Below are 46,545 nucleotides of genomic sequence, written 5' to 3'. Positions count from 1 at the left end.
GATTTAAGCGCTGAATATGGGTTTAAAGTATTAATCTGTAGTTTAGAAAAGATCTTGATTTAGTTTTTCACGGTCTTTTAATATTTGTGAAAAACGATTGGCAAATATACCTAAATACCCATAAATCGCGAAATATAAAGCGACAGGTAATAGAATTAAGCCAGGGAGTTGTAATAAGGCAAGGTGCAAGTAACCAAAGATAATTAGCCCCGCACTAATGGCAAATAACACTATGCCAATAAAAAATCGCCTTAAACTCAACTTAGGTGTTGAACCGAGGCGATATATTGTATTTTTAAATTTCACAGTTTAGTAGTAAGAATGCTCACCAGGATTATGGTCTGTTGCATCTTTAACACCTTTAATTTGTGGGAATTTAGCTAACATTTCTTTTTCAATGCCTTCTTTCAAAGTAACATCAATCATAGAACAACCGTTACAACCACCACCAAACTGTAAAATAGCAATATCATCAGCAATTTCAACAAGCGTTACTTGACCACCGTGGCTTGCTAACTGTGGATTTACTTCAGTATCGATCATATGTTGGATTTGAGCTTCTAATGATGCATCATCACCTAACTTTTTAGCTTTAGCGTTTGGCGCTTTTAAAGTTAATTGTGAACCCATTTTGTCTGTTACAAAGTCAATGTCAGCTTCGCCTAAAAACGGAGCGCTTTCGGCATCAACAACGGCATCAAAACCATTAAATTCAAGATGGATATCTGTATCTTCAACTGCATCTTCAGGACAGTAAGAAACGCCACATTCAGCTTGTGATGTACCCGGGTTTACTACGAATACGCGGATTTTGGTATTTTCAGCCTGGTCGGCTAATAATTTTGCAAAGTGACTTTGCGCTGTTTCTGAAATATTGATCATAAGACGGTATACTTGACTAAATTACTAGGTTACTGCATATCATACTCCGCTCGTCTTATTGTCGCTAGTACCTGTCGTAAAAATTTGGCTTTATTATTGTGCAATGTTAATTTTAGGTTATCAGTCACTTTAACTAGAATAATTAATCATGCGCTTGTTTCGTTTTGTTTTATTAGTCCTTTTTAGCCCGTTAGCTATGGCTAAGCCCCTTAATTTTTATTTTGACGCGGATATTAAATTCGATCCAAGTATACCTACACCACAAAGCGTATTGGGGTATGAAATGGGTGATTGGCATGTTCGTCATGACCAATTAGCACGCTATATGCACGTTTTAGCCGAAAAAAGTGACCGTATAAACATTGAAACCATAGGTTATAGCCATGAGCAACGCCCACTTTTAATGCTTACAATCACCACACCTGAAAAATTAAAAAATATAGATGCAATTCAAGCAAAGCATATTACTCGTTTATGTGATGGTGAAGTAAAAACAAATAAAGATGATCCCGCGGTTGTATGGATGGGTTATAGCGTTCACGGTAATGAATCGTCAGGTAGTAACGCCTCTTTATTAGTGGCTTATTATTTAGCAGCAGCACAAGGCGAAGAAATTGAAACCCTGTTAAATAATACAGTGATTTTAATTGACCCTTCTCTAAATCCAGATGGTTTATCACGCTTTGCTCAATGGGCAAATATGCATAAGGGCCAAAACTTATCGAGCGACCCAAGCCACAGAGAACACGCTGAAGCTTGGCCTAGTGGCCGTACAAATCATTACTGGTTTGACTTAAACCGCGACTGGCTTTTATTACAACATCCAGAGTCTCGTGCACGCGTTGCTAAATTCCATCAATGGAAACCTAATGTATTAACTGATTTTCATGAAATGGGCCCACATAGCACTTATTTTTTCCAGCCTGGCATTGCAAGTCGTAAGCACCCACTTACTCCAGATCGCAATGTAACATTAACTAAAGACATTGCAGTATTTCACGCAAAAGCGTTAGACAAGCAAAATCAACTCTATTTTACCGAAGAAAGCTTTGATGACTTTTACTACGGAAAAGGTTCAACTTACCCAGATATTAATGGCACTATTGGTATTTTATTTGAGCAAGCAAGCTCTCGTGGTCATCAACAGGAAACAATTAATGGCTTATTAAAATTTCCTACGACAATTAAAAACCAATTAATCACCTCTTTATCGACTTTTGATGCTGCTGTAGCTGGTAGAAATAACTTATTAAACTATCAAGATAATTTTTATAACGAAGCTTCTGAGCTTGCTGGTAACGATAAAATAAATGGTTACTTAGTTTCAGAACCTAACGATAAAACACGTTTAAATAAGTTTTTAAACTTACTGAAACAACATCAAATTAACGCTTATAAAATCGATAAAGATTTAAAAGTGGCCAACAAAACTTATAGTGAAAAAAGCAGTTATTATATTCCTTTAGATCAAGCGCAATACCGTTTAATAAAGGCAATATTTAGCGAACAGAAAAACTTCGAAGATAATACGTTTTACGATGTATCAGGCTGGACAATTGCTCACGCCTTTAATATTGAATTTGCTAACTTAACCAGCAAATGGGGTTTAAAACATTCAGAAAGTGCCTGGACTCAACCACAAGCTAAAGTACTTGATAAATTAACTAATAATTATGCTTACGGTTTTTCATGGGATGATTATGCTGCACCAAAAATGCTTAATTCTTTATTGAAAAAAGGCATTAAAGCACGCGTTGCATTAGGTGATATGTCAGCGGTTACTTCATCTGGTAAACATGCTTTTTCAGCGGGTTCAATTATCTTACCAGCAGGCATACAAACAGCTGAAAACTTCAGAGATATTCTAGCTCAGGCACAAGCTGAGTTTAATATCCCTATTATTGGCATCACATCGGGTTTAACACCAACAGGTATCGATTTAGGTTCTCGTAAATTAGCACCTGTTACTTTACCTAAAGTACTACTAATTGGTGGTAAAGGTACAAGTCAATATGAAGTTGGTGAAACTTGGTACTACTTAGATCAACATGTAGGTATCGCACCAACAATAATTGATATTGACAGATTAGGCCACATTGATTTTGATAGATATACTCATGTAATTATGGTTAATGGGAGTTACTCTGATTTTACAGATGCTACAAAAGTAAAGATGAAACGCTGGATAAAAGAAGGCGGTGTTATTTGGGGACATAAAGGTGGTGCTAAATTCTTAGTTGATAATAAGATTTTAAAAGCGAATTATATCTCTCCTAAAGATATGGCTGACACATTTCAAACCAAAGCACTTACTTATGCGGATAAAGATAGTCTATCAGCAAAACAACGTATTGCTGGTGCAATTTATAAAACACAAATTGATTTGTCTCATCCATTAACATACTCAATTCCACGTGAAGACTTACCGGTATTTAAAAACAGTACCTTTTTGTTAGAGCCTGTAGATATGCCTTTTGTAAACATTGCAATTTACGATAAAAATCCATTAATGGCAGGTTTTAGTCATGATAACAATGTTAAGCAAATTTCTGGTGCCGCTGCATTAATGGCGCATTCTTATGGTCGTGGTCGTGTGATAGGTATGACGGATAATCCTGTATTTAGAGGTTATTGGTACGGTACAAGTCGTATATTAAGCAATGCATTATTTTTTGGTAAAACATTTAATGCAAGTGCTGAATAATAGCTAATTTAATATTTAAAGGGCATGAATGATTCATGCCCTTTTTTATGTTGAATATTTATTTCTTATTGAACTCATAAAAATAGAGTTCCTATTCTATTTAATATCAATTAAAATAAATAAAAAGTAGATTAATCTCTGTGAGTTAATTTAACTAAAGCTATTTTTGCAACGGTGTTAAACAGGTTGCCCAAGCCAATACATGATTAGCGCCCGCAGCTTTTAAACAGTCTGATACTTCATTAATTGTAGTCCCTGTGGTAATTACATCATCAACTATCGCAATGACTTTACCATTAACATCGCCTTTCACTGTAAAGGCTGAGCTTATATTTTTATGCCTCTGTTTAGCATTTAAATTGGTTTGCGCTTTTGTATACTTTGTTCGTTTTAAAACCTCTTCTGTTAACAATGATCTATCAAATCCAGGAAGTGTAAGTAAAGCTTCACGCCACACTTGTTCAACTTGATTAAAGCCTCGCATGCTAAAACGCCTGGTGTGCAAAGGCATAATTATTATCATGTCAGGCCAAATCCAATTTTCATGTTTTGATGCAATATTTATTTGCGATTGAATTATTTGGATTAATACATGCCGAAAATAAATCTTATTATTAAATTTTAGCTTACTGAGCCAAATAGAGTTAGGCTCTTGATACCATAAAGCAGCAAATAAACTATCAAATTTCACTTTTTTAAATAACCGATTTATATCAGGTCTCAATAATAAATTTACTCCCTTTTTTGGCAATGATAATTTAGGCAAGTCTAGCAAGCATATTTCACATAATTTAGGCTGTTCTTTAATTGTACAACTGCACATTAAACAAGAGTGCTTAAAAAAAACATCTTCAATATATTTTATAAACCAGAATAAAGTCACTGCTTGACCCTTATGTTATTATCTTGCCTAATTTAGTGTGGTTAAGGTTTATCGAATATGCAAAATGAATGTGTTTTTTTACATGGTTGGGGAATGAACAAAAATGTTTGGCAATTATTAATTCCAGAACTTAAATCTGAAATATCTATGCCTATTAAAACATTGGATTTACCCGGTTTTGGCAATGAAATTACTTGCCCTCAGCCTTATAATTTAGTAAATGTAGCAAACCACATAGCCACTAAATTAGCCGACAATAGTATACTTATTGGTTGGTCGTTAGGTGGGCTTATCTCCCTTTATATTGCAAAACATTACCCTGAAAAAGTCGCTAAAGTGATTTTAGTGGCATCAAGTCCATACTTCACAGAGCAAGATAATTGGTCTGGAATAAAGCCAGATGTACTTAAAGCTTTCATGTCACAACTCAGTACAAATACCAATAAAACCATAGATAGGTTTTTAGCTATTCAAGCTATGGGCAGTGACTCTGCAAAACAAGATATTAAACAACTTAAGCAATCCATAAAAAGCGCTCCTGAACCACAAAAAATAGCACTGAGTATAGGTTTAGATTTTTTATTAACTGAAGACTTACGCTCGCTATTTTCAGAACTATCAATGCCTTTATATGGCATATTTGGTGCTTTAGATGCATTAGTACCAATTAAAGCAGTTGCCAAAATACACGCATTAAATCCTAATTTTAGTGCCGAAATAATACCAAAAGCATCCCATGCACCTTTTATTTCTCATAAACCTGATTTCATAAAATTGATTAAAAAAATTCTTAAAAATTAACAAATTAAAAAAAAATCTACAATAGTCTTTAGTTATTTTAATCTGCCACTTTATTTAGTGTGTTTTTTGAGCGATAATTAGTTTAGAAAGATTGTTTTTAAGGAGTATTTTTTATGGCTATTAGCCCCGCTTTAAATTCAGGCGTACAAGGGTTTCAAAGAGCAACTCAGGAAATTTCTGAATCTACTCGAAATATCAATCGAGCAGCTCAAGAGCAACAAGCACAACAAAATAATCAAATTGACCGAGAGCGTGCAATAGAGGCTGCTCGTGATGATGAAGTCGTAGCACAGCCTGCTCAGCCACCAGCAAAAATAAATGAAGAGCTAGTTAACCTTAAAGTCGAACAATTTAATGCACAAGCAAATGTCAGTACAATTCAAACTGCTGATGAAGTTCTCGGCACTTTAATTGATGTAAGAGTTTAAAAAGCGCTTATGAATATTGTTACTACGTTTCCAACTATTAATTTAAACACGGCCAATGTGCATACAGAAACTGCACGCCGTGATAATCAAAATAAGGAACTAGTACAAGAAATATTGAAACCTCAGGCGTCCCCTGCTGAATCAAAGTTAGCAGGTGACTCTGATAAAGCTAAACAACCGGGTCAATCAGTTAGTGAAAACCAAGAAATTTTATTAAGCGAAGAAACAACAAATAAAAAAATAGAAGAAGATAAAGAAAACGAGTCTCAAAAAGAAGAACAGCAAAGTAAACAACAAGAAGATAAAGAAAAGAAACAGCAAAATAAACAAAAAGAAACAGAACAAACGGAACTCGAACAAGTAAAGCAGCTAAAATCTAGAGATACAGAAGTTCGTAACCATGAACACGCACATGCAGCTGTTGGTGGAGAATATGCAGGCTCACCTAGCTATGAATATCAACGAGGTCCTGATGGCAATAATTATGCTGTTGGCGGTGAAGTACCGATTGATATAGCTGTTGTTGCTAATGATCCTCAAGCAACAATAAATAAAATGCAGCAAGTTCAAGCTGCCGCCCTCGCACCAACTGAGCCTTCTAGTGCAGATCGCGCAATTGCAGCCGATGCGGCACAAAAGCAGGCTTCAGCACAAGCCGAACTCGCTAAAGAAAATTCAGATTTAGATAAAGAAAAATCTGCAAATGATAATTTAAAATCAGATAAAAAATCTTTAAAAGAAAACACCGAAGAACAAGCTGAAAAAGAAGATTTATTATTACAAAGAGATACTTCAATTAATGAACGTGCCGCGCGTATTGCTGATTTTTACCAAGCAGCAACTTCACCTTTTACTGCACAAAAGTTTGCCCAGCAAATATAGTTAAACACACTATAATAGCCTCTAAAGTATATATTTAATGTAATACTCATTTTCTTGCATATAAAATAGTAAAGTATTTTGGGGTTCAGCTTTTAGAATAAAAAATAAAAATAACCAATAAACTTAAATAAATTCTATTGGCTATTTTACAATGTACTGTTTCACAGATTTTTAAGCTGGGTATCTGTCTTCTAAACCTTGATATACTAATTTAGAAAAATCAGGGTGCTCTGTATCAAGTGATTTAACCACTTCAACTAAATGTTCGTTATCTTCTTGACCATTCCAAACTTTAATATAACTACCATCCTTATAACCATGATCTTGTCTGAAGAAGTTAAGTGTGTTTTTACCGACATAACCACGAAACAAATCATTTAAGTCCATGCCAATTTGTTGCATACAACCAGCAAAAGCTGCAGCATCAAATTCTTTATTTGTCACCGCAGCTGAAGCTAACAGCTCTAAAGTTTGTTTAAAATCCTCTGCAAGTTTTGGTTCCGACATTTCAACTAAAATTGAATTTGCTAAATCTTGATAACTCATTTGACCATTAATTCGCAATGCTAAACCAAAATGAAAAATATCTACAAGTTCTAGAATTACTTGTTCAGTATCTGGAGATTGTTTTTTCCACCACTTCCATCCATAATGATCAAGCATTTCAGCACACTCAACCCAAATAGCACGATTCCATTCAAATCCTTGCTCAAACCACTTTGCGTGAATTTTAGTATTCATTGCATTTTGCATTTCAAGCATAATCGCAATTTTATTAGCATCTACAGACATTTTTATTCTCTATTTATGGATTTTCAGAGGAATTATAATTTATATAACTTGATTATGCACTCAGCTAAGGAAAGCTCAGTGCATGTTATTTTTTAAATACTTGATGTCAAGTGCTAGTTTAACCTATATACCCTACCTTAATTCAAAATCACATTCACTCACAATAACATAACGTGCCCTAAAGCTTTCACCTGTATTAAACTCAAGACGCATAGAGTTTAATTCAAATCTGGGATGTGGATATTTCTCAATCCACTCCATAGTTGCATTGCAAATTTCTTCTAACTTATGAAGCCTAAAACTGTTTACAATTACAACTGCTTCTTTATCTTCTAAAAAGCTATGCTCAACATTTTCAAACCAATCTGTATTGGCAAAGTTTTCTTTGAGGTAATACGATAAATCTGAATTATTAAATTCTGCTGATTTTTCAGTAAGATGTGACTTTGCGTTTTGAGCAAATTGCATTAGTGATTGATTTTTATTAATCGCAATTTCGCGCTCTCCAGAACTACACTCTCTTGTTGTATAACGTACTTTTCCTGAAGAGCTAATGCATTTACTAACTTGTTTTTCAGCAGATGCGGCACCAGTCATCAACAATAGTACAATTAGAAAGTATTTCATTTTAGTTCTCGTTTTATAATACATAATTGCATTACTAATTTTGCCAAACACTATGTACTCAAAGATCAAGTTTTAGCAAATTATTTACAAAATTATAATAATATAGTATTTCAAATTTAAGATGTTTTGTAAATTAATACTTGCTAATTTTGCCTTTGTCGCTAAGTGATTTTTGTGAGATGTTACATATTTTAGCTAACTAAAAATAGGTAACGTATTAGTTTTCTCTTACACAAGCAGCGAAAAGTCATTAGTTTGAGCGGCTAAAAATTTGTTGGTATTTGAAGCACTATCCTCTAGATACAGGACTTTTAATCAAGCCCATAATTATTAATTTCGCTTCATCTTACATAAACTGATATTTACTTTTATTCCTCCCCTTCTTCTACATCCATATCAAAAGTAGGTAAAAAATCCATTTGTGGTGAAACAAAAGTTGTGCCATCAGGAAATTGAACTAAAGCAGCAATACTTGGGCCTTGTGTTACTTGAATTTGAGAAACATGCTCATCGCCGAATAATTTAAATTCATCTGGCATATTAATTAATTCATATTGATTGATATAAATAGCAATACTGCTATCAGCTTCCGGGGCTTGACACATATGCGCAACTAAATCTTCATCTAATATAATATCAATTGAAAAATCCGGTTTCTCTGGGTCTCTATTTTGTAATGTTTCATCAAGTAAAAATAAAGGTAATGTGAGGTTTGTTCCTAGTGCTAAATCCATGGTTAATTCCTAAACTAAAATATCTTTAAAAAATAATAAAGGATCATACCAGATTGTGTAACGCCATAATAAAAAAGGCACGCAATTGAGTGCCTTTAAAATAATATTTATTTTTCTTTCTTTAAAGAAATAGATAAAATGCTTTTCGCCAAATATTTTTATCTATAAGCTAGCCTGTATTGATTGTTTATATATGAGCCAAAAATGAAAAAAATCATCTTTACATCTTTAATACTAAGTTCGACTTATGTTTTAGCAAACCCATCACCATTAGTATCTATTGACAGCCATGACCAGTTCTTTAATGCGATATCAAAACATTGTGGTAAGGCATTTTTAGGTAAAGTTACTTCTGGCGGAAGCAGTAATGATAGCTTCAGTAATAATAATTTAATAATGCATGTACGTCGTTGTAACGATACTGAATTACAAGTACCTTTTCATGTTGGCAAAGATGCATCTCGTACTTGGATCATTACTAAAACAGGTTCAGGTTTATCTTTAAAACATGATCATCGGCATAAAGATGGTACACCAGATACTTCAACTATGTATGGTGGCCATACAGTGGATGCTGGTTGGGCACAAGCTCAGTCATTTCCAGCGGATCAATACTCTAAAGAGCTATTTATAAAATCTGGTATCCCACAATCAACAGCTAATACATGGCACATGTATATTTACCCTGAAAAATTTACCTATCGTTTAACACGTGAAGGCAGAGACTTTAGTGTGGATTTTAATTTAACAAAATCAATTACACCACCACCAGCACCTTGGGGTTATAAAAACTAAGCATTAACCACACTTAAAAAATTAACTTGGGCTCTGTTCACAGGTAACAATTACTTTTAAGTTAGACTGCAGAGCACGTGGGGTTGTAGGAAAAGCATCAAATTTTTGAACCCCAGATAATACTTCTAATGTAAAATTTTGTTTATTACATAATTGCGAACTATAGCGTAGTAAAAAAACACTTTGCTGCTTAAAGAGCTGGTAACTGCCTGAGCTAATATCTAACTGATATTCATTTTTTGATAGTTTCACTTGTTCATAATTTATACCATGGTCAAAGTCATGCAATACATCTGCTTGAATTGTTGCGCTAGCCAATAGCATAGACAATAAACTTATATTAATCATTTTAGGTATTCCTATTATTTTTAAAGTACCTATACCCCAACCACTTCAAGATGCAGGATTCAGTTGGAATTAGAAATGCTTTAGGCAAGGCATTGATTGAAGAACATGGTTATTCCCTTTTCAAAATCAATAACGCTGTATAAAGTATTTATAAACCAACCTTACAGGGACTTCTGAGCAAATCATACTCGTTGTTCCATCTTTTTTTAAGGGAGTAACCATTAATGCAAAGATGCGCCTAGATCATGAATTGCTCAGCAGTCCTGAACCTCACATCTTGAAGTGGCTTGGTATATACCCTGCATTTATTCTTTATTCTTTATTCTTTATTCTTTATTCTTTATTCTTTATTCTTTATTCTTTATTCTTTATTCTTTTAATTCCATAGATAAAACTAAAAAGACCTATTAATAAATAGATCTTTTATAAATATATATCACAATAAGTATAAATACTTATCTCGTAACTTATTAAGCACAACCCACATCTAACTTTTCAAACCAAGCTAAAAACTCTTGTACATCTTCATCTTTAAATATTCTGCCATGTTGAGGTGCCATAATATTGATCTCAAGCTCTTTCACTCTGGCTATCCAATTCATTTTTGCACGATTTGAAGGCATCCAGCGTCGATGAAAGTATTCCATATATGCAACATGTTTTCCAAAGTCTTCAACAAACATTGGCACATCGCCTTTTTCTTGTGCTCCTCCTATATTACCACTCATTAAAATTTTAGCCTCTGGATCATAAAGGTTAAAATTACCTGCGGAGTGCAAATAATGTGCGGGGATCAATCTAAAAGTATTACTACCAAGCTTTACTTCCCCTCCCTCATCTTTAATCGCCATAAATTTAATATTCTCCATACCAAAATGTCGAATAGAGCCCTCCCATAACAAAGGAGCATATAGCTTTGCTTTAGGAATCGTTTTATCCCATAGACCTAAAGATGAAATAATATCCGGGTCTTGATGTGAAGCAAATAAGGTTGTTAATTTATTTAAATCTGTATAACCTAAAATTCCTGTTAACATAGGTGAAAAAAGTTCAATTCCACCAGGGTCTAATAACATAGACTCAGTATCTGTACATATTAAATATTGATTGGTATCTACAATTTTTTCTGGCTTTGATTCATCTCTACCAAACACAACCCACTTATGATGCTTTCCTTCATAAATTACACTTGATTTCATTTTTTATTCCATTATTAATCTAGATAAATATCAATTCGTTCTTACCCGCTAACTTTTATACGCTTCAATTGAGATAAGGTGCTTAAGTTAATCGAGATAGCTGATTTTATTCTCAATGCTGCTGAAGCAATGTAATCCGATACAGACTCTAAACTATCGCAATATTCACCAGCTTGAGAAGCCTCAACCCTTGAAGTAACTGCGATATACTCTGCTGCGCGCATTTGTTGTCTTATTTCTTCAAATTGTAGGGTCAGAGCTTGCATCTCACTATTAAATCGCGTCAGGCTTTCTCTGAAAATTTGCGTTGCATCATTTTTAATTTTTTTAATTTCAATATGACTTTTATCATTTAATGAATATGCGCGATTAATATGATGCTCAAACTGGGATGCCCTTAACTGCTCTAAAGCAAGCTTAAATAATAAATTTGAATGTTGGTTAATTTCTTGTGTTGTTTGAATCGTTTTAGTCGAGAATTCATCAATAAAATTGGTAATGGATTTAAAACCCAAAGCGGCCTCTCCTGCACGAATTGCAACAACACGTGCATTTTTAGCTGCTAAAGATAGATTTTTAGCTTCAACAAGGATGATATCTAGCTGCGCAACAACGGTTGCCACAATAATGAAACATCCTATTTCTTGATCGTTTTCAATATGTACTGTCATATTTGTCTTTTTTCTTTAGGACATAGCTAAAGCATAGAAACAAATTAAAATTTTGCAGGAGTTTTTTTAAATTTATTCAATTATTAATAACCTCATATTCTCTGCTCTATATTTTAACGGTTTAAAAGTATACAATTTAAATGAGAGTTACAACTAAGGTTCACATGATAGATTTACAACATTTACTTGAAGCGCATAGGAAATTCAATTCGTTATTACGAGATTTAGCACTGGGAATTAAAATTGATACTTTCATACAGCAAGTCGTTGAAACAGTTGAAGAGTGCATTCCTCATTCTTTTGCATCAATTTTACATTTAGACCCTAAAACACAAACTCTGCACTGCGCCACTAAAAATAACTTACCTGATTTTTATAACCAAGCTATAAATGGCATTGAAATTGGTCCCGAGGTGGGTAGTTGTGGTGCAGCTGCTTTCCTAAAAGAACCTGTGATAGCATCAAATATAAATACACATCCTAACTGGCAAAACTATTTAGCATTAACACAACAAGCAAATTTGCATGCTTGTTGGTCTATTCCCATCTTATGCTCTAAAAAGAAAGTACTGGGGACTTTTGCTATATATCACCAAAAGCCAACAACTCCCGAACCTGAAGAACGAGAAATATTAGATATTGCAGCTTTAGTTGTTTCCGTTGCGATTGAAAAACAAACGCTAGAAGAACAAGTCACCTATGCTGCAACCCATGATGAATTAACCGGTTTATATAATAGAAACTACTTAAATCAAGCAGGAGAGGCGTTACTTTCTCTCAGTAAAAGAAAACAACAACCTTTAGCGCTATTATTTTTGGACTTAAATAAATTTAAGCTCATTAATGATAATTTAGGTCACAAACGAGGTGATATTTTATTAAAACAAATCGCTGAGGAAATCAAATTATCGATACGTCCTTCAGATATAGCGGTTAGATTTGGTGGGGATGAATTTATTATTCTTATGTTGTTAGATAATATTGAAGAGTCGACGCTAATTGCAAAACGCATTCAAAAAAACATCAAAAATAAAACAAATAACACTATTTTAGAGCTCGGATTTGGCGTAAGTATTGGCATAGCATCTAATACCAACAATTATAAATCAACCCTTTCAAAACTTATCAATATGGCTGATAAGGCTATGTATTACTCAAAGAAACATCAATTAGAATTTAGCCAATATGAAGTCGATACAAAAAGCTAAAAAATCACTATAACAATTTTTGAGGCTTAGTTTGTCCCGCCCAAACATTAAATAACTTTTTCTGCTTATTTGATATTTTAATCCATAAGTTTATTGCATCTGTAATTCGCTGTTCCGCACTTTCAAATGGTTGAAAAACTATTGTGAGGAAGTGTTAAGTGGAACAATACTAAATAATAGTAATAAAAAAGGTATGAAAGAAGCTTTTTCAAAATATCAACTTAATCATGATTATAACTTGCCAATAATATCATCTTTAAAACATAACTAAAAATAAGAGATTAAGTAGAGCCATTTCCATAACTAAGGTAAAGTAAGGCTTTATATACCTAAGCTCCTTTAGGTTTAACCACCTCTGTAAATAGCTAAAGCACAGGAAAAAATGAAATGTCTGAAATTCAATTCTTAAACGTTGATTTAGAACTCGAATCAAAAAATGATATCAGCATATTAGTTGGCGAATTAGCTAAAAAAGCAATTATCTTAAATTATGATAAAGATGATTACCGTCAATCTGCACGTATTGAATCAAATACTGATATTAAAACATCTGATCAAGCTATAAATCATTTATGTGAACAATTAGAATCATGCTCAAGGAATGCACTAAAACAATGGTTAACATGCTCAAAACGTACTTTTGATATCGGTTTTAATTCAGGGGGGAAACCTAAGTGCTTTAATCAGGCGATTAAATCAGATACCTTGCTAAGAATCTCTGCAATTGATGCCGGTATTGAAATTACCATTTACCCTGTAGAATAAACCTCTGTTAAACAGAGGTTTCAATGTGTTACATATCAATTAAACCAAATTAATATTAATTTGGTTTAATTGCTCCAAATTTTATCTACAAATTCAGGATGGTCAACAAAAGGGTTTCTATTTCCTTGGTGATCAAAGGCAGCTTCATTTCTATCTATTTCTTTTTGGCTAACTGGATCATTTTTATGCCAACGTAGTAGCATGGTGATCACCCAAGGTTTAAAAACCTGATCGTTTGTAGCATTTAAAATAGCTGCACCGTATACACTTTCATTAGTCCAAGTTGCAATAATATCTTCATATCGTGTTGCCATATATAAATACGCGCGAGCTAAATCACCTTTAAACTCATCTATTGGCTCAAAAACAGTTCCTGTATAACCTAAACTCGCTGTTGCTGAGCCTAATTTACTATTGTTTGTTGATGTAAAACTAGCACTGCCAACTTCACCATATGGGTAACCGCTGCGTTTTGAATTAACAAAGCCATCGGTAGCAAAAATATGATGCACATCTGAATTCATTGGCTCTATTTTTCCACCGAACCAACTTTTTGGAAATGAATGTTCGCGATTATAACATCCACCTTCAGCACTATAGTTACCACATTGGTTTGTTACTTTTTCATAAATATAACTCTCTGTACCCGACGGTTTTTCAGAGTACATATCTAAAATAGAACCATCTTTTTCATAATAATTATCTAAGGAATGAGATTCATAAAAAGTCCATAGTGCAGAATAACCTTTAGCGGTATGGTTTTTAATAATGTTATGCAACGTTGTTTTCAAAACATATCCAGATTTACCTGTCGTTGAAGCATAATAATTTCCTGGATTTCCGCCTGAGCCTCCTCCTGTAGAACTGCCAACCTTAAATGTTTTTGTTTCACTATTAGTAAAAGTCGCTCCTGAAATAAGTGACAATCCAGAAACTGAAATACCATAAGCACCATTACCATAGGTACAACAAATACCATCACCATATGTATCATTAATAGTAAAACTATATTCCCCATCAACTAAACATAAATTTTCATTATAAGTAGTATCATTTGATAAATCGCCACCTTGTGCAATTTCAGTTGAATTACTATCTTTTATGATCCAACTTGTTTCATAACCATAATTATCCGTTGTTAGGCTAAATTTAATTTCAGTACTAGCACAAGAGTCTTGATTTGGCACTTCAGTAATTGAAGGTTGGAAATCATCAATATAAACAACTTCCGTACCATCGAATCCAGCTGTATCGTAAAAACGTAATCCTACGGCAATATTTTTATTTTCGCTTGCAACATAACTAAAAGAAACTTGTTGCCATTGATTAATTAAATTTTCATTTGAGTATCCTTGATAACCATCAACATAAAGTCTTGTTTTTATGTTTCCTTCTGTATGATAAACCCAAGTAGAAAAAAGATATGTTTTTCCTGCTTCGACGGCCACTAATTGTTGAAAGTCAGTAGCACTTTGAGAATGAGTATTTACCGAAATAGCGGCAGAGCTCAAACCTGTTTTAACGATATTTTTATTTTCAGTAACACTGATCCCAGAATCTATTGTTGTCCACTTTGACGGCAAATCATTCGACCAAGTTTCAAAACCACCATTATCTACATCCGCATAAACACTTGAATTTACTAGCACAAGCAGGGTTAGTACTAATTTATTTTTATATTTCACTATAACTCCTAATTATTCGAAAATTCACAAACATATATTTTAAGCGGACTATTATTCACCTAAAATGTTAATTTTATATTACAAAAAGAGCGATATCAAAGAAATAGAGTTGTTACTCAGTTTATTTTGTAAAGATTAAGGTACAAAAGATGAATGTTAGACTATAAGGGAGCTAAACGATGAAAATAACAATCTGTTTTATATAGTTTTTCACGACAATACAATTAAAAATGAGTAGTCTATATAAAATAAAAAATAAATCATTTATACCATGATACTTGCAATCGATCAGGGCACCACAGGAACAACTATCGTTATATACGATCAAAATGGTGAGTTCAAAGGCAAAGCCTATAATGAGATTACCCAAATTTATCCTAAAGCTTCCTGGATCGAGCATGATGCTTATGAAATTTGGTTATCTACTTTACTGGGTATAAAACAAGCTTTAGAAAATGCGACGTTAGAATATAAAGATATTAAAAGTATTGGTATTACTAACCAAAGAGAAACAACGGTTTTATGGAATAAAACAACCGGTAAACCATTACATAATGCCATAGTTTGGCAGTGCAGACGTTCCGCTGATATTTGTGAAAATATTATGCAAGAAGGTAAATCTAACTGGATCCAAGAAAAAACAGGATTAATTGTTGATGCGTATTTTTCTGCAACTAAAATCAAATGGCTATTCGAGCATAATCCCGAAATAAAAACATTAGCAAACCAAGGTAATTTAGCCTTTGGCACCATAGATTCTTGGTTAATCTGGCAACTAACAGGAGGGCAAAGTCATGTAACCGATCACACAAATGCGTCTCGCACTATGCTCTACAATATCAATACAAAAAAATGGGACCAAGATTTATTAAGTTATTTTGATTTACCGAAATCAATTTTACCTAAAATACAAAATTCAGCAAGTTACTTCGGTAAAACTGATAAGCAACTATTTTCTGGTACAGAAATACCAATCACAGGGGTAGCCGGTGATCAGCAAGCCGCGTTATTTGGTCAAGGTTGCATTAATTCTGGCCAAGTTAAAAACACCTATGGTACAGGATGTTTTATGTTGATGTATACTGGCAATAAAAATCATCTGAGTCAAAATGGGTTGCTAACAACAATCGCATGTGATGAAAAAGGTCACCCTAATTATGCTCTTGAGGGCTCAGTTTTTATAGCCGGAGCCGCTATTCAATGGCTTAGAGATCAGCTTCAATTGATCACCAAAGCATCAGAGACTGAAGCAATTGCACAAAGTATAAACGATACTCAAGGTGTATATTTTGTACCAGCCTTTACAGGTCTAGGTGCCCCACACTGGGATATGAATGCTAAAGGGGCAATTATTGGTTTAACAAGATCTACGGGTAAAAATGAAATTGTCCGAGCCGCTTTAGAGGCTATTGCTTATCAAACTTTCGACGTATTAAAATTAATGCAGTCAGAATCAGACACAAAAATTACTTCTATGCATGTTGATGGTGGTGCTAGTGAAAATAATTTTCTAATGCAATTTCAAGCAGATCTATTAGGTATTGAACTTGTTCGCCCTGTTAATATTGAATCTACGGCATTAGGGGCTATTTTGCTGGCTGGATTAGGTGCTCATATCTGGCAATCAGACACGCTACCAAATAATATTTGCAAAGTTGATCAAGTTTTTAATTCGAAAATTGAAGAACAGCATAGAAATATATTAGTAAAAGGGTGGAACAAAGCGGTTGAGAAAATAAAAAGTTAAACTCTATTGAGCTTCACCTTTTATACCCATACAACATGGAAATGCACGATTTCAGAAAGTCGAGAAGCGTGAAAAATACAAGACATAAGATGTGTCGTTAAGTCATTTGCCAACAAATATCTTATAACAATGCAGTTGGCTGCTTACCGTCTTACCCTACGGGAGCTATACCGGTAACGACCCCACCCAAAGCAGCATTTCTTCTGCTTTAATTAGCTGTAGTTCAGTGTTTTTTAACTTTTAAAGGTAAGATAATGCTTCTTTTGACTTTAAATCCAATTCACCAGCCCGCTTTAATACCTGTAATTTCTTCAAAAACACAACTAAGTACTTTGTTTTCCCAATGATGTATTTTCATCTCCTCAGCACACTTCGAATATGTAAATATTGATATTTCTGGGCTGTCAGCGCAAACCATCTTAGCCCTTTAAATTTCAGCTCTTTTTCTATCGCAGAAGAACTAAAAATAAGTTTATTGTTTTTAGTCCATTTTCTAAATAAAACTGTTTTTAATTCCAAAAAGGAATAACAAAGTAGTTTCTATTCTTTTTTGTTCTGGCAATTGATCGTTATGCTTCACCTTCAGATTAGCCCCTTGCTATGTAAATAGATAAATATCCATAGGGGCAAAAAATATAGCTTTTAGTCAAAATATGGATACCCAGATAAATGACAAAAAGTTAGTGGCAATTTTTACAGCATTTTTAAATATTGAGGAATACTCATGTTGTTAGGTCAATTATCTAGCGCAGCTAGCCCACTCTCAGCAGAGCAAGTGCAAAAATTACAAGGCCTAGTGGCGGAACTAAATCCAATTCAACAGGCTTGGGTAAGTGGTTATTTAGCTGCTAATGCTAATACTGCCGTTTTAGATAGTGTAACCCCTAGTATACAAGCAAATGAAGCTGCAAGTTTAACCATTTTATATGGTTCACAAACAGGTAACGCTAAAGGTGTTGCTACACAGTTAAAAGCACAAGCAGAATCACGAGGCTTAACTGTAAAGCTAGTTAATATGTCTGATTACAAGCCAAACAACTTGAAAAAAGAAAAATTTATCTCTGTTGTTGTATCGACTTACGGAGAAGGCGAGCCACCAGAAGATGCTGAAAACTTGCATGAATTTTTATACTCTAAAAAAGCACCTAAATTAGAAGGTGTTAAAGTTGCTATTTTAGGTCTTGGTGATTCAAGCTATGAGTTTTTCTGTAAAACAGCACAAGATTTCGAACAACGCTTTACTGAATTAGGCGCTCAAACTGTATTTGCACGTGCTGACTTAGATGTAGATTATGAAGGCGAAGCTAATATATGGTTAACTGGTGCATTAGATGCCTTCGAACCTGAGTTAAAAGCACAATCAGCAGGTTCAGCACAAGTTATTCCTATGCCTGGTGTTGCAGCTATAACAAGCCAATATAACAAGCAAAAACCATTTTCAGCCGAGCTATCTATTGTTCAGAAAATTACAGGTCGTGATTCAACAAAAGATGTGCGACATGTTGAAATTTCATTAGAAGGGTCTGATTTAACTTATACAGCGGGTGATTCGCTAGGTGTTTACTTCTTAAATGATGAAACGTTAGTAGATGAAGTACTGTCTTTATTATCGATTGATACTGCAATAGATATCAAGTTAGGTGATAAAGCTTTAAATATTCGTCAAGCGTTAATTGAAAACCTTGAGCTTACGCAATCATATCCTACCTTCGTAGAAAAATTTGCATCTGCAACTAATAATTCTGAGCTGGCAAAAATTGCAGAAGATAAAACAACATTACGTGAATTTATCGAATCACGTCAGATCTTCGATATTATCCGTCAGTATCCTGCAAAACTTGAAGCTCAATATTTAGTAGATTGCTTACGCAAATTACAGCCTCGCCTTTACTCAATTGCCTCTTCTCAATCTGAAGTTGAAGAAGAAGTACATTTAACGATTGGTTTGGTGGAGTTTGAAGCCTTTGGTAGTGAGCATTTAGGCGGTTGTTCAGGTTATTTAGCTAAACGAGCTGAAGAAGGTACTTTAGTTAAAGTATTTATCGAACATAACGATAATTTCCGCTTGCCAGCTGATACTAATACACCAATATTAATGGTGGGTCCGGGTACAGGTATCGCACCGTTTAGAGCATTCTTACAAGAACGCGAAGCAAGTGAAGCGCAAGGTGAAAACTGGTTATTCTTTGGTAACCCTCATTTTACGCAAGACTTTTTATATCAAGTAGAACTTCAAAGTTACTTAAAATCTGGTGTGTTATCTAAATTAGATGTTGCCTTTAGTCGCGATCAAGCACAAAAAATATATGTACAAGACAAGCTACGTAAAAATGGTGCTGAGGTTTATGCCTGGTTAGAAAAAGGTGCACATTTTTATGTATGTGGTGATGCAAATCGCATGGCAAAAGATGTTCATCAAGCATTATTAGACATAATTCAAGAATTTGGTGGTAAGTCAGAAGAAGATGCCCAAGCGTACTTAAAAGAATTACGTAATCAAAACAGATATCAGAAAGACGTGTACTAACACCTTTTTCATAAGGTACACGTGAGCTTATAAACCGTCACTTTATAAGAAGTTGAAAAGAATTTAGGAAAAAGCAACATGAGCGAGCAAGATAAAACCGTAAAGCTTTCTGATAACGAACGCCTTAAAAGAGAAAGTAATTTTTTACGTGGAACAATAGAAACAGATTTAAAAGATGAAATTACCGGTGGTTTCACTGCTGATAACTTCCAGTTAATCCGTTTTCATGGCATGTATCAACAAGATGACCGCGATATTCGTGCTGAACGTGCAAAACAAAAGCTAGAACCATTACATAATGTAATGCTACGTGCTCGTATGCCTGGCGGTATTATTACTCCTGATCAGTGGTTAGCAATCGATAAATTTGCAGATGACAAAACAAGCTATGGCAGTATTAGATTAACAACGCGTCAAACTTTTCAGTTTCACGGTGTTTTAAAGCCAAATATTAAAGGCATGCACCAAATGTTAGATAGTGTTGGCATTGACTCTATTGCAACAGCTGGTGATGTTAATCGTAACGTACTATGTACCACTAACCCTGTTGAGTCTGAACTACATCAAGAAGCTTATGAATGGGCGACTAAGATATCGGAACACTTACTACCGCGTACTCGTGCATATGCTGAAATTTGGCTAGATGGTGAAAAATCAGAAACCACTGAAGAGCCAATTTTAGGCTCTAATTACTTACCTCGTAAATTTAAAACGACCGTTGTGATCCCTCCTAATAATGATGTAGATGTTCACGCTAATGATTTAAATTTCATTGCAATTAGCGATAAAGGTAAATTAGTTGGTTTTAACGTATTAGTCGGCGGTGGCTTAGCAATGACACATGGTGATACTGCAACTTACCCTCGTAAAGCAGATGATTTTGGTTTTATTCCAATAGAGCATACGCTAGCGATTGCTGAACATGTTGTCACTGTGCAACGTGATTGGGGTAACCGTTCAAACCGTAAAAATGCAAAAACGAAATACACACTAGATCGTGTTGGTGTAGATGCATTTAGAGATGAAGTTGAAAAGCGTGCAGGTGTTAAATTTGAAGCAAGCCGCCCTTATGAGTTCACTTCTCGAGGTGACAACATAGGTTGGGTTGAAGGCATTGATGGAAAGCATCACTTAGCACTATTCATTCAAAGCGGTCGTATTTTAGATTACCCAAGTAAAACATTAAAAACAGGTTGTCGTGAAATTGCAAAAATTCATCAAGGTGATTTCCGCATGACAGCTAACCAAAATCTAATTATTGCTGGTGTGCCAACAGCACAAAAAGCGGCAATTGAAAAGCTAGCACGTGAACATGGTTTAATTGATGACACGCATTCAAATCAGCAGAAAAACTCAATGGCGTGTGTTGCTTTACCAACATGTCCATTAGCCATGGCCGAGTCTGAACGCTATCTACCAAGTTTAGTTGAAAAAGTTGAAGATTTATTAACTAAAAATGGCATTGCTGATGACAATATCATTTTACGAGTTATTGGTTGTCCCAATGGTTGTGGTCGTGCGATGTTAGCTGAAGTTGGTTTAGTAGGTAAAGGCCCTGGTAAATACAATATGCATTTAGGTGGTAATCGCATTGGTACTCGTGTGCCAAAACTTTATAAAGAGAATGTAGGCGAAGATGTTTTCTTACCTGAGTTAGATAACCTAATTGGTCGTTGGGCGGCAGAGCGAAATGCAGGTGAATGTTTTGGTGATTTTGTGATCCGTGTCGGTATAGTGCAAGAAGTGAAAGTTAGTAAAACAGACTTTCATAGTTAACAAATATTGATATCAAGGTGAATAATTTCACCTTCTTTTATCAGGTGGAATTATGAGCGAATTTAAAAACATTTTAGCGATAGATAAAGACCAGCAAGTACAATTATTAGCACAAGCTAATAATCAACTTGTTGCGTTAACTGCCGAACAGCGTGTTGCTTGGGCAATTGAAAATTTACCAAATACGCAATTTTTATCATCAAGCTTTGGCATTCAAGCGGCTGTAATGTTGCATTTAATGACATCACACAAAACAGATATTCCAGTGGTTTTAACTGATACAGGTTATTTATTTCCTGAAACTTATCAGTTTATTGATCATTTGACTGAACGCTTAGATTTAAACTTAAAAGTTTACCGCTCTGAACAAAGCCCTGCATGGCAAGAAGCCAAATATGGCAAATTATGGGAGCAAGATGTTGAAGGTATAAAACAATATAATCATATGAACAAAGTTGAACCTATGAATCGTGCTTTACAAGATTTACAGGCTGGCACTTGGTTTAGTGGTTTAAGGCGCGATCAATCTTCAACACGTACCAATAAAAATATTGTAGAAATCAGCCGTGGCACAGTGAAATTTCACCCAATCATAGATTGGAATAATCGTGATGTTTATCAGTACTTAACTAAGCATGACTTACCTTATCATCCATTATGGGAGCAAGGCTATGTCTCTATGGGCGATGTGCATACTACACGTAAATTAGAGCCTGGTATGACTGAAGAAGAAACAAGGTTTTTTGGTTTGAATCGTGAATGTGGTCTTCATACAGACGGCGATGGTATTTAAAGATACACTTATAGAACCGTGTATAGGCGAGAGTTTACTCGCGCTAACAAAAATTGAACTTTTAACTTTTTTGTTTCATGATTAAAATGCAGCTACGGCTGCGTTTTTATTTTATTCATTTGTAAAACTTTTCATCAGAAACAGATTCTTTTTTAAAGACTGATAATTTGATATTTTATAGATGATAATTCGTACAGAGTTGAAATGAATTCAGTTTAGGTTCATTTTAAAATCGCTATTATCAGTGTTTTAAATTGGTTCACTATTTAGGGAATAAACATGAAAAAGATCTTAGTTTCAACTCTAGTAAGCGCTTTTTTTTTAATGGGCTGTCAAACAAACCCTGATACTAATAAACAAGAAACTAAACCGGATATTCGTATCGGTGAAGAAGTTAACCAAATTTGTTTTGCTCGCTCAATTAACGGTTGGGAAGCCGTAGATAAAAGAAATGATGTAATTGTATTAAACAAAAATGTGAAAGATAAATATATTTTAAGCCTAGCTGGCATATGTGATCCGCAATGGGCTATGAGCCGAATAGGCACTGTTTCTAGAGGGAATTCAAGCTGTTTATCTCGTGGTGACAAAATCATTACTGACAATAATATAAACCGTAATGCCAGCTGTACTATTATGAAAATAAATAAATGGCATCCAGAAAAACACGTTGAACAACAACCTACTCAAGCAGTCATGAAAACAGCAGAAGATTAAAATATTTTTTAAAAAAAGGTAATGTGTTTAAACTTTACCTTTTCAATTTTACTTAGTTTTATAATAGAGTTAATTTTTTACGTTAACTTTACCATTTATATCATGCATGTTTAAACGTCCAGAGCCTGACTCTGTGATCACCAGACCACCAGTATGATTAACTTCAATGTTTCCAGAGCCATCTTCAATGGTCACTACACCAACAACCTTAGTGACACTTAAGTCACCTGAACCATCATTGATATTAACGTCCCCTTGAACATTTTTAATAGATAACTCGCCAGAGTCATCTCTTACAATCAAAGAGCTAGATAAATTAGAAATATTCAAATTTCCTGAACCATCTTCAACATCAACACGACCTTTAATCGCTGTAATATCTAAATTACCTGAACCATCAGTTACTTTTAATGTTCCAGATAAATTAGCGATACTTAAATTTCCTGAACCATCTTCTACAACTAACTGATTTCCGCCGTCAATCGACAGATTACCTGAATCATCCTCAATCACCATATCTCCCATGACTTGAGTGATCTCAATATTACCTGAGCCATCATCTATAACCACATTGTTGCCACCAGCGATAATGATGTTACCAGAATTATCGTCTACTTTAATATCTGCTTGACTCCCTATAATTTTAATATCACCTGAACCATCATCTAGATCCAGTGCTAAGGTAGCTGGTACTTGAATAGTTAAATTAATACGTGGAGAGTTACCTGAATAAAAACCCAATATAGCGTCATGTTTTGCAACTAATTTAGCTTTATTTCCATGTTTTTCTAAAGTCAGTGTATAAGGTTTATCGTGGTTATAAGTTCTAATATCAGCCTTAACTGAAATCTCATTTAAACCTTCTACACCAGTGATCATCAAGTTTCCAGATGATGTTTCTGATATAAGTGTCGTAATATTTCGAGTACTTAAAGTGAGTGTTTTTTGCTCTAAAATATTAGTTGAATCTGGTGATATATTTACAATACAGCCCGATAACAATATCGCAGAACATATTGGAGTGAGTAATTTAAGCATCTGAACCCCTTGAAAGTTTAATTTTTATAGAAAATATATTTCCATAGAATTAAGGCAAATATCAAGCCAAAGTGTATCTAATTGTTATAATTGAAATTTCATGTTTTTAAATTTATAAAATGAGTTTAATACACCAATATTTAGTGAAAATATCAGCAATAATAGTTACATTTTAGCAATTGCTAAATAACTATTTAATTGTTTATTATTAAGATTTTTAGGAGTAATTTGATCAACTATCGCTAAAGCGCCAGATACCGTTTTAAAGCTTTGCTGATCGACTGGCGTTAATTGTTTAAATTCACTTGAAGCCACGAATTTATCAAATTCACTTATCGTTTGATCTAAAATGAGACTAAAGTTTTTATCTTCTTTTGCACGATTGACATTTTTTAAAATATATTCAGCATTGCTTATACTATCAGTTAAATTTTCATCTAAATCTTTCGCATTATCCGATTTTGAGAAATTTTGTAAAAAAGCAGAAAGTTTCTGACTTGGCTCATTAGCATTATTATTACTTTTTAAGTTATTGCTGAGTTTACCATATTGTTCTTGAGTAATTAAACCGTATTCATTTAATCGTTGTGCTAATTTGCTAATATCTAATTGGGTTAAGTCTCTTCCTGAAAAAAACTCGCCTGTAATAGCTTCTAACTTTTGTGATCTTGATGATAAAGTAATATCTTCACTGCTACTTGCTTTATCATCTTTTGCTAATTGACTATTTTTTGTTTGAGTTGTAGGCGATTGCACTGTATTTCGATCGTTAAGCTGATTATTCGCAATATCATTTGATTGGTTATAATTACTAGCTGTATTTATTAACATAGTGAAAATTTTTGACATGAAAGATAGATAACTTTTTTGATGCAATAAACGCACCGATTTTAGATTAAACATCGAGTAGGGTGAGGCTCTTCCTCATCCCTCTCACAGAACCGCACGTACGGACCTCGTATACGGCTCCTGCATACTTCACGTCACCATCGTTAGTGACACAATGCTAATTTGTAATCTAGTATAGTGCGCCTTATGGCCATCGCTCATTTTCCAAACATTGTGGTAACTTTCATCGCAGGATTTGGCGTTCTAGCACAAAGGCAATCTACCAAACTTGACTACAATTACTTCCCATATACGACTTGTCTCATCAGACGTCACTATTCCTAGCGCACCAATTCAGCTTGTCCAGCTGATCAGGCTGCTTGTGTATCAATGATAAAAATTCACAACTCATCAAAGTCTTAAAGCATGCTTCCCCCTTCGCAATCAATTAGAACTTTTGATTTAAATTGACTCCATCAAACATAATGTTGATGGTCGGCTTGGTTTTTTCCTACACACCATTACTGGCTTTCATCAGCCTAGCTCTACTCACTACTACGGGATTATCTACCACCTCTCACTCGCAATATTCTGAGTCACCTCTTGAATAACACGTCCAATCATTCGGATTGGATACAGTGCAAGGCTTCGCTGGGCAAACAAAAAAGCCGAAACAATAAGCTTCAACTTTTAAGGTGCTTTCTTCAAAAAATTAATTTCACTATCCACAGTACTCAAAAATTCAATACCATTATCGGTATAGTCCATTAAAAAATGAAGACGCATATCAGTCTCTTTTAGGCTATTTAACTCTTCAGGTAACGCTTGATTCGCCATCGCTGCAACATCAAATAAAGACGTAAAGAATTTTTTATAATCTAAACTAAAGCTGTTTACACCATTATTTACAAGTGCTTGTTTAGTCAAGCTTACAGCCGTTTCTGACGCTATAGCCCCGCTATATAAAGCAATGTTATCACCCTTAACGGCAATATCTACTTGAACACCAAACATATCTAACATTGGTACAAACTCATTTAAATTGACCGCCGTTCCATCTTGAGGTAGTTTTAAATCAGCTAAAGGCGGATAAAATGCTTTTACACTATTAAAAAATGATATTGGGTTATTAACAGATAAAGTAATTAGACTATCAAATTTCTTTAATGCAGGCTGATCATTTTCATAGCTTAATTCAAAATCAAATAAAGCAGCGCTAAAACCTTTTACATCTGATGCCATACCAGTAAACATAGCAGTCATCATAGGGCTGTTTTTTGCAATTTCAGTTTGCATTTCAACTAAAGGCGCACATTGATATTGTGTTTGAGTAAAATCATTCCAAAGTGTTGTAAGCACAGGTGTCACTTTACCAATATCAAGGCCCAAACCTAAGCTCATTATTTTATTGTCAGCTGAATGTAAATGCTCAGGAATAAAACCTCTTAATCCAGCTAAAACACGCATTAAATCTGTATTACCTTCGATAATCATAGATGCTTTCATATTTATTGAAGTATCTGTAATTTCAAGTTGATGAGTACCAAAAACAGTTCTTGGCCAATTGCTCACTAATTGAGATAAATCATCTTGACATGTTTTTTCACGAAAAACGCTAAGCTCTTTTTCATCTAGGTCTGTATTTGATAATGCTAAGATTTTATTCAACATTTGGTTAAAGTGATTATTATCTTTGTTTGTTAAACCATTTAGCAAAGTAACATGATTGAAAAAACCAACATAAGTTGCATCAAAACGATGTTTTTTCATCATTTTATTTAAAGTATTTTCACTCGCTAATGATTTTTCAGGCTTATTTATAGCAAGCGCGAGTTCTAATTCTTTTTGTTCATTAATTGGAGTATTAAAGGTGAGCGTTGCCCAACCATTATTAACTGATGCGATAAGCTCAAATACTTGGCCATTTTTTTCATAAAATGCGTAACTTTTATATTCTACACCAGAAATAGTATGAGCTGTTGGTTTAAGTCCTGACTCTTCTTCAGCTTTACTTAACATTTTCCATAAAGCTTCAGGTTCGCTAATTTCATAACGTATTACTGGTAATAAACCCACTGTATAAAATAAACTTTTAAAGCTATTTTTCACACCATAATTTTGCATTAATAAATCTGGTGATTTCAATGTGTCATTATAAGTTTTTAATAAACTAACAAAAAATTTTTGTCTGACAAGCTCCCCTTTTGACAGCTCATTAACCATTAAACCAAACTGCTCGTAAGAAGCCTTATTTTGTGACAGTAATTTAATATACTTTTTTACTGGAAATGGCTTTAATTGCCCAGCAAACATTAAAGTATCAGCAGGTATATAGGCTAATTCAGGTGACTGTAAAGCTTGTTCAGTTGATTTGTCCAATGAGCGACTTTGTTTATCATACAAATATGCTGTACCAACAACTGCTAATACTGCAACTGCGATTAATACTTTTTTCATTGTAAACTTCCTTTTCAATAATGCGAATTTAAAAAAAGAGTAACACTAATAACTACGCCCAAGCTACCTTAAGATACCCTATAGCTTTCGTTTTACATCCTCTAAATAAGCTGCCAAACTTTTTTGCCATAACTCAGTAACGTCATTCATTTCAGATTCAATTGATTTTTTGTCGAGCAGTTTTCTCTCTATCTTTTTTAATTCCCTGCCATATAAATTAAAACCTAATTGTAATGCCGTGCTTGCTTGTCTGTGCAATATTTTAATGCATTGCTCGGTATCACTGCTTAACAGCTCTTGAAGGTGTTTAAACTTACTTCTCGCCGATAACACAAATTCATTATATACAGCGGATAATTCGTCTTCAGTAAATGAACTTTCCAAGGTTTTTGTGGCAGTTTCATCATATAAAACTGATTTTAACTCTGTTACCAATGAAGGTGCTTGGGTATTTTGAGAGTTGAACAATGCTTGCCTTAACTTCTCTAGTTTAATTGGCTTACCCACAATATCTTTGATACCTAATGCCAAGTATTCCTTAATTTCATCTGGACTTAAACTCGCAGTAAAAGCGAGAATAGGTGTTCTTTGATTTTTATGATCTAAGTGTTTCAGCTTTTTAAGTACTTCAGGTCCATTAAAATCAGGTAAATTCATATCCAGTAAAACTAAATCAAACTGATGTTTTTGCATCATTGTAATGGCTGATGCGCCATCATCAACCAGTTTCACTTTGTGTTCATCCATAGCCATAAATTCAACGGCTATTTTTTGGTTTAAAGGTAAATCTTCTATTAGTAATATATCTAACCCAGTTAAATACTCTGATGATTGGTGGCGTTGCTCCACCAAACTTAATTCACCTAAACCTAAAACAATATCAAAACTGAATATACTGCCTTTGCCCAATTCACTGCTTATATTTAGCTTACTTTGTAGTTTAGATAAAATTCGGCTACTAATAGCTAAACCTAGACCTGTACCGCCCTTAATTTTACCTGCAGTGCTTTGTACATAAGGTTCTGTTAAGTATTCAATTTCATCATTTTCTATACCTGGCCCCGAATCTGATACGGAAAAACATAAACTGTGCTCCAAAGCGGTTGAGTCGATTAACTCAACTTTAATTGTGATACTGCCACTATCGGTAAACTTTATTGCATTACCCACCAAATTAATTAATACCTGTCTTATTTTTTGTTGGTCGCAGTAATAACAAGCCTGATCTGGTAAATTGAAATTCAATTCAAAGTTAATATTTTTTTGTTCTGCCAAAGGGCTCAGCAATAAACATAAGTTTTCTAGCCAAGGTTTTAGTTCAATATCTTCTTCATAAAGTGCCCCCGTACTTTGATCTAAACTAGCATAATCTAATACTTTATCGATTAATAAATTTAAAGATTCAGCTGAATTGATAATTGCTTCACAATAAGGTTTATCTCTAGGATCATTAGATTGGTTCATTACTAATTGCGCACTACCTAAAATACCGTTTAAAGGCGTTCTAATTTCATGGCTCATAGTTGATAAAAATAAACCGCGAAGTTCTGCATCTTTTTGTGCTTTTTCAGTCAAATTTTTTAAGTGTAATGCACGCCTTTCATTACATAAAACAGCAATACCGGTTGCGTTTAGCATAGGAGATAAAATACCCGCTATAAAAATAGGTAAACTAAAAAACACATTTTGTGTTATTTCTTCAGTACTTACATCTATTAATAAAAAAGCACGTAGCAAAAAGACAATTAGCAACAAAATAAAATTAAGTAAGTAAATATAACTACCATTTGGGAATTTTTTCAATCCAATATGAATAAATAAGTAACTTAAAAATACAGCTTCAACTATACGATGAATATCAACAATTAATATTCTGCTATGACGATCTAAGTCACCATATAAAAACCACCAAAATGCAACGATTAACCACATTGTTGCTGCAATAAAAGCGTTAAGTGAAGCATGTTTGAAATCAAAAAATTTACATAAAGCATAAGCTTGTACTACTGAAGCTAAAAATAACAATGTATTACCTAACCCCAAATTAAACTTAAATCCCATTAATAGTGTGTTAAATCCTGTAAAACACAATAGCGAAGCTAAGATGACTAAAGGATAAAAAACATATAATAAAGTACCTGGAATAACTTTGTTTGCCCGCCAAGTTAAAAAATTAAGAAAAATCATAAGTATAGTGACGCTAATACTGGTATAAAATAAAGTATTTAGATCGAACATTTATTATCCTTCATAGAATTGCTTTGTCATTCTACTGGAGTCACTCTGTGACGATATTTTAAGTTAAACATTGATTGTACTTGAAAATAAATAAATTTACTTACTAAAGTATTTAGGTATGGTAACTATGCAATTTATTAACAATAGTATTTAAGGTGCCTTATGAAACTTTCTCCCTCTGTTAGCATTAAACAAACACAAACCGGCTTAGAGTATATCGAAGTCGCCTCTTCCTTATGTAATGCCAAAATATTTTTACAAGGCGCTCAATTAACACAGTTTACTCCCAAAGACCAAAAACCTTTAATCTGGGTATCGCAAGATGAAGATTACATCAAAGGTAAAAGTATTAGAGGTGGAATTCCAATTTGCTGGCCTTGGTTTGGCGTCAATGATAAACAAGGTTGGCCTATTCATGGTATTGCACGAACTCAAGTATGGCGCGCTGAAGAAGTCAATGAAAAAAATGACCATGTAGAAATCAGCCTTTCTTTGCCTATGATACAAGTAAGCAAAGATTACTGGCCACATAAAACTGGATTAAAAGTTATATTTAAATTATCAAAAACTTTAAGCGTATATCTGATAAATACTAACTTAGGCGATAGTGATATTTCATTTACTCAAGCCTTACATACTTACTTCCCAACCCCTGATATAAAAACAACTCAAGTTGATGGATTACAAGGTTCACAATATATTGAATTTGGAAAAGGTCCTTATGAGCAAAATGAGATCATAAACTTTGCTAGTGAAACTGATATGGTTTACAACAATGCACCTTTAATACAAACAATCAAAACTGAAGATGGCACCATCAGTGTTGCAAGAGAAAACTCAACATCATGCGTACTGTGGAATCCGTGGATAGATAAAGCACAGCGCTTAAGCAACTTCCAAGACAATGAATATAATAAGATGTTATGTTTAGAAGCTGCAAACGTAAAACAAGACACAGTAAAACTTGCTCCAGGTGAAAGCCATACACTTGCAACTATTATTAAGTGGGCAAGTTAAAAAACCTTAAAAAAACATAAATCAATAGTTTACAATGTTATTTGTTACATAAGTTAAATTGCCTTTTAAACTTAAAAAACATTAATATCTGCAACAAATAACAATTTGGCAAACTAACTCAAAGGCTAAAATGCAAAACCACAGGTCTAAGGTTTTTACTAAAAACTAGGTAGCAGAGTTACCTAAATAAGGCTTTGTTTATCTGAGCAATTTTAAAACGACTATGTCTGCACATTTCTCATGCCAAATCCCAACAAATCAAATTTTTGATGATAAAAGTTATTGCGAGAGAAATATTGTTTTATGGTTTTTTTAGTTCTTATGTAACAAGATTTTTCATTATATAAATACACTAAACTTATACTCTTTTTAACATCATAAAAAAGAGATAATGACTTTTTAGCTCAATGGACTAAATCTAAGGATCAGCGGCTAACTCACCTTGAATATATGAAACTCAAAGTATCTACAGATACATTTCGACATACTTCACATACTTGATTATCATTCTATTTACAATGAAATTTTGGTAAAAAAACACACCTTGTTACGTCATCACATTCTTTTGATACACACTTTTTTATTTCAGTTCTACTATTCACTCAACGGCAAAACAACATTACTTAAATGAAGCATAGAGGAAAGTTATTATGAACTTATTAACGACTATTATCGTAGCAAATGTTATTACATTATCAGCCAATGTAAGTGCACATCAAACTCAAAAATTAGTTGCGGCTGATAACAATATAACAACTGAAATTTGCATGGCCGTTGCAAGTAACAAACCAATCAAGCTAATTACAGCGCTGAGAAATAATAGATTAAATATCACTAAGGCGAATAAATCGATTCACTGTAATGGCATGACTTTAGAAGCCTTTGGTGAAAAACACCATGCAGTCAATACAGCGACACAACTACAACGTTACCAAATAAAAACTGAACTATATACGTCACTTTAAGGTTTATATACCCAAGCTACTTGGAAATGCATGATTTCAGCGGGAGTTTAAATGGTCAAATACAAGACATTTATTGCAGGTAATAGTTATTCCCTTATCAACATAAATAACGCGGTAGTTGACCATTTAAAACCCGCCCGTATGGAATTTATCTGGTAAGTAATCACTACGTTACATCAGTTTGAAAGGCAATCAGCATTCCTAAAATGATGTGCCTTGTGCTAACTCACCTGATAAATTCTGAAACAAGCATTATCAAGTGGCTTGGATATATACCCAAACCACTTCAAGATGCAGGATTCAGTTGGAATTAGAAACGCTTTAGGAAAGACATTGATTGTAGAGAATAGGTTATTCCCTTTTCAAGATCAATAACGCAGCTTAAAACGCTTCTAAACCAACTCATCAGCGACCATGGGTATAATAGTCTTTTTAATTCGGATTGATTTCAATACGATGAATCGCATCGGATGGTAATAATGGAGTATTTTGTGCCTTCACATAGTCATCAAATCCAGAGCGATAAAAAGGTGACAATGGATGACCAGACTGCCCTCCTGGGATAGTTAATATTGCATTTTCTTCTAAACCTGGCTGTACAAAAAACCTTTGCGAAGCACCAAAACCTCTTTTTTGCACAGCAGGCATAAAGCTATCTCCAAAACCAGGAGTTGTAGGCATATCTAACAAATAGGATAACAATGGAATTTGTTTGCTAAAAGGGTGTTGTAACTTTAATTCATTGACTTTTCCCCAAGCTAAAACATGCAAAGAATCTTGCTCATTTACACCATGTTCTTCTAATAAATCTTTACGCATATCCACATATACTTGGTTCATTAATTGTGGCCAAGAAACATGTTTTTCATTAAGCCAAGAATCAGGAAAATCTTTTAATAATTGCCATACTCCAGCTTCTAAATCACGCTTAAGAGGTGATAGACTTAAATCATGTTTTACTAAAGCAGATTCTATAGGTGCAAATATTTCATCAATTAATGCAGCCCTATAATTACGCACTAAAGTATAGCCAACTGAGTCAGCGCAAGCGCACTCACCCCATTGACTTAAAAGTTTGAGATCTTCTTGATATTTGAATGGCTCAGTACTTAATACTTGTGTTAATAAGTTATGCCAAGGTTTTAAAAATAATGCTTGATTATCTAATTGAATTTTATAAAAGTCAGATTCTGTAAATTGCTCTTTCTCAAATAACCTGTCTTTTATTTGCTGGGCTCGCGCGCCCATAGCATATGCTCCGTTACCAAAACGCTTTAATTGCTCAGTAGAAATAACACGAGAGTTAGCCGTCCATAATCTATTAGTATCAGGATTCAACATCTGAGGTAATTGTGTTTCATCAGTCGACCACCTGTCAGAATAATACTCTGACATTACAGCCGTTTGCATAGGTGTTAATCTGCCAGGAACCGCACCTGTTGGTTTCCAAGCCGCATTACCACTACTGTCAACGACGATCATATTTTGTACTGGTATACTGATTGTAGTAGCAATATCCAATGCTTGTTTTACTGTTTTAGCCCCCTCTAAGTTTATTAACTCCATATCTACGGCATACTCCTGATGCGCAACCCAAGCTAACGCATATTTTTCACCATCAAGTGTTTTAACAGGACCAAAATCACTCATTTCTAATTCAAAGTTTTCACTACCTTCAGGTAATTGAATAATTTCATTTATGATATATGTTTTATCTTTATCATTTAATTTATACCAATCTGCAGTATCTAAATAGCCATTGGTAAACCCCCATGCAATATGACCATTTGAACCCACTACAACAGCAGGTACACCAGGTAAAGTAACACCATTTATTTGATGAATTTCGTTATTTACACTGTAATTAAGCTGTGCTCTATACCAAATCACCGGCACTTTCAGTGATAAATGCATATCATCAGACAACATACCATGGCCACTTTGTGTCAATTTCCCAGTGACAGCCCAGTTATTGCTGCCTATACCTAACGGTTCTTTAATTTTTTGGTAGCTGATTTGTGTCATTTTTTCATGAGTTAATTCTGGTACTAAAGGGGTCAATGTTGGTAATTTACTCTCATCAAGTGCCGCTTGATATGGACTGGGTTGTGTAATAAATGCCAACATTTCAGAACCAAATTCTTTTTCTATTTGTGTTAATGCTAAGTCTCTTTTGAAAGTGCTTGTTTGTAAATCTAAGTACATAGTATAAATGACTAATAAACTATCTACAGGTAACCAAGGTTTTATCGTAGAGCCCGAGACCATATATTCGAAACTTGGATATTCAATTTGGGTTACCGCCTCATTGACACCTAAAGCATAAGCCTCTAATAGTGATTTATTCTTTTCAGGTAATTTTGCATAGGCTTTTTCAGCGCGCAGTCTAAATTGATGAAATCTATGTTTTCTATCTATCGGAATTGCCGCCTTACCAAACAATTGAGCCAGCTCTCCCGCTGCATTTCGACGCAATAAATCCATTTGGAAAAATCTGTCTTGACCATGGGCATAACCTAAAGCATAAGCCGCATCTTGTCGATTTTGTGCATTTACAATCGCAATACCTAGCTTATCTCTTTCAATTGTTACTTTTTCAGTAATACCTTTACTACTTGTACTACCTGAAAGTACTGGTAAGCTTAAACTTAATAATCCATATACAATTGCAGTCAGAAATAAGGCTAAGACACCTAAACCCAAAACTGACATTCTTAATTTTTTAAGCATTTTTAAATGACCTTTTTACTGTTATAAATTTGATTCTACTCTTGTTTTATAAAAAATAATAATGCCTTAATGCGACACAACTTCTTTGCAGGAAATAATAGATTACACATATTCAAATCACTTCTATCTTTTCCCTCTTCATATATTGCGTTAAACTCTGCTAAGCCTAAATAAAATAGAGAATTTAACAATGGAAATAAAACTCTCAGCCATTCAAGCCAGAGTGATCGGCTGCATGCTGGAAAAAGAAGTCACTACCCCTGAACAATATCCTCTTTCTTTAAATTCTCTCACTAATGCATGTAATCAAAAATCTAGCCGAGAGCCTGTTATGTCTTTATCTGAAGGTGAAGTTCAGCACTCTTTAAATGAATTAATAGAACAAAGATTAGTCATAATAGATGAAGGTGTATCAGGTCGCGTAAATAAATATCGTCATCGTTTTTGTAATACCGCTTTTGGTTCTTTACAGTTTAGCGAACAAGAAAAAGCAATTATTTGTGTTACTTTATTGCGCGGGCCACAAAGCGTTGGTGAATTAAAAACAAGAACAAACCGCTTGGCGACATTTAATGATATACAACAAATTGAACAAAACTTAGATAAGTTACAAGAAAAAGGTCATCTTGTTAAATTAGCAAAAGAAGCTGGCAAACGCGACCATAGATATACTAATTTATTAACTGATGCTCCCGTTGACAAGATAGCTGAAAGTACCGCTTTATCTCTTTCTCAAGCTATCATTACAGAAATGCGTGTTCAGCCAAATATCAATGCCGACTTTGAAATTAAGCGCCGCGTAGATTTCATTAAAACAAAATTACTACAATCAAATACTCAATCTTTAGTTTTAGGGATCAGTGGCGGCGTAGATTCCTCAACCTGTGGTCGTTTATGCCAACTAGCTATTGATGAACTCAATACTGACAAGTTCACAGATCAATATCAATTTATTGCAATGCGATTACCATATGGTATTCAAGCAGATGAAGAAGAAGCACAATTAGCTGTAGATTTTATCAAGCCTTCTAAGCGCATAACGGTAAACATTAAAGAAGGTGCCGATGGTATTCATAATGAAGCACTTGAAGCTTTAACTAAAGCGGGTTTACCACAGCCGAATAAAACTGCTATCGATTTTGTTAAAGGTAATGTAAAAGCACGCCAACGAATGACTGCTCAGTATGAAATAGCGGGACTCACAGGAGCATTAGTCGTAGGTACAGATCATAGCGCTGAAAATATTACAGGCTTTTACACTAAGTTTGGTGATGGTGCATGTGATTTAGCCCCTTTATTTGGCTTATCTAAGCGCCAAGTTCGCTTATTAGCCCTAACATTAGGTGCACCTGACTTACTTGTTAATAAAGTACCGACTGCCGATCTTGAGTGTGATAAACCAGGACTGGCAGACGAAGACGCTTTAGGCATGAGTTATGATCAAATAGATGACTTTTTAGAAGGTAAATCGGTAGATAAAGAAATCGAACAAAAACTAACTGTAATATACCAAAGAACCCAACATAAACGCCAACCAATCCCTACAATTTACGATTAAGATTATTCATTTACACTAACTGTTTAAACTTGAATTTAAATAGTTAGTGTCCTAAAATTAAAACTTTAAAATCAAATTTTATTTCCTTTTCTACACTCAACAATACATTACAGCATATTTTGTTAGCGCTAAGCACTTTATAAAGCAAAAAACAGACAAAATTGCGTTAACATACACTAAGATTAATTTAGTATCTCGAATAAAGTAACGACAACTTCTAAAGCAATTAACAATAATAAAAAAGTCATCAATATATTAGGCTGCACTTTTGAACACACATAAGCACCAAGCGGTGCTCCGATCACCACAACTGGAACTGCAGCTAATACATATGCATTAATTTTTGCTGTAAAAGTCTCGAGATAATAAAAGTTATAAAAAGATGCAATTATTGATGTAACAGCCATTATGATCACAGATGTTGCTGTTGACGCTTTTAAATCCTTTTTATAAAACAATACCAGCAGAGCAAATATTGCAATATCAGCTCCCGAACCAATAAGCCCACTCGTAATGCCGCCAATAAAACCAACTAAAGGGATCCAGTATACTTTCAACCAATAGTCTGTATTTTTTATGATTTTCTTTGAAAAATGAAGCTTTAATAAGGTAATAGCAAAACAAAAAATTAATAAGCTAAATAATGATTTTACAGCCAAGCGAGGAATTAATTCAACAATAAAAGATAAGCTAATTATGATACCCGGGATAGCTCCTATTAATGCTAATAAAACCACATTTTTATAATAACGTATACCACCATAAATAATGGTTAATGCCGCAGCAGTCATGCCAAAACTTTGAATAGCTAAGGAGAAAATTTTTGCTGTTTCTGGTTCGATTAATAAAATCTTTGTCATTACCGGAAAAGCAATTGCACCACCACCTAAAGCCGTGCCACCCGCCACAAATGAACCAAACACCATAGTAAGTGCAATGTGAAATTGCTCTGATAAATTAATTAATGCCTCTGTAGGACCTTGCCCATAAAACCAGAAGCCATATACCAATATAAAAAAACAAAAGGGAATGTATTTGGTTTGAGATGTATTTTGTATATTTTTTAGCTGCATAATCATTAAAATAATGGAATAACGTTGTCATTATGCTCAATGAACAAATAAATTAACAACTCTTTATTATGATAACTTATGACTTATCACCCTAAGTGTTTATTAATTTACTGATCTTAGTTTATAATTACCACACTAAATTTCAGAATAATGATCAGCAAGCTTAAAATAATGACATCACATATCTTAATCACAGGCGCAGGACAACGAATTGGATTGGCGATTGCCCATCATTTACTGCTGCAAGGTCATAAACTGATTTTAAGTTATCGTACGCGCCATACTGAAATTTCAAAATTAGAGCATTTAGGTGCAACTTGTATTCAAGCTGATTTTATTGATGATGCAAGTATTTCTCATTTCATAAAACAAGTTAATCAACATACATCCAGTCTTCGTGGCATTATTCACAACGCTTCTAGTTGGGATTGTGAAAACAATACCCTTGATTTTGCCGCTTTATTTGATGATATGATGAGAATACACGCAAAAGTACCCTATTTAATTAATTTAGCTTGTACTAAATTATTAACAGCTAACAACAACGTAGCAGATGTGATTCATTTAACTGATTATGTAGTTGAAAAAGGCAGTCCAAAACATATAGCCTATGCAGCAAGTAAAGCCGCATTAGATAATATGACAAAATCTTTTGCTAGCCAATTAGCACCAAAAGTAAAAGTAAATGCAATTGCACCATCTCTTATTATTTTTAATCAGGATGATAGTAAAGAATACAAAGCCAAAACTCTAAAGAAATCCTTAATGGAAATAGAGCCCGGCAGTAAAGAAATACTCAATTGTCTAGATATGCTGCTAACTAGCAGTTATATTACTGGTCGCACAATTCAAGTGGATGGCGGACGTCATCTGAAGTAAAAAAGTCGAGCTTATTATGCATGAAGAATTAAAAAAAAGTTATCAACAAATCATTAAAAGTGTTGGTGAAGATCCAGAGCGTGAAGGCCTTTTAGATACGCCCAAGCGTGCAGCAAAAGCAATGTCTTATTTAACACAAGGTTATACTCAAACCTTAAAAAGCATAACTAACAATGCTGTGTTTACTTCAGATGCTGACGATATGGTTATGATCCAGGACATTGAGCTTTACTCAATGTGTGAACATCATTTATTACCTTTTGTTGGCCGTTGCCATATCGCTTATATCCCAAATGGTAAAGTGTTAGGCTTATCTAAATTTGCTCGTATTGTTGACATGTACGCGCGTCGCTTTCAAATTCAAGAGCAAATGACACATCAAATTGCAAAAGCTGTTGAAGAAGTAACGGATGCCAAAGGTGTTGGTGTAATTGTTGAAGCTAAGCATATGTGTATGATGATGCGTGGCGTCGAAAAACAAAACTCAAAAATGCGTACTTCAGTTATGTTAGGTAACTTTAGAGAAGATGCTAAAACACGTAATGAGTTTTTACAGTTGCTAAAAAGCTAATTATTGTTTAATTTAAGGTGGTATCTATTTTTTATACCCAAGCCACTTCAAGATGTGAGGTTCAGGACTGCTGAGCAATTCATGATCTAGGCGCATCTTTGCATTAATGGTTACTCCCTTAAAAAAAGATGGAACAACGAGCATGATTTGCTCAGAAGTCCCTGTAAGGTTGGTTTATAAATACTTTATGCAGCGTTATTGATTTTGAAAAGGGAATAACCATGTTCTTCAATCAATGCCTAGCCTAAAGCATTTCTAATTCCAACTGAATCCTGCATCTTGAAGTGGTTTGGGTATATACCACCTTAACAACTCGCTTTTCACAAGGAAAGAAATGCAAGCAGCAATTATTAATGTTACCAATCTCAGATTAAGAACTTACATTGGCTTTAATCCTGATGAAAAAAGTAAAAAGCAAGATGTCATCATTAATGTTGAAGTACATTACCCTGCAGAGCTCGCCTGCCAGTATGATCAAGTTGATAAAGCACTTAACTATAAAGTAATCACAAAAGCGATTATTGAATTAGTAGAAACAGGTCACTTCCTTTTACTAGAAAAATTAGTAGCTGATATATTAGAGGTGACTCATCAGCATGAATCAGTAACATTTGCAAAGGTCAGAGTTGACAAACCTCACGCACTCAGATTCGCCGATTCAGTATCACTCACTTTAGGTTGGCAAAAAGAATAGATCTGCTTCGCGACTCTTAAATAATAAAATCTCATATATTTAAGAGATAAACGAGGCTACATAAATAACTAAGGCATATCTCACGCCTTTACCTAAAGCGACAAATAATACAAATAAATCGAACCGAATTCGCATTATCCCAGCCATTAAAGTAAGTGGGTCACCTATAATAGGTAACCAAGCAAATAATAAAGTAGCCAAACCATATTTTTGAAACTGATTTTGTGCCTTATTCAATTGCTTTTCTGAAACTGGAAACCATTTTTTATGTTTAAATCTCAGACTCTCTTTTCCTAACCACCAATTAACACAGCTACCTAATGTATTACCTAAGGTTGCAAAAAACCAAAGAAGCACTAAAGAAAAACCTTGCGTTACTAAAGTGCCAAGCAATGCCTCTGACGCCGCAGGAAAAAGTGTAGCCGCTATAAATGAAGTTAAAAATAATGAAATATATACCATTTTAAAATGAATTGTTAATCTATGGCCAACGCAAAAAACATCATACACTCGGAGCAACAATGAAGACAGTTTTAACAATCTATTTAATCGCCTTTTTAATGGGCTGTTCAAGCACCGGAAATGGCAATCAACCAGTAAAAGAAAAATACCAAACTTACATTTCTGCTGGGCAAAACTTTCCAATAGAAAAACTAATAGATATTAATGGCAGTGAAATACACCTTAATAAGATAAATAAAAAGAAATTAGTTTTATTATTTGCCACTTGGTGTCATGACTCTCAACGTACCATTAAAGATATTTTGGCTTCTGATTTAGTCAAAGATCACAACTTAATAATCATAGGTATAGGCCGTGAAGAGTCAAACGAATCTTTAGCAAAATTTAAAAACGAATACCAAGTCTCTTTCCCGCTAATATCAGACCCAAATAAAGACATATATAAGCAGTTTGCCAATATTGGTGTACCACGATTATTGCTATTAGATGAAAACAATAAACTAGTTAAAGCCTTAATAGGTGAAGATCAACGCACCATCGACCGTATTATTTGGTAGCTTTACATTTTATAAATTAAATTGGGCTAGCCTAACAAACGCAGCCCCTTTACGATTTTCCCTTTTTTATAAGTCTTGTGACAAACCTTCTATTAAATTGTGATAAAAACGTGATAATTCAGTGATACTTCTTTGATATCTTTTTTACATACTTTTCCTATCAACTTTATTAGCCCACAAAAAGGAAAACAACATGAAGGTTTCAGCAATTGCCGCATTAAGTTTGATCACACTAGGAGTTCAGTCAGCTCATGCAGCTACTTTAGATATAAAAATAACAAACCTAACACAAGGTATATACTACACCCCAATCCTTATAGCAGCCCACTCAGATGATGCCCACCTTTTTGAATCAGGTATGACTGCTTCAATAGAACTACAAATGATGGCTGAAGGCGGTAATATTTCAGGTTTATCAACTATGTTAGATGGTTACTCTGCTGATAAAGTTGAAAACCCAGCAGCGGGATTACTCGCACCAGCACAATCAACCATGACAATGCTTGAAACCAGTGAGGGTAATAATATGTTATCTATCACAGCTATGATGTTACCTACCAATGATGGTTTTGTTGGTTTAGATAGCTGGAAAATTCCAACAGAAGCTGGTACTTATAGCATTTTCTTAAATGCCTATGATGCAGGCACTGAAGCTAACAATGAATTAATTTTAGAAGGATCTGGAGCGCCAGGCATGTTAGGTATTCCCGCAGCACCAGGTACTGGAGCAGGCATGGCAGGTAGTTCTGTCACTAATGAGGAAACGAATACTATGATACATATTCATCGTGGCACTTTAGGTGACGATGATATGGAAGGTGGAAAAAGTGATTTAAATAACACAGTGCATAGATGGTTAAACCCTGTCGCTAAAGTTACCATAACTGTAAAATAAGGAGGTATATCATGTTGAACAAAAAATCTCTTTTATTACCTTTGTTAGGCTTAGTATTAATAGGCTGTGGCGGTGGTGACGATAAAAATGAAATAATGATTCCTGTAGAGCCACCAGCACCAGATCCTATGTATAGTTTTGAGGTAACTGTAAGTAATTTAACTTATGCTCAACCATTATCACCCATAGGTATCGCACTACATAAAGAAGGTAATTTTTGGCAATTGGGTCAAATGGCGTCAAATGAGCTAGAAACCTTAGCTGAGTCTGGAGATAACTCCGCATTACTTGCATTAGATATGGTTGATACTTCAATAAGCGATACTTCTCCTTTAGGGCCTGGAAATTCTATTACCCTCACAATTACCACTGCAGATATGATCGATGCTAAATTAAGCCTTGTTACTATGATGGTGAATACAAATGATGGATTCTCCGGTCTTAATGCTATAGACGTATCCGCGTTAGAAGTTGGATCCCTATTAAGCTTCAAAACACGTGCTTATGATTCTGGCACAGAAGCAAATAATGAAGCTGTTGGCACAATTCCTGGACCAGCCGATATGGGAGAAGGGTTTAATACACTCAGAGATGATGTTGACTTTATTGCTGTTCACCCTGGTGTTGTAGGTAATGATGATGGTTTAAGTCAGTCAGTATTAAGCTATGAACATAAATTTGATAACCCATTAATGGCAGTCTCAATCACACGGATACAATAATTTTTTGAGTGGAGTCTATAGCCAAACCACTTCAAGATTCGGTTTCTTGAAGTGGTTTGGTTATCATCAAGGAAATAGACATCACTCCTTTTTTATTGGGTGACAACATGCAAGATAAAATTTTGGTTGTGGAAGACGATCACGATATAGCAGGAATTCTAAAAGTGCATTTAGCAGAATTATCGTTGAATGTAGATCATGTCGACACAGCTGAATCTGCTTTACAAGCTTTGCAGCAACAGAAATACGCTGTTTTATTATTAGATATTATGTTACCTGGTATGGATGGCTTAACTTTATGCCGCAAGATTAAAGATAAATCTCCAGAGCAAAGTATCCTAATGCTGACTTCAAGAAGTGATGAAATGGATAGAATTATAGGGCTAGAAATGGGCGCCGATGATTATATCACGAAACCCTTTAGCACCAGAGAGTTGCAAGCGCGCATAAAAGCGCAACTTAGGCATGTACATCTACTTAGAGAAAAACACAATCCTAAAACTGATATTGAATCCGTATATTTAGGTAAGTTATTAATCAATCTACAAAGCCATGAAATCTATTACGACGACGACACCATAAGCTTAACCTCTACCGAATTTGATTTATTACATTTTTTTGCCAAACACCCAAACCAAGTATTTTCACGTACCCAATTATTAGATTCTGTTTGGGGTTACCAACATAGTGGCTACGAACATACCGTGAACTCTCACATAAACCGCTTACGAGCTAAATTAGAGCAAGCTTGCAATACTCAAATCATTGAAACCATATGGGGTGTAGGCTACAAACTCAACTCCAGTAATTTAATTCAACATTAGGCCGTATTATGAAAATTTCACTCTATCAAAAATTGGCTACTTCAATATTTGTTATTTTCTGTTTGATATGTACCTTAGTATTGTCTTGGAGCCAGCAACTTGATCAAGTGTCTCAACATCAAGCTGAGCAAAAATTACACTTAAATTTAGCTGAGCATTTAATAGATGATAATCCATTATTACAACAGGGTGTTTATGATTACAAAGCCCTAGAAAACCTATTTCATACACTCATGTTATTAGGCCCAGCTTTTGAATTTTATTTTGTTGACCCTTCAGGTGAAATTTTAACTTACTCAGCAAAACCCGGTAAAGTAAAACGTAAACGCATTAATTTAAGCCCTATTTTACAACTAATCGAAAACGCTGAAAATATGCCTGTGTATGGTGATGATCCTAGAAATTTAGATAAACTAAAAATATTTTCTGCTGCGCCTGTTTATAACTATGATTCAGAAGAAAACCTGCAAGATAAAGGCAAGTTACAAGGTTATCTTTATGTGATTATAGGCGGTGAAGTTTACGATACTGTTTTTTCTCGAATAAAATCTAATGATAGATTACTTATAGCTGCGAGTTGGTTGTTGGCAGCTATCATTTTTCTATTCATCATTTTACTATTACTATTGCGTTACTTTACACAACCAATAAAACAACTCGCTAAAGAAGTATCTCAAGTACAGCAAGCTAACTTTGATTTACAAAAGGTAAAATTAAGCCAATGGCCAAAACACCAATCAAATGAGGTTCATTTACTTGGTAATAGTTTAAATACCATAGTGAGACTTATACATCAACAAATTAATTTATTAGAGCAAAACGACAATCAAAGACGTGAGCTGCTAACCCATTTATCCCATGACTTAAGGACACCTTTGGCATCACTTCAAGGCTATTTAGAAATTTTAACACTGAAAAATACGCAATTAGATGAGAAGCAACAGCAAGAGTATTTAGCTATCACTCTAAATAACTGCAAGCAGCTGAAGCACTTGATTGATCAAATTTTTGAGTTAGCACATCTTGAGAGTGGCAGGGTATCTGTTAATAATGAAATGTTTAATTTAGGGGAGCTAATTTACGATATTGTTGCTAAATTTTCTTTAAAAGCGAAAAAATCACATGTAAAACTAGTTATTGAACCAGCAGTGTGTGACTTCAATACTTTATGTGACATTGCCAAATTAGAACGTGTATTAAGTAATTTAATTGAAAATGCAATTAGGCATACGCCAGAAAACGGTACGATCACCATTAATGTTTTTGCTAAAGAGAGTAAGTTGACTATACAAGTTAGTGATACTGGTTCAGGCATTAAAGCTGAGGAAATTAATTATATTTTTGATGCCAGATATCGTGCAAGTAATGCTGTAGGTAATAAAAAGCAGCATGGCGGATTAGGGCTAGCGATCAGCAAACGTTTATTACATATTCTAAATTCAGATATCAAAGTAAAAAGTGAATTTGGTCAAGGAACACAATTTGAGTTCAGTATTCGTCAAGCCATATAAATTTGCTACGCATATTTATTAGAGCCACTACGTGGCAGAAAACAAACGCGAAAAAGTAGGTTAAACTTAATACAACAGCGCCTCCTATACCCATGTTACTTCAAAATTCATGTTTCATAGCTATCTGAAATATCATAGGTATAGGAGGCGGTATTGTATTATAAGCAAAAAATCAAAGTTTATTTTGACCGACTAAATCAAGAATAAATGCATATTCTAATGCGCGATCTTTAAGACCTTTAAAGCGACCAGATGCACCACCATGACCTGCTTCCATATCAACTTTAAACAATAATTTATTATCATTGGTTTTATAATCTCGTAATTTAGCAACCCATTTTGCTGGTTCAAAATATTGTACCTGAGAATCATGTAAACCTGTTGTCACTAATAAATTTGGATACGCTTGCTTAGAAATTTGATCGTATGGTGAATACGATAACATATAATCGTAGTAAGACTTGTCATTTGGGTTACCCCACTCATCATACTCATTTGTTGTAAGCGGTATAGTTTCATCCAACATAGTTGTTACTACATCAACAAATGGTACATGTGCAGCAACACCTTGATATAATTCAGGCGCCTGATTGATCACAGCGCCCATTAATAACCCACCAGCACTACCACCAACGGCAAATACTTGTTCTTTATTGCCGTAACCTTGATCTATTAGTGACTTAGTTACATCAATAAAGTCATTAAAAGTATTTTTCTTAGTCAATTTTTTACCTTGGTTATACCAAGGGCGACCTAACATTTGAGAGCCACGAATATGCGCGATTGCATAAACAAAACCACGATCTAGCAAGCTTAATCTTGCACTTGAAAAACTAGGCTGAATTGTATGTCCGTATGAACCATAACCATATTGATAAATTGGGTTTGTGCCATCATTTTTAAATTTATCAGTGCGATAAACTAAAGATACAGGTACTTTTATACCATCTCGTGCCTTAATAAAAATACGCTCTGATGTGTAATTATCTGGGTTAAAATCACCCAGTACTTTTTGTTGCTTAAGCAGCTCTGGTTCAGTGCTATTTAAATTAAAGTCATAATGGGTACCAGGCGTTGTTAAGCTTGTATAATAAAGGCGAACACTTTCATTATCTAACTCGTTATTACCATATAAATAAGCAGCAAAAGCTTTATCTTTAAACTTAAGCTGTTGCTCTTTTCCTGACTTTAAAGAACGAACAGTAACTGTATTAATACCATCTTCACGCACTTTATAAACTAAATGATCATTAAATAGCGATACATCTTCTAGTTTTACACCTTCTTTATGCGGTATTACTTCTTGCCAGTTATTTTTATTACCTAATTTACTTTGATGAACTTTCATTAGCTTAAAGTTCACTGCATCTAAGTTAGTATTGACATAATACCACTGCCCTAGCTTTGAGATTTCATACTCTAAACCTTGTTCTCTTGGGATAAACCTAACAGGTTTGCCTTTATGGTTATTAGCATCAATTAACGACATACCTGATGCTTCAGGACTACTGTGATATATGTATATATGCGATCCATCTTTGCTTTTACCTATACTTGTGTAATACGATTTATTTACTTCTTCATAAACTAATTCATCAGTATCTTGAGATGACCCTAAAGTATGACGATATACTTGAAAGCCTAATAAAGTCTGTAAGTCTTTTTTGATGTAATAAACCGTTTTATTATCGTTACCCCAGATAGCCTTGCCTTCGGTGCCTTTTAGTTCATCAGCAAGCAACTCACCAGCTTTTAAATCTTTAAAGCGCAAGGTATAAACGCGACGACTTAATGTATCTTCGCCATAGGCCATTATTTTTCCATTAGGGCTAACATCTAAGCCTGATACTTGAAAATACTCATGATCTTTTGCCAGTGCGTTTACATCTAATAAAACCTGTTTATCGTCGCCTTTAAAATTTTTACTACGCACATAAATAGGATATTCATTATCGCCACGCATTTCAGATGAATAATAAAAATCACCACGTCTAACTGGCACCGAGTCATCATCTTTTTGAATACGTGACTTTAACTCTTCAAACAAGTTATCTTGTAACTTTTCAGTATGCTTTAACATCGCATTTGTATAGGTATTTTCAGCTGCTAAATGCGCTAATATTTCAGGGTTTTCGCGTTTATCATCACGCATCCAGTAATAATCATCTACGCGTTTTGAGCCATGAATATTCATTTCATGAGCAACTTTTTTAGCAACGGGCGCTAATGCATACTTTTGCGCTTCAGTCGATTTTACAATTTGATTCTTATCTGTTTTTTCTGCGCTATTACAACCGGCTAAAACAGCTAACGAAAGTATACCTAAACCCAGTGAATACTTTGTTTTCATTTTCAAATCCTTTTTTATTTTAAATTCTTAAGTTATTTATTTTAGAGTAATTGTCAGCTAAATATCAATTACAATATAAATAGGTGTAAATATGAAAAAGGGCGCAAAAAGCGCCCTTTTAAATATGATTTTATAAAATCAAATTACTTTTGAGACTTTCTTCTACGTAAGAATGCAAAAGGAGTCGCAAGAAGCATTAACCAAGCTAAAGA

43 protein-coding genes, 1 pseudogene and 1 riboswitch are annotated in these 46,545 nt (G+C 34.3%); of the genes and pseudogenes, 25 read left to right on the top strand and 19 right to left on the bottom strand.

The genetic code is table 11. The features are described from left to right. Nucleotides 1-42: 42 nt before the first annotated feature. Both CJF42_RS14170 and nfuA read right to left on the bottom strand, forming a co-directional pair. Nucleotides 43-306 carry a hypothetical protein gene (locus CJF42_RS14170; RefSeq protein ID WP_252097615.1) on the bottom strand — a complete coding sequence of 88 codons (264 nt, stop codon included), beginning with the start codon at nucleotides 304-306 and terminating at the stop codon, nucleotides 43-45. A 3-nt stretch (nucleotides 307-309) separates the two neighbouring features. After that, nucleotides 310-882: a Fe-S biogenesis protein NfuA gene (gene nfuA, locus CJF42_RS14165; RefSeq protein WP_095367316.1), complete on the bottom strand. Its 573-nt coding sequence runs from the start codon at nucleotides 880-882 to the stop codon at nucleotides 310-312. Between the two features lie 148 nt (nucleotides 883-1,030). Here nfuA and CJF42_RS14160 point away from each other — a divergent pair, with 148 nt between their 5' ends. Then, on the top strand, nucleotides 1,031-3,586 hold the full coding sequence (locus CJF42_RS14160) for a M14 metallopeptidase family protein (protein WP_095367315.1): 2,556 nt from the start codon (nucleotides 1,031-1,033) through the stop codon (nucleotides 3,584-3,586). A 160-nt stretch (nucleotides 3,587-3,746) separates the two neighbouring features. On the opposite strand, the gene CJF42_RS14155 is transcribed toward CJF42_RS14160, so the two are convergent. Then, nucleotides 3,747-4,469, bottom strand: a complete 723-nt coding sequence (locus CJF42_RS14155) for a ComF family protein (RefSeq protein WP_095367314.1) — start codon at nucleotides 4,467-4,469, stop codon at nucleotides 3,747-3,749. A 57-nt stretch (nucleotides 4,470-4,526) separates the two neighbouring features. Here CJF42_RS14155 and bioH point away from each other — a divergent pair, with 57 nt between their 5' ends. The 3 genes from bioH to CJF42_RS14140 all read left to right on the top strand — a co-directional run bounded on the left by bioH (nucleotide 4,527) and on the right by CJF42_RS14140 (nucleotide 6,580). Continuing rightward, nucleotides 4,527-5,270: a pimeloyl-ACP methyl ester esterase BioH gene (gene bioH / locus CJF42_RS14150; protein ID WP_095367313.1), complete on the top strand. Its 744-nt coding sequence runs from the start codon at nucleotides 4,527-4,529 to the stop codon at nucleotides 5,268-5,270. A 113-nt stretch (nucleotides 5,271-5,383) separates the two neighbouring features. After that, the gene (locus tag CJF42_RS14145; RefSeq protein WP_095367312.1) at nucleotides 5,384-5,698 is read left to right on the top strand and encodes a hypothetical protein; all 315 of its coding nucleotides are present in this window, start codon (nucleotides 5,384-5,386) and stop codon (nucleotides 5,696-5,698) included. Nucleotides 5,699-5,707: 9 nt separating this feature from the next. Beyond that, nucleotides 5,708-6,580, top strand: coding sequence for a putative metalloprotease CJM1_0395 family protein (locus CJF42_RS14140; protein ID WP_095367311.1), 873 nt, complete (start codon nucleotides 5,708-5,710; stop codon nucleotides 6,578-6,580). 171 nt (nucleotides 6,581-6,751) lie between these two features. Here CJF42_RS14140 and CJF42_RS14135 read toward each other — a convergent pair whose 3' ends face one another. The 3 genes from CJF42_RS14135 to CJF42_RS14125 form a co-directional block, all read right to left on the bottom strand. Beyond that, on the bottom strand, nucleotides 6,752-7,372 hold the full coding sequence (locus CJF42_RS14135; RefSeq protein WP_095367310.1) for a dUTP diphosphatase: 621 nt from the start codon (nucleotides 7,370-7,372) through the stop codon (nucleotides 6,752-6,754). Nucleotides 7,373-7,504: 132 nt separating this feature from the next. Next, complete coding sequence (locus tag CJF42_RS14130) at nucleotides 7,505-7,999, bottom strand: hypothetical protein (protein ID WP_095367319.1); 495 nt, start codon at nucleotides 7,997-7,999, stop codon at nucleotides 7,505-7,507. Nucleotides 8,000-8,367: 368 nt separating this feature from the next. Further along, on the bottom strand, nucleotides 8,368-8,733 hold the full coding sequence (locus CJF42_RS14125; protein WP_095367309.1) for a hypothetical protein: 366 nt from the start codon (nucleotides 8,731-8,733) through the stop codon (nucleotides 8,368-8,370). A gap of 204 nt (nucleotides 8,734-8,937) precedes the next feature. Here CJF42_RS14125 and CJF42_RS14120 point away from each other — a divergent pair, with 204 nt between their 5' ends. After that, on the top strand, nucleotides 8,938-9,528 hold the full coding sequence (locus CJF42_RS14120) for a hypothetical protein (protein WP_095367308.1): 591 nt from the start codon (nucleotides 8,938-8,940) through the stop codon (nucleotides 9,526-9,528). A 21-nt stretch (nucleotides 9,529-9,549) separates the two neighbouring features. Here CJF42_RS14120 and CJF42_RS14115 read toward each other — a convergent pair whose 3' ends face one another. Next, entirely contained in the window at nucleotides 9,550-9,876 is a 327-nt protein-coding gene (locus CJF42_RS14115; protein ID WP_095367307.1) for a hypothetical protein, read from the bottom strand. A 232-nt stretch (nucleotides 9,877-10,108) separates the two neighbouring features. Here CJF42_RS14115 and CJF42_RS27525 point away from each other — a divergent pair, with 232 nt between their 5' ends. Further along, on the top strand, nucleotides 10,109-10,264 hold the full coding sequence (locus CJF42_RS27525) for a hypothetical protein (protein ID WP_170940613.1): 156 nt from the start codon (nucleotides 10,109-10,111) through the stop codon (nucleotides 10,262-10,264). Nucleotides 10,265-10,346: 82 nt separating this feature from the next. Here the strand turns inward: CJF42_RS27525 and CJF42_RS14105 are convergent, their stop codons facing one another. Continuing rightward, complete coding sequence (locus CJF42_RS14105) at nucleotides 10,347-11,075, bottom strand: oxygen-binding di-iron domain-containing protein (protein ID WP_095367306.1); 729 nt, start codon at nucleotides 11,073-11,075, stop codon at nucleotides 10,347-10,349. A gap of 41 nt (nucleotides 11,076-11,116) precedes the next feature. Continuing rightward, nucleotides 11,117-11,746, bottom strand: a complete 630-nt coding sequence (locus CJF42_RS14100) for a chemotaxis protein (RefSeq protein ID WP_095367305.1) — start codon at nucleotides 11,744-11,746, stop codon at nucleotides 11,117-11,119. 164 nt (nucleotides 11,747-11,910) lie between these two features. Here CJF42_RS14100 and CJF42_RS14095 point away from each other — a divergent pair, with 164 nt between their 5' ends. Continuing rightward, nucleotides 11,911-12,954: a sensor domain-containing diguanylate cyclase gene (locus CJF42_RS14095; RefSeq protein WP_170940612.1), complete on the top strand. Its 1,044-nt coding sequence runs from the start codon at nucleotides 11,911-11,913 to the stop codon at nucleotides 12,952-12,954. 387 nt (nucleotides 12,955-13,341) lie between these two features. Further along, nucleotides 13,342-13,719 (top strand): hypothetical protein, encoded by a 378-nt coding sequence (locus CJF42_RS14090; RefSeq protein WP_095367303.1) that lies wholly within the window; start codon nucleotides 13,342-13,344, stop codon nucleotides 13,717-13,719. Nucleotides 13,720-13,784: 65 nt separating this feature from the next. Here CJF42_RS14090 and CJF42_RS14085 read toward each other — a convergent pair whose 3' ends face one another. Further along, entirely contained in the window at nucleotides 13,785-15,404 is a 1,620-nt protein-coding gene (locus tag CJF42_RS14085) for an HNH endonuclease signature motif containing protein (protein ID WP_252097614.1), read from the bottom strand. Nucleotides 15,405-15,675: 271 nt separating this feature from the next. On the opposite strand from CJF42_RS14085, the gene glpK reads away from it, so the two are divergent. The 5 genes from glpK to CJF42_RS14060 all read left to right on the top strand — a co-directional run bounded on the left by glpK (nucleotide 15,676) and on the right by CJF42_RS14060 (nucleotide 22,964). Continuing rightward, nucleotides 15,676-17,151 (top strand): glycerol kinase GlpK, encoded by a 1,476-nt coding sequence (gene glpK / locus CJF42_RS14080; RefSeq protein ID WP_212668822.1) that lies wholly within the window; start codon nucleotides 15,676-15,678, stop codon nucleotides 17,149-17,151. A 724-nt stretch (nucleotides 17,152-17,875) separates the two neighbouring features. Beyond that, nucleotides 17,876-19,678: an assimilatory sulfite reductase (NADPH) flavoprotein subunit gene (locus CJF42_RS14075; RefSeq protein WP_095367300.1), complete on the top strand. Its 1,803-nt coding sequence runs from the start codon at nucleotides 17,876-17,878 to the stop codon at nucleotides 19,676-19,678. A 78-nt stretch (nucleotides 19,679-19,756) separates the two neighbouring features. Beyond that, nucleotides 19,757-21,454: an assimilatory sulfite reductase (NADPH) hemoprotein subunit gene (gene cysI, locus CJF42_RS14070; RefSeq protein ID WP_095367299.1), complete on the top strand. Its 1,698-nt coding sequence runs from the start codon at nucleotides 19,757-19,759 to the stop codon at nucleotides 21,452-21,454. A gap of 52 nt (nucleotides 21,455-21,506) precedes the next feature. Next, complete coding sequence (locus CJF42_RS14065; RefSeq protein WP_095367298.1) at nucleotides 21,507-22,247, top strand: phosphoadenylyl-sulfate reductase; 741 nt, start codon at nucleotides 21,507-21,509, stop codon at nucleotides 22,245-22,247. Between the two features lie 279 nt (nucleotides 22,248-22,526). Next, complete coding sequence (locus CJF42_RS14060; protein ID WP_095367297.1) at nucleotides 22,527-22,964, top strand: DUF6491 family protein; 438 nt, start codon at nucleotides 22,527-22,529, stop codon at nucleotides 22,962-22,964. A 69-nt stretch (nucleotides 22,965-23,033) separates the two neighbouring features. Here the strand turns inward: CJF42_RS14060 and CJF42_RS14055 are convergent, their stop codons facing one another. The 4 genes from CJF42_RS14055 to CJF42_RS14040 form a co-directional block, all read right to left on the bottom strand. Further along, complete coding sequence (locus tag CJF42_RS14055; RefSeq protein WP_095367296.1) at nucleotides 23,034-24,002, bottom strand: DUF4097 family beta strand repeat-containing protein; 969 nt, start codon at nucleotides 24,000-24,002, stop codon at nucleotides 23,034-23,036. A gap of 165 nt (nucleotides 24,003-24,167) precedes the next feature. After that, nucleotides 24,168-24,851 carry a hypothetical protein gene (locus tag CJF42_RS14050; protein WP_095367295.1) on the bottom strand — a complete coding sequence of 228 codons (684 nt, stop codon included), beginning with the start codon at nucleotides 24,849-24,851 and terminating at the stop codon, nucleotides 24,168-24,170. 669 nt (nucleotides 24,852-25,520) lie between these two features. Continuing rightward, nucleotides 25,521-27,287 carry a hypothetical protein gene (locus CJF42_RS14045; RefSeq protein WP_095367294.1) on the bottom strand — a complete coding sequence of 589 codons (1,767 nt, stop codon included), beginning with the start codon at nucleotides 27,285-27,287 and terminating at the stop codon, nucleotides 25,521-25,523. 78 nt (nucleotides 27,288-27,365) lie between these two features. Further along, the gene (locus CJF42_RS14040) at nucleotides 27,366-29,525 is read right to left on the bottom strand and encodes a response regulator (RefSeq protein WP_095367293.1); all 2,160 of its coding nucleotides are present in this window, start codon (nucleotides 29,523-29,525) and stop codon (nucleotides 27,366-27,368) included. Between the two features lie 162 nt (nucleotides 29,526-29,687). Here CJF42_RS14040 and CJF42_RS14035 point away from each other — a divergent pair, with 162 nt between their 5' ends. Then, nucleotides 29,688-30,542: a D-hexose-6-phosphate mutarotase gene (locus CJF42_RS14035; RefSeq protein ID WP_095367292.1), complete on the top strand. Its 855-nt coding sequence runs from the start codon at nucleotides 29,688-29,690 to the stop codon at nucleotides 30,540-30,542. A 97-nt stretch (nucleotides 30,543-30,639) separates the two neighbouring features. Beyond that, nucleotides 30,640-30,728, top strand: a riboswitch (cyclic di-GMP riboswitch). A gap of 464 nt (nucleotides 30,729-31,192) precedes the next feature. Then, nucleotides 31,193-31,507: a DUF3718 domain-containing protein gene (locus tag CJF42_RS14030; RefSeq protein ID WP_095367291.1), complete on the top strand. Its 315-nt coding sequence runs from the start codon at nucleotides 31,193-31,195 to the stop codon at nucleotides 31,505-31,507. A 432-nt stretch (nucleotides 31,508-31,939) separates the two neighbouring features. Here CJF42_RS14030 and CJF42_RS14025 read toward each other — a convergent pair whose 3' ends face one another. Further along, a complete protein-coding gene (locus CJF42_RS14025) occupies nucleotides 31,940-34,237 on the bottom strand; it encodes a penicillin acylase family protein (RefSeq protein ID WP_095367290.1) in 2,298 nt (765 codons plus the stop codon). A 190-nt stretch (nucleotides 34,238-34,427) separates the two neighbouring features. Here CJF42_RS14025 and CJF42_RS28125 point away from each other — a divergent pair. Together CJF42_RS28125 and nadE are read left to right on the top strand one after the other, a co-directional pair. Further along, a pseudogene (locus tag CJF42_RS28125) lies at nucleotides 34,428-34,832 on the top strand (YceH family protein); the annotation flags it as partial. 156 nt (nucleotides 34,833-34,988) lie between these two features. Then, complete coding sequence (gene nadE, locus CJF42_RS28120; RefSeq protein WP_212668823.1) at nucleotides 34,989-35,795, top strand: NAD(+) synthase; 807 nt, start codon at nucleotides 34,989-34,991, stop codon at nucleotides 35,793-35,795. Between the two features lie 182 nt (nucleotides 35,796-35,977). Here the strand turns inward: nadE and CJF42_RS14015 are convergent, their stop codons facing one another. Then, entirely contained in the window at nucleotides 35,978-36,868 is an 891-nt protein-coding gene (locus CJF42_RS14015; RefSeq protein ID WP_095367318.1) for a sulfite exporter TauE/SafE family protein, read from the bottom strand. Between the two features lie 171 nt (nucleotides 36,869-37,039). On the opposite strand from CJF42_RS14015, the gene folM reads away from it, so the two are divergent. The 3 genes from folM to folX all read left to right on the top strand — a co-directional run bounded on the left by folM (nucleotide 37,040) and on the right by folX (nucleotide 39,012). Then, nucleotides 37,040-37,747 (top strand): dihydromonapterin reductase, encoded by a 708-nt coding sequence (gene folM, locus CJF42_RS14010; protein ID WP_095367288.1) that lies wholly within the window; start codon nucleotides 37,040-37,042, stop codon nucleotides 37,745-37,747. A 16-nt stretch (nucleotides 37,748-37,763) separates the two neighbouring features. Beyond that, nucleotides 37,764-38,318 carry a GTP cyclohydrolase I FolE gene (gene folE / locus CJF42_RS14005; protein ID WP_095367287.1) on the top strand — a complete coding sequence of 185 codons (555 nt, stop codon included), beginning with the start codon at nucleotides 37,764-37,766 and terminating at the stop codon, nucleotides 38,316-38,318. 334 nt (nucleotides 38,319-38,652) lie between these two features. Beyond that, on the top strand, nucleotides 38,653-39,012 hold the full coding sequence (gene folX / locus CJF42_RS14000; RefSeq protein WP_095367286.1) for a dihydroneopterin triphosphate 2'-epimerase: 360 nt from the start codon (nucleotides 38,653-38,655) through the stop codon (nucleotides 39,010-39,012). 39 nt (nucleotides 39,013-39,051) lie between these two features. Here folX and CJF42_RS13995 read toward each other — a convergent pair whose 3' ends face one another. Then, nucleotides 39,052-39,474, bottom strand: a complete 423-nt coding sequence (locus tag CJF42_RS13995) for a YqaA family protein (RefSeq protein WP_095367317.1) — start codon at nucleotides 39,472-39,474, stop codon at nucleotides 39,052-39,054. A gap of 59 nt (nucleotides 39,475-39,533) precedes the next feature. Here CJF42_RS13995 and CJF42_RS13990 point away from each other — a divergent pair, with 59 nt between their 5' ends. The 5 genes from CJF42_RS13990 to CJF42_RS13970 all read left to right on the top strand — a co-directional run bounded on the left by CJF42_RS13990 (nucleotide 39,534) and on the right by CJF42_RS13970 (nucleotide 43,983). Then, nucleotides 39,534-40,031 (top strand): TlpA family protein disulfide reductase, encoded by a 498-nt coding sequence (locus CJF42_RS13990; protein ID WP_095367285.1) that lies wholly within the window; start codon nucleotides 39,534-39,536, stop codon nucleotides 40,029-40,031. A gap of 193 nt (nucleotides 40,032-40,224) precedes the next feature. Then, complete coding sequence (locus CJF42_RS13985; protein WP_095367284.1) at nucleotides 40,225-40,926, top strand: spondin domain-containing protein; 702 nt, start codon at nucleotides 40,225-40,227, stop codon at nucleotides 40,924-40,926. A gap of 11 nt (nucleotides 40,927-40,937) precedes the next feature. Then, a complete protein-coding gene (locus tag CJF42_RS13980; RefSeq protein ID WP_095367283.1) occupies nucleotides 40,938-41,648 on the top strand; it encodes a spondin domain-containing protein in 711 nt (236 codons plus the stop codon). A 107-nt stretch (nucleotides 41,649-41,755) separates the two neighbouring features. Then, the gene (locus CJF42_RS13975) at nucleotides 41,756-42,472 is read left to right on the top strand and encodes a response regulator transcription factor (protein ID WP_095367282.1); all 717 of its coding nucleotides are present in this window, start codon (nucleotides 41,756-41,758) and stop codon (nucleotides 42,470-42,472) included. Nucleotides 42,473-42,480: 8 nt separating this feature from the next. Further along, on the top strand, nucleotides 42,481-43,983 hold the full coding sequence (locus CJF42_RS13970) for a sensor histidine kinase (RefSeq protein WP_095367281.1): 1,503 nt from the start codon (nucleotides 42,481-42,483) through the stop codon (nucleotides 43,981-43,983). Between the two features lie 172 nt (nucleotides 43,984-44,155). Here the strand turns inward: CJF42_RS13970 and CJF42_RS13965 are convergent, their stop codons facing one another. After that, nucleotides 44,156-46,333, bottom strand: a complete 2,178-nt coding sequence (locus CJF42_RS13965) for a S9 family peptidase (RefSeq protein WP_095367280.1) — start codon at nucleotides 46,331-46,333, stop codon at nucleotides 44,156-44,158. Between the two features lie 143 nt (nucleotides 46,334-46,476). Then, nucleotides 46,477-46,545, bottom strand: a 69-nt coding sequence (locus CJF42_RS29320; RefSeq protein WP_141235560.1) for a GlyGly-CTERM sorting domain-containing protein, incomplete at its 5' end; no start/stop codon positions are given.

Origin of the sequence: Pseudoalteromonas sp. NBT06-2, from assembly GCF_002276045.1 — a bacterium.
In the GTDB taxonomy this organism is placed as follows: domain Bacteria; phylum Pseudomonadota; class Gammaproteobacteria; order Enterobacterales; family Alteromonadaceae; genus Pseudoalteromonas.
Note: the sequence above shows the minus strand (reverse complement) of the source record. Positions and strands in the feature narration are given on the sequence as shown.

Bases quoted from the DNA above. Each gene is read 5' to 3' on its own strand.
- nadE (WP_212668823.1), top strand. From the start codon at position 34,989: ATGCGTGTTCAGCCAAATATCAATGCCGACTTTGAAATTAAGCGCCGC.
- CJF42_RS14035 (WP_095367292.1), top strand. From the start codon at position 29,688: ATGAAACTTTCTCCCTCTGTTAGCATTAAACAAACACAAACCGGCTTA.
- CJF42_RS14060 (WP_095367297.1), top strand. From the start codon at position 22,527: ATGAAAAAGATCTTAGTTTCAACTCTAGTAAGCGCTTTTTTTTTAATG.
- CJF42_RS14040 (WP_095367293.1), bottom strand. From the start codon at position 29,525: ATGTTCGATCTAAATACTTTATTTTATACCAGTATTAGCGTCACTATA.
- CJF42_RS14130 (WP_095367319.1), bottom strand. From the start codon at position 7,999: ATGAAATACTTTCTAATTGTACTATTGTTGATGACTGGTGCCGCATCT.
- CJF42_RS14050 (WP_095367295.1), bottom strand. From the start codon at position 24,851: ATGTCAAAAATTTTCACTATGTTAATAAATACAGCTAGTAATTATAAC.
- folX (WP_095367286.1), top strand. From the start codon at position 38,653: ATGCAAGCAGCAATTATTAATGTTACCAATCTCAGATTAAGAACTTAC.
- folM (WP_095367288.1), top strand. From the start codon at position 37,040: ATGACATCACATATCTTAATCACAGGCGCAGGACAACGAATTGGATTG.
- CJF42_RS13980 (WP_095367283.1), top strand. From the start codon at position 40,938: ATGTTGAACAAAAAATCTCTTTTATTACCTTTGTTAGGCTTAGTATTA.
- CJF42_RS14115 (WP_095367307.1), bottom strand. From the start codon at position 9,876: ATGATTAATATAAGTTTATTGTCTATGCTATTGGCTAGCGCAACAATT.
- CJF42_RS14055 (WP_095367296.1), bottom strand. From the start codon at position 24,002: ATGCTTAAATTACTCACTCCAATATGTTCTGCGATATTGTTATCGGGC.
- CJF42_RS14025 (WP_095367290.1), bottom strand. From the start codon at position 34,237: ATGCTTAAAAAATTAAGAATGTCAGTTTTGGGTTTAGGTGTCTTAGCC.
- glpK (WP_212668822.1), top strand. From the start codon at position 15,676: ATGATACTTGCAATCGATCAGGGCACCACAGGAACAACTATCGTTATA.
- CJF42_RS13995 (WP_095367317.1), bottom strand. From the start codon at position 39,474: ATGGTATATATTTCATTATTTTTAACTTCATTTATAGCGGCTACACTT.
- CJF42_RS14125 (WP_095367309.1), bottom strand. From the start codon at position 8,733: ATGGATTTAGCACTAGGAACAAACCTCACATTACCTTTATTTTTACTT.
- CJF42_RS13970 (WP_095367281.1), top strand. From the start codon at position 42,481: ATGAAAATTTCACTCTATCAAAAATTGGCTACTTCAATATTTGTTATT.
- CJF42_RS14045 (WP_095367294.1), bottom strand. From the start codon at position 27,287: ATGAAAAAAGTATTAATCGCAGTTGCAGTATTAGCAGTTGTTGGTACA.
- CJF42_RS13975 (WP_095367282.1), top strand. From the start codon at position 41,756: ATGCAAGATAAAATTTTGGTTGTGGAAGACGATCACGATATAGCAGGA.
- folE (WP_095367287.1), top strand. From the start codon at position 37,764: ATGCATGAAGAATTAAAAAAAAGTTATCAACAAATCATTAAAAGTGTT.
- CJF42_RS14075 (WP_095367300.1), top strand. From the start codon at position 17,876: ATGTTGTTAGGTCAATTATCTAGCGCAGCTAGCCCACTCTCAGCAGAG.
- CJF42_RS14160 (WP_095367315.1), top strand. From the start codon at position 1,031: ATGCGCTTGTTTCGTTTTGTTTTATTAGTCCTTTTTAGCCCGTTAGCT.
- CJF42_RS14120 (WP_095367308.1), top strand. From the start codon at position 8,938: ATGAAAAAAATCATCTTTACATCTTTAATACTAAGTTCGACTTATGTT.
- CJF42_RS14015 (WP_095367318.1), bottom strand. From the start codon at position 36,868: ATGCAGCTAAAAAATATACAAAATACATCTCAAACCAAATACATTCCC.
- CJF42_RS13985 (WP_095367284.1), top strand. From the start codon at position 40,225: ATGAAGGTTTCAGCAATTGCCGCATTAAGTTTGATCACACTAGGAGTT.
- cysI (WP_095367299.1), top strand. From the start codon at position 19,757: ATGAGCGAGCAAGATAAAACCGTAAAGCTTTCTGATAACGAACGCCTT.
- CJF42_RS14090 (WP_095367303.1), top strand. From the start codon at position 13,342: ATGTCTGAAATTCAATTCTTAAACGTTGATTTAGAACTCGAATCAAAA.
- CJF42_RS27525 (WP_170940613.1), top strand. From the start codon at position 10,109: ATGCGCCTAGATCATGAATTGCTCAGCAGTCCTGAACCTCACATCTTG.
- CJF42_RS14030 (WP_095367291.1), top strand. From the start codon at position 31,193: ATGAACTTATTAACGACTATTATCGTAGCAAATGTTATTACATTATCA.
- nfuA (WP_095367316.1), bottom strand. From the start codon at position 882: ATGATCAATATTTCAGAAACAGCGCAAAGTCACTTTGCAAAATTATTA.
- CJF42_RS14140 (WP_095367311.1), top strand. From the start codon at position 5,708: ATGAATATTGTTACTACGTTTCCAACTATTAATTTAAACACGGCCAAT.
- bioH (WP_095367313.1), top strand. From the start codon at position 4,527: ATGCAAAATGAATGTGTTTTTTTACATGGTTGGGGAATGAACAAAAAT.
- CJF42_RS13965 (WP_095367280.1), bottom strand. From the start codon at position 46,333: ATGAAAACAAAGTATTCACTGGGTTTAGGTATACTTTCGTTAGCTGTT.
- CJF42_RS14105 (WP_095367306.1), bottom strand. From the start codon at position 11,075: ATGAAATCAAGTGTAATTTATGAAGGAAAGCATCATAAGTGGGTTGTG.
- CJF42_RS14135 (WP_095367310.1), bottom strand. From the start codon at position 7,372: ATGTCTGTAGATGCTAATAAAATTGCGATTATGCTTGAAATGCAAAAT.
- CJF42_RS14100 (WP_095367305.1), bottom strand. From the start codon at position 11,746: ATGACAGTACATATTGAAAACGATCAAGAAATAGGATGTTTCATTATT.
- CJF42_RS14145 (WP_095367312.1), top strand. From the start codon at position 5,384: ATGGCTATTAGCCCCGCTTTAAATTCAGGCGTACAAGGGTTTCAAAGA.
- CJF42_RS14065 (WP_095367298.1), top strand. From the start codon at position 21,507: ATGAGCGAATTTAAAAACATTTTAGCGATAGATAAAGACCAGCAAGTA.
- CJF42_RS14095 (WP_170940612.1), top strand. From the start codon at position 11,911: ATGATAGATTTACAACATTTACTTGAAGCGCATAGGAAATTCAATTCG.
- CJF42_RS13990 (WP_095367285.1), top strand. From the start codon at position 39,534: ATGAAGACAGTTTTAACAATCTATTTAATCGCCTTTTTAATGGGCTGT.